Origin of the sequence: Paenibacillus sp. FSL R10-2748 (genome assembly GCF_038005565.1) — a bacterium.
Classification (GTDB): domain Bacteria; phylum Bacillota; class Bacilli; order Paenibacillales; family Paenibacillaceae; genus Paenibacillus; species Paenibacillus polymyxa_B.
The window spans coordinates 57,672-115,342 of sequence record NZ_JBBOTK010000011.1 but is presented as its reverse complement, the minus strand read 5'-3'; the positions used below and the strand labels follow the sequence as shown (position 1 = coordinate 115,342).

Sequence of the window (57,671 nt, the reverse complement as noted above, 5' to 3'; positions counted from 1 at the left end):
AATCCGCCTGAGCCTTTTTTCAGGTTGATGGTGTCGCCCTTCTTCTTCAGCTCAATTTTCCGTAGATTCAGATTCACCGGTGTTGCAGATGGCTCTGGCTTCGGAGCAGGTGGTACTGGTGGCGGCGTTGGTGCTGGTCGAGGCGCTGGAGACGGAGGTGTAGGCACTGGCGTGGGAGGAGCCGGATTGTTTTCCACTTCAATCCCAAAATTAACGCACAACGCATCCAATCCACCGGAAAAACCTGCGCCAATCGCGTTGAATTTCCATTCCCCGTTATGACGATACAGTTCCCCAATGACAATCGCCGTTTCCACTGTAAATCCACTGTCCAAATTAAACCGCAAAACCTCTCCGCTAACCGGATGAGCAAAACGAATGAACCCACCTTGAACCTGTCCAAAATTTTGCCGTTTCTGATCCGCATCATAAATCGTTAGCGTAAACGCAATCTTCTCGATGTTTGCAGGAATTCGCGTCAGATCAAGGGCAAATTGCTTTTTGTCACCGGACTGTTGTCCGTCTGAATAGGTGATAAAGGGCGTGGTCGGATTGTTATAAAAAATTAAGTCCTCATCGCCCGATACTTTTCCTCCAGGACCCAGCAAAAATGCCGAAGTATCCAGCTCCAGAGACGCTGGGGACTCCCAGCCAATCCCTACGTTGACATGGGTCAGGCCCGGATTTGTTTTCGTCAAATCCGCCTTCTGTCCCTTTACTACGATAACAGCCATGATTGTGTCACCTTTCTGTCCGTTTGTCATGTGTCAGCGTACGCTAATTTAATAGCTTAAAAAGAAAGGGTAGCGCCCTATGGACACCACCCCAAGTGGATATTATTGAGCGTCCAAGCCATAGTTTTTAGCAAGCGCACCCAATCCACCAGCAAAGCCACTACCGATAGCCTGGAATTTCCAGTCCGCATTCTGACGGTAAAATTCACAGAATACGACGGCCGTTTCGGTGGAGAAATCTTCTCCCAAATCGTAGCGCAGCACTTCACGATCTGTTGCCGCATCTACCACACGTACAAAAGCATTGGACACTTGACCAAAGTTTTGCGCGCGTGCCTCGTAATCATAAATGGTAACCGTAATCCCGATACGGTGGATGTTCGCAGGAATCTTCGAGAAATCAACGATGATTTGCTCGTCATCCCCATCGCCCTCACCTGTGCGGTTATCGCCCGTATGAGTAACCGATCCTGCTCCGCCTGTCGGGTTGTTGTAAAATACAAAATCATCCGCAGCTTTGGCTTTACCGTCTTCATAAAGTAGGAAAGCCGAAGCATCCAGGTCAAAGTCCGCGCCACCACTGTATTTATTCGTATCCCATCCAAGACCTACAACGACACGAGTCAAGCCGGGATTCGTTTTGGTCAGATCAATACGCTGTCCTTTGGAAAGGCTAATGGTCATTCCGCATACCTGCTTTCTTTGTATAGATTTTTTACGCCAAACCGTAATCGCGCGTCAATCCTGCAAGACCATCTTGGTAGCCGCTACCAATGGCATTGAACTTCCACTCACCGCTATGGCGATACAGTTCGCCTACAACAACGCCTGTTTCGATCGAGAAATCTTCTCCCAGATCAAAGCGGACCAATTCTTCATTGTTTGCTTCATTTACGATACGAGCGTAAGCACGGGACACTTGTCCAAAGTTTTGGCTGCGTTCTTGTGCTTCATAGATTGTAATCGTAAAAGCGATCTTTTCAACGTTAGCTGGCACGCTACCCAGATCAATTTTAATTTGCTCGTCATCTCCGTCGCCATCACCTGTGCGGTTATCCCCTGTATGAATGACAGAGCCGTTCTCATTTTGTGGGTTATTAAAAAAGACAAAGTTCTTATCGGATTCTACTTTACCTTCCGCATTAGCCAAAAACACGGATACGTCCAAGTCAAAATCTTTACCGCCATCGTATTTGTTTGTGTCCCAACCGAGACCAACTGTGATTTTAGACAAACCTGGATTTGTTTTCGTCAAATCGATTTTTTGACCTTTGGATAAGTTAATTGCCATGAGTAAGAACCCCTTTTCACATTAAGTTTTGTATGAGCAACCTAAAATTACATATAACGCTGAGCCAGCACATCAATATGTACGGCATGGGTTCCTTCACCGATTGCAGCAAACTTCCATTCGTTGTTATGACGATAGAGTTCTCCACAGACCAGTGCGGTCAGCCCTTCATAATTATCAGATAAATTAAACGTCACCAGTTCCTTGGAATTAGCACCATCCAGAATACGGATATACGCTTTCTCGATCATGCCGAAGTCCTGTTTCCGGTTTACGCAATCATATATATTCACAACAACAAGCACTTTGTCGACATTGGCAGGAATACGTGCCAGGTCAATCGCAATTTGTTCATCATCACCGTCGCCTTGTCCGGTCAAATTATCACCGGAATGCACGACAGAGCCACATGGACTTTTTTTATTGTGGAAACACACTACGTTATCTGACTGAGTCAGTTTTCCGTTGGCGTCCAGCAAAATGGCAGAAGCGTCACAATCAATATTGGGTTGCTTCTTGAAGCCAAAAAATCCTTTGGACTGTACAGGGTCCCATCCCAATCCTGCTATAACCTTGGTTAGTCCTGTGTTTCCCTTGGTCAAATCAATTTTCTGGCCCTTGACCAGATTAATTACAGCCACTGATTAACACACCTCCCTTCCGTAAAATTTACAGACTAAATTCAGACGGATTCAAACCAAGCGCGCCGCAAATCTCAGCCACAATTCGCTGCTCATTGGTATCAAAGTCACCATCAGCTGCGCCAATAGCGCTACATACGCCAACGACGAGTCGGCCTACTTCAGGCTTGCCATTCAATTTACCAATCGCCTTCAGTGCTTCCTGTTTACCGATTTGAGGTGAAAATTCAAAGTTCGCTACATAGTGATTGAAACGGTTGATGACCTCACCCATATCAAACACTTTCAATTCTTCACTGATATTTATGTATCCGGCCATTTTTGTTTTCTCTTCCGGACTAATCGTACCGTCAGCAAATGCTACTAACGCACAGCCTGCAACAACAGCTTCCATAAAATCTTTATTCTTAAACTTCTTAACTTGGTCTCCAAGTCCTTTTTTAGTTGTATTCAACCAATTTTTAAATGTACTCATGTTTCCCTCCACAATTACGTATTTGGGTAAAGGTATCCTAGTTAATTTCTTCCTTTACTATAACCTGAATTACGATCTTTTTCTACAATAATATACAAAAATACGGTAAATCCGATCTATTTATTATTGGTATCCTCTCTATCTTTAGCCCTATTTCTACATAAAACCCTCTCTTCCATCATCCATCATTTGGTACCCCAATTGCAAGTCTGTGAAATGGTAGAGTTGATAGAAAGGCACAGCCTTCCAATTTCAACAGAAGCACTGTGCCTTTGACCATAATCCACGGTTTATCCATCTATAAATTTAGTTCTACTTAATTTTCACTTCTCTTTGGATATGTATTCTATCTATTTAATATATCGGTTTTCCGAAAAAAATTGGTAACCAAAAAATCTACAGACTTCTCCAGCTAGCGAGTTTGCAGTTTCCACCTGCCGCTCACATGTTCCAGAAAAAAAGACTGTAGATTTTATAGATACTCCTATTCACGCTATTATCGTTCACAGCTCAAGACCTAGTTATAATCCTCCCAATAGCGATACTCCATTTCATTCTCACCTTTGGTGACGATGATCATATTTTCAATATGTCCGGTTTCTTTATTCGTTCGGTAGATCATGGTACGAGTTTCGCCCTCATCGGGTACAGAGAAGAGTACTTTGTCACTGAGCATGCCGCCACCAATGCCGACGACGTGTTCCCCCCACCCGGAGGCTGCGCCAGAACCGATGCCCGAACCTGCCCCACTAACTCCAGCCCCGCGCGACAAAATAAGACCTATTCCATATCCGGTGACGGTCTGGGCCGTTTTACCTAGAGCGTGCTCTCCGGCTGATTGGGTATGCTTTTGGACCCAGTAATCGTATTTATCCGTATTTTGCTCATAACTCACAACATTCCCTTTTTTATCGATAGATATATCCGTTTTGCTTCCGTCTTTACCTGTCAGTTCGGTGACGGCGACAAGGGAATCGGATGTGATCTTGGAGGTCTCTCCTGTATTGTAATCTGTACGGGGAACTGAGTCCTCATATTGCAGCCGCAGGACATTCATCTGGTCATGAATTTTCTGCATAACCTGCTTGTCGCCGATGGCCTCGGCGTTTTTCAGCAGTTCCTCGTATTGATGATATTTATCCGCGTCTGCCTGATCCCATTTGTCTATGTTTTTGGGCTGTTTGGCAATTTCACCATCATGATCTCCAGCCTCTCCACTGCCTGCCAGCGCTGCGCTAGCGTTCATTGCCGCTGCTAGGGCTGTCCAGAAGCCACGTGTGCTTTCACCATCCGCATTTCTAAACTTCGAAGCGATGCTTTTCAGCTCAATTTCAATGGATTGAACCTTATTTAATACAGAAGAAAGTGTATATTTAGCCGTACGATAGTCATTATAAAAACGATTCCTCTCCATACCATCCCACTGGCTGTGAAGGCGGTTCATTGTGCTATCCAGGCCGTTTAACTGGTTATACAGTGTGCCGTGGGCATTGGCAAATTGGGAGGCCACGCTGTCCAGCTGCTCCGGTGTGACTTGGATTTTTGTCATGGTGATCACATCCCATCTATGAAAATAGGAGATAGAAATTATATTTTACAGTAATCCTTATTTCATATTGTAAGCTATAGAGGTCGGACATTCATGAGGATTTATACGTATTTGTGTATTCAGAAGCAGTTCCTTTGATATAATGAATCCATATGAGTTTATTTCGACAATACATTATTGAAAGTCAGGTGTAGGGACATGTCAGACAAAAAAATTATCTTTTTCGATATCGACGGTACATTACTGGACGATGACAAGAAAATGCCGTTAACGGCAGAAAAGGCCGTCTTTGCTTTGAAAGAGCTGGGACATGAGGTGGCCATCGCAACAGGCCGTGCGCCTTTTATGTTCAAAGATATCCGCGAGCAGTTGGAAATTGACTCCTACGTCAGCTTTAATGGGCAATATGTCGTGCTTCGCGGGGAAGTGGTCGCTACCAATCCGTTGAACAGAGAAGCCTTGCAAGCAATGACCGATCTGGCCCTCACACATAATCATGCTCTCGTATATATGGATCATATGGACATGAAGGCCAATATTCCTAACGATGAGCTTGTGGAGAGATCAGTCCAAACGCTTAAGGCCAAGATTTCAGTTGGATACGACCCGCTCTATTTCCAGGGAAGAGATATTTATCAGACGCTGTTGATGTGTACAGCAGAAGAAGAGCCTTTCTATGAAGCGGTATTCAAGGCGTTTGACTTTGTGCGCTGGCATCCGAGTTCTGTGGACGTTGTTCCTCATGCTGGCTCCAAAGCGAAGGGCATTCGCGAAATTACATCCAGACTGGGCATTGCCGATGAAAATCAATACGCCTTTGGCGATGGCTTAAATGATGTGGAGATGCTGACAGCTATACATAACAGCGTCGCGATGGGCAACGGCTGTGATGAAGCCAAAGCCGCAGCTAAAATGGTCACAAAACGCGCAGATGAAGACGGTATTTTGTACGGACTGCAAAAGCTTGGCTTGTTAAGCTAATAGGATTGCTGATAGACTGGGCATGTTTCGGGAAAAATAAAGTCTGTTTAAAGACTTACATATGAGAAAATAGGAGGTTGTCCTTAAATATGGAGACGGAAGGCTTACGCAATGTCGAACAGCTAGCCATGAAGAAGTACAAAATTTACAAGCAGAGCCTACTCCGGTATTTGGCACGTTCCATGCTGGCGAGTATGTTCATCGGGTTCGGCGTTATTGTAGCCTTCAAGACGGGCAACTTTTTTTACATGGAGCATTCTCCATTCACTTATCCCATGGCGGCACTCACGTTCGGAGCGGCCATCATTCTGATCGCTTACGGCGGCGGGGATTTGTTTACAGGTAACACCTTCTATTACACGTATGCTGCTCTCCGTAAAAAGCTGCGCTGGGGGCAGGTGCTTCGATTATGGGCTGCCAGCTATGGAGGTAATTTGCTGGGTGCGGGGGTATTTGCACTCCTTATTTACTTGACCGGGCTGTTTGACTCCTCCAGCGTGAACAGCTTTCTACTGAACGTGGTTGAGCATAAAATGGAAGCGCCTGCAATGCAGCTATTCTTCCGAGCTATTTTGTGTAATTGGCTGGTCTGTCTTGCCTTTTTTGTTCCAATGTTTATGAAGGAAAATGGTGCAAAGATGTTTGCCATGATGCTGTTTGTATTCTGCTTTTTCATTTCGGGATATGAGCATAGCGTGGCTAATATGTGTACTTTCGCCATTGCGCTCGTGCTGGATCATCCGGGTACGGTTTCTGTCGCTGGCGTGATCCATAATCTCGTTCCGGTTACGCTCGGAAATCTGGTTGGTGGCGTGTTGCTTATGGGGGTTATGTACTATTCGGTGAATCTCCCGTTTTTGGACGAGGAAGAACACTAAAAAAAAGAAGCCGTGGGACTTTGGTTCCACGGCTTCTCTGCGTTATTTTAGTAATAGAGCAGGTGCTTTCTTGCCTTTTATCCTTCTTGAGCAGGAAAATGGATAAACTCCTCCAACTCCTTGAACAGCTTCTTGGGATTAACATTGTCAGGTACAACCAGAGTTAGCGGCTCATCCAGCTTCAGCACATACATGCCTAAAATGGATTTGGCATCTGCCATGCCGCTTTTGCCATGAATCCAGATGTCATAGGTATAATTCGAAACGATTTGATTGATTTTTTCAATATCCTTCACGTCTTTTACCTTGATGGGTGTCATCATTGCACAGCACTCCCCTGTATTGAATTGGGGCTTACGAAACAAGCCTTAACATCACTTTACCCCATATGAAGCCTGTTGCAAAATCTTAATTTAGAAAATGACATGCGGCGCGGAGCTGATTTTCCAGTAGCTGCCGACCTTTTCAAAATTCACGGTGATTTTCGCATTCGGCTGCTTGGTTTCTGCCGGATAAGGCACGGTCAGCAGGTAGCTGCGCTTCACCGGAGTCATGGTTACCATTTTCGCCGTAGCCCGGCTGAACTCTAGCAAATTGCCACCATCTGCGTTCAACTGAGCTAATCTGCCGTTAACTTCAACGAAAAATTTACCGACAAATTGCTCACTGGCCTGCTTTGTGTAAGCCTGCGTCAGATAGCTGATCAATTTAGTCTTCGTGCCGATGTCCTCGGACAGATAGCGGTAGCTTTTACCGTTCAACTGGAACGACTCACCTACCGGGCTGCCACCACTAATCGCATACTGATAACGAGACTGCGCCTCCAGCACTAGCGGAACCGCACTCTCGTGGTTCAGCTTGTCCAGCTGCGTCGGTTTCACGCTGGTAGCCGCGGCTGCTGGCGCCGAAGTGGACGGCTGTTGCGGCTTAGACGGCTTCACAGTCGACGGTACGGACGGAGCAGCCGCTGGTGCTACCGATGTAGATGGACGCTGTGCTGGTGCAGACGGAGCTACTGGTGTAGCAGCTTTAGCAGAACCTGCGGCTGCAGCCGGGGTCGAGGCTGCTGGAACCGACGGCGCTTGCGCCGGGGCTGGCATCGTAGCCGATGCAGACGCTGCTGGTGCTGGCACCTGGGCCGGGACGGATGCAGCCGGATTGGCCACGCTCGGTTGCGTCGCTTCCGCTGGAGCGGTCACGGCCGGCGCGGCAGCGGCGGCCTGTGCCACGCTCATAAGTGTGGCCGCAATGCACAGCGCGGATAGCTTCGTATTTATTTTCATACTCATATACACCTCCATAATCATATGTCTGCATAAACTGCACACGTTTCTATTATAAGAATTTCGCTTCTCGATTGGGTTGCTAAATTGTTTCTATTTGCCTTTTTTTGTTCATTCTGCACGAAGTTTGTCCGTATTTGCCGGGGACGGCTGTTCTGATTGTTTCAACTGCTTTGCCTCCATCTCTTCCAAGGATAGTGACAGTTGCTTAACAGATCGGTCCAGCTCCTCCAATCTGCGACTCAAAGTGACGAGGATGTATTTTAACAGAATCAGACTCAATGCAGCAGGGAATCCGACATTAGTTACGAGCTCGATCATGCCTTCTGTCGTTAAAGAACTCACAGATTCCGCCTCCTTTTTCATACATATGTTCCATCAATAAGAACTAATGTTCCCATTTTTATGGAAATCATACGTTATCTTTTGGGCTCTCATGACAAAAAGAGCTCCAATTAGCTAGGAGCCCTCTCTGTTTTTGTTCATTCTACCTGCTTTCAGACCACTTTCGAACGACATATCAAGGAGTATATATATTCGGCTGCTGGGGCTTGGACATCCCTTCTCCGAGATAAAACCCGGTGTGCGGCGGCTGATTATAAGCTACGTTCTGCCAGGCAACACTCAGGCGATACACTGGATCATGCATAAGCGTATAGAATCGATGTTCTGACTCGTATGGTGTTGTGTAGATCCGCAGCGCCGAATTATCACTTTTGCGCCAAATGACTTCCTCACGCCAGTCACCGAAGAGATCGGCCTGCAAGGACGGTGTTCCTTTGGTTCCGTTATTGGAACTCGTTCCTGTTGCCGTAAGCAAGTTGGAAGTAGTCGAGTTCGTATAGTTCCACTTGTCTATCTTTCCAGCGCTTGATGAGGTATGATCCAGCAGTTCACGGAGGAGATCCCCATCCCACCAGATGCCAAAATTAATGGAAGACGGTAGCGTGTTGGTGATGAGCTGCCCCTTGGCTGAACGCAAACCAATACCCGGTGCCCACTGCTCGTTCCCTTTGGTCCGCGGGTCAATGTCTGCCGACATGCCTCTTCCGGTATCCTTGCCTGTATTTACGCCCCATAAAATATTTCCATTACGCGGGTCGTACATGGCAGCTCCGTAGGTGGCATTTTTGTCCTCGTTCACCTTGAACACTTCATAACCTGAACGGTCGGGGTCCAGATCGCCAACATGAAGTGCATCTCCATGTCCCATCCCCGTGTTAGCCAGCTTCGCTCCGTTATCGTCTACAACCAGCGAGCCATACACGATCTCATCCTTATCATCTCCATCCACATCCGCCACGCTCAAACTGTGGTTCCCCTGTCCAGCCGTCCCGGCATTGGTGGAGCTGTTGCTGTCAAAGGTCCAGCGTCGGCTCAGGTTACCGTTCCGCCAATCATATGCGACCAGAACGGTGCGGGTGTAATAACCACGTGCCATCACAATGTTGGGTCTCACACCATCCAGATAAGCAACCCCGGCGAGAAAACGATCCACACGGTTACCATAATTATCTCCCCAGCTCGATACCGTTCCGCGCGGTGGCACGTAGTCAATCGTACTAAGAGCCTTGCCTATATCACCTGAGAACACAGTTAGAAACTCAGGACCTTTCAAAATATATCCGCTCGTGTTTCGATAATCAGCCGAAGCGTCCCCAATCTTTACACCTGCACCATCCACTGTGCCGTCTGCTGTTTTACATACGATCTCTGCTTTACCATCTCCATCAAAATCGTAGACGAGAAATTGCGTGTAGTGAGCTCCAGCCCGTATGTTCCGTCCCAGGTCGATCCGCCATTTGCGTGTTCCATCCAGCTCGTAGCCATCCAAAAATACATTTCCCGTATAACCGGATTGCGAATTATCCTTGGCATTGGAAGGGTCCCATTTTAACACAATCTCATACTCGCCATCCCCATCCAGATCCCCTACGCTGGCATCATTGGCATGGTATGTGTAGTTCACATTATCCGGAGTTGTGCCTCCCGCGGGCTGCTGGATCGGAACATCCAGGTAGTTGTTGTTCCATACCTTCACCGCAGGAGAAGCAGCCTGCTCTGCTCCATTGACCACGGCACGAACGGTATACGAAGATGAGGTCGTACCTGCCTTGTCCAAAAAGTTGGTTCTCGATGTAATCGGCGCATCGTTCACCTTGCTTGTCCCTCTGTACAAATTAAAGCCGACCGAATCCGCTTCCGTGCCCAGCAAGCGCCAGCTCACCAGTACACCCTCAGGCACCTTAACAGCGACAGCTCCCCGGCTTAGCTTTTCCATTTGCCTCGTAGAAGCAGCAGAGACCTGGCTATCCATCGGGGTGACCACTCCACTCAACATTACACCGAGACAGAGCAACGCAGTATACCGAAACCTTTTGTTCATCTGAATCATTAGCTCCTTTCATGGTTTGTATTTTCAATAGATTTATTTTATGTGACTGATAAGTTATTGTTATTTAAATTTTATGATAGCGCTTACATAAATGTAAAGGGACGAATACGTCCTTTTTGTTCAAAAATCCGGGCTAATGCTTTAAAAATCAGAGGTCCATGAATAATCGTTCTTCATCCGCAATGCTCTGGATATCCTCCGAACTGATGCTGATATACTGATAGCCCTCTGCCTGTTGTTTTTTCAATGCAAGTTCCTTCATAAAACGTGGGCTGCCCTCTCCCGCATCCTCATCGTAAACAAGCAATAAACCGTCTGTTTTGCGGAAAAGGAGTTCATCCCGTGCCTTAAGTTGCCATATTCCCTGATAAGGCTGGCGGCTGACTACTCCCACATAGTCAACTTCGGCACAAATCTGCTCAAAATATTCCTTTTTGTCCTCTTTCCATTTTTCTTCCATATTTTGATAAGCCATCATAATAGAGCATTTGAGGTGGGGATATTGCTGTTTTAGTGCAGTAACGACCTCACAGGCCCACAAGTCCACCCCGTATTGGCCGGGGGTAATCACCCATTCCAACCCTTCTTCGACCAGGGGAATAAGCCTGCCTGCAATCGCCTTTTTAATATATGGAATGCCTTCGTGCTTCTGACTGAAAATATTCAGCTCATGGGCACGATAGCCCGAAACAAGCAAGTTTTTCATCTTCTCAACGTCCTTCTCCGATTATCATAAAGGTTATTGTACCACTTCAGAGCAGACCACTAAACACTTCGTTTTTTGGAGGAACGAATTGAATATAACGCAAAAGACGAACCTCTTCCAATTGGGCTGGATCAGGTTCGTCTTTTGGAGTTTGGTATTCATTCATGCTTTTTGGGTGCCTAATGAATTCTTATTATCTATTCTGAGCATAATCCTCACTTGGTATTTTCATTAAAACGACATACAGGCTGGACGTAGTATCTGCGCCGTTGCGATAAGCAAAATGCTCGTCCCCAGTGATATGAATGATATCCCCTTTGACTACCGCCGCTTCCTTACGAATAATACGTTTGTTGAATTTGTTCTCCTGATATTATTGAAATTGGGTAAGATTATTTTTTTCCATTCCCTATCACTCCTCAGACGATTTTATGCGGACATCTTTAATTCTAATGTTGCTACTAAATAAACCGGCATCACTACTTAGCTTGAATGACGGGTAACTAGGGTCTGCCTCAAGCCGCATTCTGCTATCGAACTGCTGCTCCTGCTGCTGATCTACCCAAAAAGAATAAGGCTCAGACTGAACTACTTTATCAGTTGTATTCGGTGTAGTGACAACCAAGATGACGAGTACGCCATTGCATCCACAATCCTCGGTGTCATAAAACAACTTGAACATTCCCGGTCGTCCTGAAAGAGCCAATTCTAGTCTTTCAACGGACAAGGAATCCAATTCTAAATGTATGCTCATGAGATGAATTCTCTCCTTTGTAAATGAGATGTTTGGAACCGTCAGCTCCATAAAGACTAAATTTTAACTATGTGTTCATTATAGTCATGTTTTCGAATGTGTCTATGTGACTGCACTCACTGCTATCAATGAACTCTTACATAAAAAGGCAACCCGATTACACCGGGTCACCTCCGTCATCTCTCATCTTATCTAAACCAACATTCTAGTCACAACTTCTATCCTTTGTAAAAAGGATTATGACCTGTGCCTTTGCCCGATGGCATCGCCCCAGGCACCCCGTCCGCTTCAAGCAGCGGACGGACAATGAGCTTCACCGGCCATTCCCTGCTCTCGAATACCGCTTGGAACAGCTCGGCCCGGTCAGCTTCAGGAAGCGGCACCACCCGTAGCGCTTCCTTCCACGCCTGCTCGGTGATATCCCATAATTTCGCTTCCGGGATAGGATACACCTCGCTTAGCGCTTCCATAATCGCAGCTAGGTTCACCTGCGTGCCCAGCGACTGCACGTAGAAGATCAGCTTGCGGATCGTCTCATTATACAAGCTGTTCGAGTATCCCGGCCGGATATGATAACCTGGGTCTGCAATGCCGTGTTTGTCCAGATACGGCTGATGCAAACGTACGGAGTCGTGGTCACGGAATAACAGACCGTTCACCCGTCCGTCCCGCAGGACCACACAGCAGTTCTGACCGTGAATTTCGGGTACAACGCCTACCTTGAACAGCCGCATCACCACATCATAGAATAACGCCGTCAGATCGGTGTAGAATCCTATAACATCTTCACTGGTTAACTCTCTGCCCAGCAGGTCAGATAACATATGGCGACCTTCCAGCGTCACCCCAAGCGCAGCCATGGGAATGACCTGCATACCTTCTTCCAGCAACTTTGGCGGATAGATGCGAATCTGGGCGGCCAGATGGCGAGGATGATCATCGAACAATCCCATGGATTCCGGCATGTATCCCCACCAGTTCCGTTCCTCGCAGAGCCACACTTTACCTGTAAGCGATTCATCGCAGGCCACCGCCTGTCGTAACATCTTCTCCCCAGCCAGACCATTCAGCAGCTTCACCACCGGGAGATAGCGGGCGGCCCCGAGAGATAACACACTGACCGGAAGCTTGAGCATCTGTGTGGATTCTTCCATCGGGGCCATCGAGCGCAGGGACGATGTCGCCTGAACCTCTCCCAATTCAATATCCAGTACAACGATGGTACCGTCCGCGATCTCTCCGTTGAAACGTGGCAAGATGATATGTTCCATCTGCCATGGATGTACTGGCATGGGCATGTATTCTTGCAGATTCAGGCCCTTCCGGGCCAATTCTGCTTCCAGCCTGCTCCGCTGTTCTTCATCCAGTACATCCAGTGTGGACAACCCTTCCTCACATCCCTGTTGTACGGCATCCCAACGCACCGCCACCCATCGCAGCGGGATCTCCTTCCTGAATTCCGCTGCATACCGGGTCACATCCGCTTCTGTGAACCCCACCTTGGCCTTGGAGGTGGGGTGAAATGGACGATCTCGCAGCGCTGCCACCTGCTCTCCCTTGATAAACCAATCGTAGGCATTGAACGGAACTTGTTCTCTCAGACGTTGTACCTGCTGGAGTCCCAGTGCCAATTGCTCGGTGGCTATTTTCACGCCTGCCAAGAATTCCGCAACCCCGGGATGCGCGTATGCTTCATCCGAAAGCGTCATCCGAAGCACAGCCTGTCCTACGACTGCCGGAGATTCAAGAAGCTTCCAGCCTCCATCCGGTGTCTCTCCATAGACGGGTGAACCTTGTACCCATTGATATCCCTGCCTTTTGCCTGCTTTCACCAGAAACAAAATCCCTTTCTGATGCAGCATAAGCTGTCCACTATGTCTACCTGCCCCATTCTCATCCTGCTTATCCTTACCTGCGACATTGCCGTCGGTTCCGTTCCCCGTTCCCCATCTGCTCTGCGAAGGACCTCCATTACCATCCCCCAGAAACATTCGGCGGAACGGTTCTGGTGAAGTAGAGAGTTCAATGAACGGATGCCCTTCCAGCGGAAGCAATTGCTCGGCCAGAAATGCATTGATCAGATCCTCCATAATCCGGCGCTCAGCGTCTTGCAGACTGGCACGCTTCATCACTGTTGACATGGTTATTGTCCTCCGTCAAATAATGGAATGCCGGGTGCGGATGACCCAGAAAATCATGATGCGAGATGGTCCAGCAATAGGCTCCCGACTTCTCGAATACAACAATATCGCCTACCCGCAGCCGCTCTACTTCCGCATCTGAATGCATACGATCCTTGGGTGTACACAGTTCTCCGACCACGTGAACTTTGTTGTCCCGTACCTCTGGTCTTGCAAACGAATGCCCCCAACGGTCCGTAGACATAATGTGAAACGGATGGTTGTGTCCCCATGATGCGGGCAAACGATTATGATGTGTACCTCCTCTTAACACGGCAAAATGCTGACCATGCGATGTTTTGATATCCGTAACCTCTGCCGCATAATAACCGTGGTCAGCGACAAGCATGCGACCCGGCTCAAAATACAACTGTATGCCGCGTGAAGCAAGGCGCCCTCTGGCCTCACTTCGCTCAATCAGGGATGTGAACAGGGACCAGTCGAACCCGGGGCTACCATCATATGTGACACCAAACCCGCCTCCGGCGTTAATTACTTCAAGATGCAGGTCATATGCCTGCTGCCACATCTCCACCTTTTGCAAATACATCTCGATCATCTCGGCATGCAGTCTTGCGTCTACATTGTTCGATAACGAGTGAAAATGAAATCCGCATAAACGCACCAAACCCGCGCCTTCCTCACGAATGACCCGGACTGCTTCCTCCACGCTCTCCTCATCCATGCCGAATGGACTCGGACCACCGCCCATTACAATCCGGGTCCGTGGCAATGTGCTGCTTCTCAGATTGATCCGCAGCAGAATGCGGACTTCCTCTCCTCTCCTTGTAGCAATGGCGATGACACGCCGCAGTTCCAGCAGGCTCTCCACATGAATGAAACTCACCTGATGCTCGATAGCCTGCTTCAACTCATTCTCCTTTTTCCCTGGACCGCCAAACAGGATTGGAACCTCGCTACTTACGCTCCTCACCTTGAGCAACTCGCCAATGGAAGCTACCTCGAACCCGTGAACCCAGGGCAGCAAAGCCTCAATAATTCGGGAATCCGGATTGGCCTTTATGGCATAGAACAGCCGTGTGCCTCTGGGCAGCGTGTGCAGCATGTGACGGACCTGCTCCTGAATACCAGCCAGATCGTAGACATAAGCACATACCGGGTCTTCACTATCCCTTTGCAGTTCATGAATCATATTCCATACGCTTGATTTCATGTCAGTCCACCCGCATTTCCATAGTCATTCCGTTTCTGTTCGTACGCCCGAAAAGCCGTATTCCGGTCATCGCCCAACACGTATATGTATACCCCTCGTTCGGCCCACAGCGCCATGCCTTCCTTGCTTCTGGCCACTGTTGCATACGGTACCTGGCACTGCTTCGCGGCTTCGTATAATGCGCCTAGCGCACGCTGCACGTCTGGATGTTCCGTCTGCCACGGTACACCAAGTGATTGCGACAGGTCTGCCGCCCCCTCTAGTACCCAGCTCACCTGGGGATGAGACAGAATGCTCGCACTTTGCCGGACGCCCTCCACACTTTCGATCATCGGTACAACCATCACCTGTTCATTCGCTTCCTGAATATACCCGGTGAGTGGATACTTGCCGAATACCCCCGGTCGCCCACTGTTCAGACTCCGCATGCCAAGCGGATGATAATACGCATGACGAACCGCTTCCTCCACCTGCTCCCGCTGTTCCACATGAGGTATGACGATGCCTTGTGCGCCGCAATCCAATACCTTTAGAATCTCTACTCGCTCTACCTTCGAGATGCGTACCAGCGGGGTCATCCCTGCCAGCTCCGCAGCACGAACCAGCTCTTCCACCGATTCCATATTCGTTGCGGCATGTTCCAGGTCGATAATTACAAAATCATACTCCGCATGTCCAATCATCTCAATGATGACCGGATGTGGGATAGAGACAAAAAGACCGAACACCGGCTGTTTACGTTCAATTTTCTCCTTCAGCGTGTTGGTTCTCATCCGAGAACGTCCTTCGCCAACTTCAGCGGATTGCTGGCCTTACGGAAATACAGTTCCCCATCCCCATACAGGCGGCGCTTGGTCATCTCTTCAATCAGCGCATCCTCGGCAAAAAGATCAAACCACTCGAACCGTTCCTCGTACTCCGGGTGCTCTCGCTGATAGTCCACAATCGTGGCCGCGCACAGCTGCCAGAACGCTTCTTCCGTCAGACCGAAATTCTCCAGCGTCAGCGCAATATCCGTCATGCAAATAAAAAAGAACGCATCATACGTATAGTCCCGGACTTCCGACACGTCACCCGCGTAGATAAAGGAATACCGATTGAACTTGCGGTGGGTCTCCGGTTCGGGGTGCAGCTTCGGGGCTCGTTCTGGATTCAGCAGCTTCTCGGGTACATAGCGGACACCATCATGAAGGTCCTTGATGATGATCCGTTTCGGCAGATCATTTTCCAGCACCAAAATGATATTCTGGGCATGCGATTCCAGCGCGATGCCGTGTGCATAGAGCAGATGAATAATAGGCAGCGATACCGTTCTAACGAGCGCTTCACTCCACTTCTGAATGCCATGATGCTCAACTGCACCCTGGATAAACGGTACCCCGTTCGACTGTACCAGCATAAGTGCATTTAAGGGCCAGGCAGTCTCGCCTTCTTGCAGATGAACAGATACATTTTCACGCCAGATCGCCCCTATTGTGCCATACGCCCGTCCATACTGGATTGCAGGCAAATTCTCGTACCGGAGCGAGAGTCCCATGATCTCTTTCAGAATGGAAAACTCTTCCCGTTGCAACAACTCATCCTCTCGAATGAGTGCTTCCAGCCAGTCGCTGATTAGCGGTGCATTCTGGGTCGTGTGCTGTGCCAAAATGCGTATGCTCGATGTATTGGTAATACTCAGCGACAGCTTGAGATACGGTGCCTTCGAATTCATCCGGTTCGACAGGGAACGAATGGACTGCTGGGCGCGATAGGTTGAGTCCGAAGGGCCGAGAAAAACGATATCTCTGTCCATTCGTTGCCGGGCAAACACCGATTCCAGCTGGTGTTCCCACTGCCACGGATGAACAGGAATGAATATATAGCGGTTACCCTCCGTGTCTTCCGACTGAAGTATCCGATTAAATCGGCTGATATCCTCCTCTGTGAGATGTTGTCTCACCAACTGTTCTGACGTGTAGCCTGTGGAAAGAGACGTTTGCACAAGTCCTTCTTTCACGGCAATCCAGTATACGGTCACATCCGAGTTAAACTCTGGACCGTAAGCAAGATTGTCTTTTAGGGTGAAGCCAAGCCTCGACTTGTAGCTTGGATGGTAGAGATGACCATCGCTCATATGGCTTTCGAGGGCATCATAGTGCAGGTCTTCATCCGGAATCTTCTCAGGCAGCAAAGCCCGGCACTGACTGTCCTTCGCCATCGTCTCCAGCAATTCCTGAATGAAGGCCGTCACATTCGCACCCTCCAGAAGGTTCAGTACCATTTCCTCCAGAAACAGATCCAGATCGGTGCAGGGAACGCCCTCTCTTCGAATCGAGCCCTTCGCCACCTTCACTCGGCCAAATGAAAATTTTCGCTCCGCCTCACAGCTGTATGTCACAGCCTGCCCTGACGTACTCCGCCCCACAGTACACCATTCGTTTTCCCCCACCTTACAGTCAAGGATACCCTCGAACCACATGGCTTCCAGCGCCTGCCGCATGATCCGTTCCTGTACATCCGTGTATACTGCCGTCTTGTGACCTTTCTCAGCCCTGTACCCTATGAACCCCACGCCACTTCACTCCCTATTCGGTTCATTATATTGCTCACCGGCACATACGCCGGGGTCTGACTGATCCCCCTGAGACAGCTCACCAGATTTTGTTTCGCCAGAAAACTGTCCGCGGTCAGCAAATGCTGCACATACACGTTTCCAGTTCGATCCAGTTCCTTCACAAGCACTTCGCGGACCTTTGCCCAGAAATGCTCCTCCGATACGTTCACATCCCTTGCCATCGCATGAATGAGGGAACCCAGATGATTGATAATAAAGTAATAGGATGTCCTCGCCCAAGCCTTGTCCCGTGGATAAAACAACAATCTAGAGGGAGCGGTATCCACCTCATGGATCAGCTCCTCATCGACACTGACTCCTTCCAAGTCACGCACGATAAATGCCTCAGGCATTCCGTCTCTTAGCGTCACGAGAGTATTTTGCAAATGAGCTTCAAAGTGAATGCCTCGCTCTCCGGCCGCTCGTACAATGGGCAGCAAAGACAAGGTCAGATAACGTGCAAACCAGCGCTCGGCTTCAGCACGTACGCCACCCAGCATCGTCATAAGTCGTGATTGCATTCCCGGCAAGGGGGCTTCTACCAGACTCGACAGGACATATGTACATTCCGGGTCAAACTCAATCGGTCTGTATGCGACGGTAAACAGACTCGTTAATTCTCCCTCCTGAAAGTCACAAGTAGCTACACCTGTCTCATAGGCAATCTGCGTATGCTGATCTGCACCGAAGCAATTCTGCTGCTTGATGTACCTGGAGGCGTCCAGCGTCCTTCGCATCTGCTCCGCACTATTGGTGCGAATCATGTTGGTAATCTGCATGTTCAGCGACAGCTTGATATTGCAATTCAGCTCTGGAATATAAACGGTGCGTACCGAGGAGGTCGGGTAGGCCTTCGGCCCGCCGCTGCCCATCGGAATGAGTTTCTTATCCAGAATATACTGCTGGACCTCGGACAAGCCCAACACGTACGCATACTGCCAGGGATGGATAGGCAGTAGTTCATACTCATCCCCATGTTCACCCCACTCTGCTTCCCAAGCTTGTTCCACATGCCCGTGCAGGCTGGCATGCAGATTGATCCTAGTGTAATCATCCACCCATTCCTGCATGTACACATCCTTCCTCACAGCAACGTAACAGAGTTGGAACGAGGTACGCAGTTCTGGGCTGTACATCCGTACGTCGTGTTCGGTGAAGCCTTTGGAGTTTTTCGGAAACGGGTGAAAGGGATGACCATATACCAGAGACTGTTCGGAAGTACAGTAATCATATATGCCAAGTCCAGCAGCCTGCTCGATATACAGTGCAAGATTATTCACGCTGTTATCTACCTTTTCCGCAAAATCACGCACATCAGCCGCATGGGTCAACCTGCCTTGCTCATGCTGGCTGTTTCCATACGCTGTGTCTTCACTCAGCTCCCGTGTGATCCAGCGAACCAGGTCCTGATAATGCACTGCTTGCCCGCGCTGTTGTACGCTTCGGTACTCATGCTCTCCCATAGCCGAGTAATACGCTAATTGTCCGGTTATCGTCACCCCGCTGGCCTGAAAAGCAACTGCGTACGTCATCGCATTCGGATCAATCTGAATGTCGCCCTCCTTCTCCACCGAAAGCTCTCGGATATAACAATTGAGCAGCAGCTTGCAAGAGTGTATATTCGCCTGCTGCTCTGCTTCAGACCTGAGCCTGTTTTCCATCTCGAACAATGTTGCCAACCTTCTTTCGGGTTATAAATAAAACAAGGGACAAGGTCACAGGATGGCACAGCCGAGACCCATACTAATCTCTTTCAGTGCCGCCCATCTGGCCGTATCTGCTGGTGTTCTGACCCGTTGAACCATTAGCAGACCAATCCATCTAGAGTACCTACACTGCTGACCAGCAGCGGAATGCTGGATGGATGCCACCGCTTGCGGCGGGCAGGCACGTACATTCGAATATACCGATCACACCATAGGAGCAAGAACAACGCAAAACGCAAGCGAGCCTTTCAGCCAGAACAAGCAATGATTTGCCCTTATTCTGCAATCGACTTTTCGAAATGATGTTCCATCTGAAAAAGATACTCCAGGTACAACCGGACGACATCACGTGTGGTCCCCCCAAAGGGGAAGACATGGTGGGTCAGGTCCGGCAATGCGTTGACTTCCAAAATGCCTCCCTGATCTCCTGTCAGCGGCTGGCGGATATTCTCACAACGGATATCAATGCCAGCCACATCAATCCGGAGGGCTCCTGCGGCCTCAATTGCCATTTGTGCATTGTCAGGAAGAATCGCTTCCGTACAGTCCATATAAAATTCACTGATGTTCCCGGCGGCCGAATTGCGAAGATCATATAGCTCGATCTCCCTTCCTGCCGCAGGTACCTCCTCCAGTGTGATTCCCTGTCCAAGCAGAACCTTTCGCAAAGGCTCTGCGTCTTCATTAATCTTGGGAAAGGCCTCGAACTTCCCTATACTGGTATGCTGGATTCGCTGCTGATTCAACATTCGAATCAACGCCCGGATGGTTGAGGTGCCGTCTCCTTCTACATAGACAGGTCGATACTCATTTACTGCCGCCACTTCCCCGTTAATGACCAGTACCCTGTAATCCACACCCGTTACGAATTGCTGCAGCATGATGCTGTTACTATGGGTACCCGCCCGGGCAATAGCCGCTTCCAGTTCCTCGTTTGTTCGAACGTCCAGTGTCACACCTGCACTGCCGCTTGCGTCCAGCGGCTTCACTACAACGGAACGATGCAGTTTCAGAAACTGCGTTGCCTTGTCACCCATTGCCTCGATAACGATAAACGGCGGCACAGGCATTCCCCGCTCATGCAGTAGCATATTACAAACCTGCTTGTTCTTGGCGAGCAGTCCAGCGATCAAGGGTAGACGATGCGATCTGGTTTTATTAATGACTCTGCGCTTATCCCCATAGGATAATTCCAAAAAATCTTCACATTCTGCGAGAAGTGGCTCGCAGGTCATTCCCATTTCTCTTGCTTTGCTTATGATGAGTCGGTTTTGCAGATTATGAATTCCTTTCGGAAACAATGAAAATCCTCCCCGACCGAATGAAGGCGTTCGCTCCTGGTTGTGCTTTCATCGGATTGATTTGATGGAAATAATATTGATAATGATTATCAGTTTCAAACAAAATCTATTTTATGGCAATTTCAGTCACCTTGTCAATAATAAGCTTTTTAGGAAAAATAAGATGGTTTTTGCAGGGAGAGAATCCCCAAATGAAGGAGTGTTCATGGAACAATGGGCACAACAAATAAGGCAAGCTCTGAATTTCGTTATGTCATAAGCTTGCCTGTGCTATTCGCTGTATTGAGATGCAATGAAGTATAGGCTGGGGATGTGGATGATGATCATCGGCATTAATGCTTTAATTTGGGGCAGGTTGGGCAGTAATCTTCTGGATCATCTGCAGCGAGATAATAGAAACAACAGGTTTTGCGCACACGAATGGGTGTATCTGAGACAGCTGTTGCCCGCTTGGGCGTGTTAAACTGCTTGAGCGGATTACGGGATTCACCAAAGAGATGTGCAGGTGCATCACGAATTAGATAATGGAAGTCCTCTTCGACACGCTGCTTTTCTTCAGGCGTGGCTCCTTCAGCAAACTTGTTCTCATAGAGCCAGTATACGTAAATGGCCGTGTTCTCCCACAGGACTGAACGTGAAACCCGCGTTGCCTTGGACAGCGATTGCCACACCTTGGCCAGATTACCGGCGAACATCTGTTCAATCACCTGATCTCTCCATACGCCACGCTGATCCGCCTCCGGTGAGGTCGTCTGCCAATTAGTCAGACGAGCCCTGGGGAGCCATGCCTCCCCCTGATAACTGGATTCGATCGTGCCGTTGGCAATCTCATAATTTAGGCCTTTGTTGAAGCGTGACATGGCATAGAGACCCGAAGCCAAAATCAAGTAAGCATACCGTTTAGCAAAGAGAGATACAGTAGCCGTTTCAGAATCCGTCTCAAAGATGCTACTCACCCCTTGCAAATAGTTCAGGCTTTTGGACGGGTCCAGCAAGTCCGTAAATGGCATCGAAAATGTACGATCTGTCGAAGGCTCCCAGGTCAAACGGTATTCGGCAGCCAAGGCCTGCATCTCTTGATCATCAAGCCAAGTGGCTGTAACGTGTGGTTTCATTTAACTTCCTTCCCTTCCCGTGCGGAATGCACATTGGTGTGCCAAACAGCGGATCAACCGCAATGTCGCACTCCATCTGGAAGACCGCGCGGACCATGTCCTGCGTAACAATGTCTTCCGGTTTTCCTTCCGCGTAGATGGACTTGTTGTGGACAGCCACGATATGGTGAGCATAGCGACACGCAAGATTCAGATCATGAAGAACCATCACTATGGTGCGCCCCTCCCGTTCATTCAAATCGAACAGCAGATCCAGAATATCAATCTGATGGGTCATATCCAGATAAGTCGTTGGTTCATCCAGCAGCAAGGTCTCTGTTCCCTGTGCGAGTGTCATCGCAATCCAGGCACGCTGGCGTTGTCCGCCGGATAATGCGTCCATGGGCCGATCAGCCAGAGCAGTCAGATGTGTGGATTCCAGCGCGAGCCTGACCATGCGTTCGTCCTCACCGGACCACTGTTTCAGCCAGGTCTGGTGTGGGTACCGTCCTTGCCGAACTAGTTGGTTCACTGTCAGTCCCTCTGGAGCAGAAGGGCCTTGCGGCAGAATGGATATACGTCTTGAAATTTCCTTGGTAGGCAACTTCGCAATCTCCTCGCCATCCAGCAGCACCGAGCCTGAACTGGACTTCAGCAGCCGCGCCATCGTTCGCAGCAAGGTGGACTTCCCGCAACCGTTGCTGCCAATCAGGACAGTAGTTTTCCCCTTGGGAATAGTCAGGTTCAGATTCTCAATAATAGGCTCTGCGCCATAGGCGATCGTAAGGTCCTTGGCTTCCAGAATACTCACAGCATTCTCCTCCTCAAAACTGATTTCGATTCTTGAACAACAGATACAGGAAAAACGGTGCTCCTACCCCGGCGGTAAATACCCCTGCCGGAACATCGAGCGGCAGAAATACCGTACGGGCAATCAGATCAGCAGCAAATACAAGCAGGGCACCGACCAGTCCCGAAACGATGAGCATGCTGCCAAACATACGCCCTACCAGCTTCCGGGCAATATGCGGCGCAATCAGACCGACAAAACCAATCGTCCCCGCGACAGCTACAGCACCCCCGGCCAGCAGTACACTGCACAGTAGCAGTGCTGAACGATGACGCTGTACAGTGACCCCCAGCCCGGTGGCTAGATCATCCCCGAATTCCTGTGCGTTCAGACTACGGGCAAACCAGATCGCCAACGGAAGCACGATTACAATCACCGGGATGATCGTTCTGACATCGGTCCACGATGCTCCATACACACTCCCCGTCAGCCAGATATACGCCTGACCAGCCGTATAGAATGGACTAAGGATCAGCATGAAGGTCGTCCCGGCCCCCGTAATGGCTGACACTCCGATTCCGATCAACACCAGTCGAATCGGGCTTACTCCTTTTTTCCAGGCAAGAAGATATATGATGATTGTGGTAATCATCGCGCCCATAATGGCAAACAGCGGCAACAGCTTGATACTGATGGTTCCACCCAGCAGGGTGACAAAACCTACAGCGGCAACGGCAGCTCCTCCCGTTATCCCGATCACATCCGGTGAAGCGAGCGGATTACGAATAATCCCCTGCAATAGGGCACCGGACATGCCTAGTGCTGCACCAACAAGCAACGATAACAGCACACGCGGCAGCCTTAGCGTCAACACGACAAAGTCATGATCGCCTGCGCCCAGACCGAAAATCGTCTGCAGCACATTCAGGGGAGATATGAAATCATTACCCACACTAGTTCCTAGAATGGATGCAATCAATACCAAAACCATACAGATTCCGATGATGAACAGCGATTTGCGCTCCATTTGCAAGGATAACGTATCTTTCTTATTGCGAAAAGTAATCATCTTCCTCATATCTTCGTCCCCCCCTTGCGGGCAATATAGACGAAGAAGGGACCACCAATGAGCGCTGTCATAACGCCAAGCGGAACCTCCTGCGGCATGATGATCAGCCGTGCAACAACATCCGCCGCCAATAACAAAATGGCGCCGCCCAGAATGCAGTAGGGAACAAGCCAGCGGTAGTCGTTGCCAACAAACGCCCGCATGATATGCGGTACAACTAATCCTACCAGACCAATCGAACCGGCCACCGCAACAGAACCACCGGCTAGCAATACCGTAACGACTCCCATAAGCAGCTTAACCAGTAGCACGTTCTGTCCCATGCCTTTGGCGATATCATCACCGGTCAGGAGCAGATTGATCGCCCGGCCCATAAACAGGGATACCACAATGGCAACCGTCATATATGGCAGTACAGGATACAGCATGTCGAGTGTCCGACCGCTCACTGAACCTGCAAGCCAGAACAACACGTCCTGTAATCCCGTTCCATCCAGCACCAGGATTGCCTGCGTGAACGAAGCAAAAAGTGCAGAGATGGCGGTACCCGCCAGCACAATCTTGATGGGAGTCAGACCATCACGACCGATGGACCCAAGCGCGTACACAATCACTGTTGCAATGGTTGCCCCGGCAAAACCAAACCACATCATCGTACTGAGCGAGGACACCGACAGCACCACGATGGCAATAACGATAAAAAAGATGGCGCCCGCATTGATCCCAAACACACTTGGTGAAGCGAGCGGATTACGAGTTAGCGCTTGCATGAGTCCTCCCGCCACCGCCAAACTTGCACCAACAACAGCGGCAATAATTGTGCGTGGTAAACGTTCTGTCAGAAGTACGACATGCTCCACTGAGCTTTCGTCATAGTGTTGTAGTGCATCCACTGCTATTTGAAATGTTATGTGTGTGCGTCCCAGTATCATGCTGGCTACACAGGCGAGTAATAGTAAAATGAATAAGCCGGATAGTCCATACATCTTCGTACTTGCCTTCGTAAAAAGGGGAAACATATTCTCACTCTTTCATTCGTGAAATGCAAAAAGACCTGCCTGCCCATACACTTCGTATACGATGTCCTGGTGCATGGCAGGTCTTGCTCCCATTAATTCAGATTGAACTGCTTGTATAGGTCGTCCAGCATCATGTTGGCCGATGTGTATCCGCCTCCCATGTTCCAGGCCACTTCATCAACCTGTACCAGCTGGTTATTCTTTACCGCATCGAGATTTTTCCAGAGCGGACTGCTGGTCCAATCCTTATAATTCTTCTCAATAGCTTCTGTTTCCGTACCTGAATTGAAGTTGAAGATCATATCTGCGTTCATATCCGGGATGTTCTCTTTCGAAGTCAACTCCACACCCCAGGTGTCTTCATCATGTCCAGGCGGTCTGGTAAATCCAAGCTCTTTCAAAATTTTCCCGGCGTATCCCATATAGAAAATGCGAACCTGATCGGCTCTGAAATTCGTAATAGTCGCTTCAATGGGTAGACGGTCACCCATTTTGTCTTTGAAATCCGCTACCCTTGCATCCCAATCGGCAAGCAACTTGTCCGACTGTTCCTTCATATTCATCGCTTCACCAGCCGTCTTTACCGTCTCTTTCCAGTCAAACAACGTCTCGGTAACTACCGTTGGAGCAATCTGGGACAGTTGATCATAGATATCCTCATGTCTTGTTTTGGTGGCAATGATTAGATCCGGCTTCAACTTGTTGATCTCTTCCAGATTCGGCTGTGATTCCTGACCTACCTGCGTCACGCCATCCAGATCCGCTTTCAAATATTTATATACGGGTTGCTGAACCCAGGATTCCACAACACCTGTTGGCTTCACACCAAGTGCAACAACAACATCATTGGCACCCTGAAACAAGGTTACAATCCTCTTCGGAGTTCCCTTAATTGTCGTTTCACCCATGGCATGTTTGATAACTCTGGTCTGCTCGTCCGCACCACTTTCTACTGAATTGCTCTTATTACCACTTGCAGACTTGCTTGAAGGGTCAGTTGTCCCTGTAGTTCCACCCGAGGCACAACCAGCCAGCACCGATATCATCAGAATAAGTGCTATATAAATATGTAGCTTTTTGGTCAATCCAAACATGTAGTCCAACTCCCCCTTCTCATCCTAATTGATATTAAAAATCATTATCAATTGTATTGTAATTCAGTTGAGTACATTGTTCAAGCATATTGATACTGCTGTGGAAGAACTCCCCATGCCTCTAGTTTCATGTTGAAAATCTCCTTGTACAGTAAAGGCTTGGATGAATACAAAATGCTCAGTATACAAAAAGGTGTAACCCTCCATAGTTGTTGGGTTACACCTTTATAAGAATTTATGACCTGTCTTCAACAGACAGCGATCGCAGACAAACATACCGATTAAGGTGTATGTCTGCCTACATATTGATAAGTACCTTTCGGGTATACAATCCACTCATCCTGCTGATTAAAAACGGGTGAGCCACCTGATATACCTTGTCTACGAACAAATGTCCCACCTTGAGGAAACAATTGATTCTGCGAATGAGGCTCTCCAATCACATCTACCACAGTTTCATGATATTTCAGTACATATGCGACCGTATTAAATTCACTTGGGTTGTAGAAATGACCCTCTTGATTAAAATAGGCAACATTCGTGACATCCATGAAATCGTAAAAGATGCTGTTTATGATCAGATACGGAATTACTGGATTAACCGGATATAGCGCTATGCTGGATACGTTCATACGGTTCTTGTTTTTCATGAATTGGTGAACCTCCAGCTCATATCCTTCTATTTTATGAGAGAAGTCACATTCTCGGTTGTAAAACAATTGCAGCACGATGCGACCGTCTCCACCATCGACATATTGTGAAAAAAACAAAAGAAATGCCTCCTGTGGTTCCTGATGAACCTAAAATATAGTCGCTCTGCCAGCAACTCCTACGACCTACTTAAGCTGGACTCTTAAAAAAGTCAAATAATCATTCTCGAGGGGACAGGAGTCTCCTTGGTGCTACAAAGCATACCGTTTATGGTGTATGAGCGCCGACATATTGATAGGTCCCTTTCGGAAACGCATTCCACTCATCTGGCTGATTATAGGCAGACGATCCGTAGGATATTCCTGGCTTGCGGACGAACGTTCCTCCTTGCGGTGCAAACTGCTCATGCGAATTTGGATTTCCTAATACATCTACCACTTGTCCTTGGTATTTTAAAACATATGCAACGGTATTAAATTCGCTCGGGTTGTAGAAATCGCCCTCATCATTGAAATACCAAGCATTCGTAATATCCATGAAATCATAAAAGATACTGTCGATGATTATATATGGCATGGCAGGATAAAGCGGATTAATCGGTAAAGTGGTAACTTTCATTTGGTTTGTTTTCTTCATCCATTGATGAAACTCAAGTGAGTAACCGTCTGCCCGATGGGAAGGGTCTCCATTCCCGTTATAATGCAATTGCAAAACAATTCTTCCATCCCCGCCATCCACATATTGCGAGAAATATACAGCAGGCGCTTGCTGTGGTTCCTGTTGGACCTGAAATACAGCAGCCCTTCCATCTGCTCCTACTACCCATACCAGTAAAGGTTCGGGGGAAAGGGGGATAGAGGTGCCCATGAGTTCTACAGGACCGAGGAATGTCGATGATGGCGTTCCTCTATATACCAGGAATTTAGATTGTCCTGGGAAATAACTGGACAGATCCACGGTTCTGTGCGGCAAGCCATATTTAACCCCAATCGGAGTGATACCGCCGGAAACCAGCTCCGCGTTGCGTGTATTCAACGTGTATTGAACTGAGCCACCCCGATCATCCGCAGCCGTAATAGTAATTTCAGCAAGGCCGCTGCCTGTACCCGAAGCCAGTGTTAAAATGCTGCCATTAAGCGATGCACTCACCAACGTCGGATCACTGGAGCTGACTGTAAATCGCAGCTCATCCCCATCCTCGTCGTAGAACAGTTGTTGCAGATCATAATCCCTTTGCTGTGTAACTCCGGGAGTCAATACCTGCTCGTTTATAGCCGCTATGACTTGAGGAGCTTGATTAAGCTGAGGCATGCTGACGGTAACCGGGAACGTCGCTCCCTCTGCACGTCCGTACTGGTCATACACACTGAGTGTTACACTTGTGGTTCCTACACTCACTGGGTTTAGCTGTAGTTTCTGACCATTCATATGGGCCGTAGCAATTCCTGGATCATACGTGTCTGCTGTCACTGACAGGGATGCTAGATCCCAGTTCAATAGGAACGGTGAGAGATCCAGTTCTGAGGCGGCATCTCCCAATTGAAGCAACTGCTCAGGGATCGCTGTAATAACCGCATTTTCTAATAGATGAACCTGTAGGTCTGTGCTAATCTCTCCGCCTCTATCGTCTTTAGCCGTGATGGTAATCACGGTATTGCCGCTAGTCAGTCCATGAATGACAAGCTGTTCATTTTGAACTGTAGCATCTGCCACGGCTGGATCAGACGAACTGATCTCATAACGAATCGGGTCATGATCCGGGTCAGCAAAGATGGTGGACAGATCCACGGTTCCGTCAGCCTTGCCTAAAATCAGATGTACCGCGTCTGGTGCACGGGTTACTACCGGGCTACTGTTCGGTATAGGCAAAATTGTTACAATCAAGGTAACTGTATCTGTTCCACCCTTGCTGTCGTCTGCCGTCAGGGTAATACTTGCGCTCCCCGCTTGCAGCGACTGCAAAGAAAGCTGATCTCTCGTTATGGCAGTCTGCACGATAGAAGCATCCGAACTGGTCGCTGTGAACACCAGCGGGTCACCATCTACATCCGTAAATATCGTGGAAAGATCCAGCGTCGTATTCGGCTGACCCAATGTGACGGTTAGCGGTTGAGGGTCTTGTCCATGCGGAGCATGGTTAGGAGTGCCCTGAACCGTTAGCTTGAATTCAATCTGCTTTTGGCCTGTGCTGCCATCTTCTCCTTGCTGTCCGTCATTGGCAGTGACATGAACGATCGTACTGCCCGCGCGAAGCGGACTCAAACGCAATTCATCTCCTGTAAGCACCACCGACGCTACAGCAGGATTATCAACAGTAACCTGATACGTTAAGCTAGCATTTTCCGGGTCCTGAACATAGTCGTTCAAATGCAGTACCAAGTCGGACTGTCCCACAGTAAGCGCCTGATCTGGTATACCCGCAGATACTGGCTGGCCGTTCACGATAATTTTGAAGGTAGACGACACCCTTTTTCCCCGTCCATCATTAGCCGATACACTGATGGATGCTTTTCCGACACTGACTGGCGTAAGCTTTAATGTATTGCCCGATACAGACGCCCGTACGATGCCGGATTGAAGAGAAGCTGCCGAGAAGGTCAAGATATCCCCATCAGGATCGGTAAAGAATTGGCGTAAATCGTACAATTGTTCACCAGCGCCTTCTGTAATTACACGCTCTACAGAAGCATTCACGACTTCCGGTGAACGGTTAGCACTGCTGGATGAACCAGATGAGCTTCCAGAAGATGAGGACGTGCCTGTTACACTTGCCACAGCTAGGCCCGTAACAGCGTTGGAAGCTACTCCGGTACCCAGTGTGACCGCAGATACCTGTACATTTCCACTCACATTTACTCTAGCTGCCGGGTTGCTGACTTGAATATTTTCAATACTACCTGTAGTTTTCAATTCCAAAGCACCCGTCCCGGTGACGGTCAGCTGCTGGATTGTGCTATTACCTGTCATCTCGACGGATTGGCTGCCAGTTACCTGAACGGTCTGAACCGTTCCCTGAAGATTGACATTTTCCGCCCCTTCATTAACATTCAGCTGCGGCAAGGAAGCATCCGCGCTAACCTCAATGCTTGCGCTGGATTGCACGTTCATGACTGTCGCGCTTGCGGTACCACTGAGTACAACGTGAACGTCCGGTTTTGTGACATCCATTTGCGTCAACGTTGAGCTATCAAATACGACTGTATTGTTATCTCCGCCGTTGATATGCGTCTGTCCCTGCACCTGTACATCCTGTGCATAAAAATCCTGCTGTACTCGGGCATCCACCGTTAACTGCTGTTCCACTTTCAAATGCAGTACGGATGTAAAATCCCCGGCGATCACCAAATCTCCGTTCAACGTGGAGCCGTGTCCATCCAGCACAACGTTGCCGCTGAACTCCGCTTCGCCGTCACGAGCCGAACTCCCACTGCTGCGAAGCTCCAGCCAAGTAACCTTGTCCACCGTCCGGCCTATGGCATGGAAACGGATGCCTGCGTTGCGCAGCGCGGCCTGATTATCCGCGTGAAAAATGCCGCGCAGCGGCTCTGCCACGTCATAAGCGATGCCATTGATCCGTATCTGCTTGCCGTCCATTTCCTGGAGCTGCAAAGCACGCTCCTGTGGAAACAAAGCAGATACGAGCAGGCTGGCCGCATCTACGCGGCTTACCGAGTGTTTGGCGTGTAGATTTCCGCCAAATTCACTCATCAGCCCGTCATTCAGCGCCGCCCAAATCATCGGGGTCGCCCACGGGCTGGCGTCCTTCCACGCCGTCGGCAGCGCCTGTGCCGACGGCGAGTCGGTTGTGCTGGCGGGCGTGCCCGCAGACGTACCCGTCCCAGCGGACCTGACCAACAGCGCGACCAGTTCTTGGGCGCTGATCAGGTCATTCGGACGGAAGTGTCCGTTGGCGTCGCCTTGCATCAGCCCGGCCTTACGGGCTGCCTCTATAGCCGGGCGCCCCCAGCTATCGGCGGGCACGTCCGTGAAGGAGGCAGCGCCGTCCAAGTTGCCCGTCGGAAGCTGCAACACTTTGACCAGCAGCACGGCTAGCTCCTGACGTGTGAGCTTCTGCTCAGGTCTGAGCGTTCCGGCGGGATCGCCTTGGATAATCCCGAGTTCACGGGCTTTTTGCAGTTGTTCCAATTGCTGTGCTGTAAGCTTCTGTACATCCGTCCAGGCGGCAGTATTGTTCCCTGTGGACCCCTTGGATACGGAAGCCGTATCTATCACGGTAGCCTGCTCTGCTCCGGCAGGAAACGAGGGGGTCAGCAGCAGCAAAGCAGCTGCCAGCTGAGCGGTTAACTTCTTATTTTTCATGGTGCAATTCTCTCCCCACCGATAAATGTAATCATGTATTCAAAATCTTAGGATACGTATGTTTTACGGCCGAGGACGACCGATAAAGTCTCCTAAATTAACAGGGTAGTTCGTCCCTTCCACATTCCATTCACCAGATTGATAATGGTCTGGATTACCAATGACCGTACCGCTATTCCGTCCCAAAGCCTGCCCTTGACCAATAACTGCGATATCTATAAGCGTGTTGTTGTAATACAGCTTAAGCGTAACAGGTTCCGAATTGTTATTTTGTAACTGCAGGAAGGTAAAATACCACTCCTCCGATACGAATGAACTCAGATCATCCGCAATAACAAATGTTTGCCCAGGCATAATTACATCTCCGTCATTGGCATTTATAATAATCGGGTCTGGTTGGTCGGATCGCTCAATCCATATTCTATTTTTCTCCAACGGTCTGTTTGTAGGGTTATACAATTCAATCGCCTGGTCCAGATAATCCGGTTCGCCTTGCCACACGACTTCGGAAATGAACAAGTCTCTTTTCTCAACAATCACTGGAATCGTAAAAGATGTCGTTTCACCCCGATTATCATTTGCTGTAATCGTAAGGAACGTCAGACCATTACGCAAAGGTTGTATGAAAAGTGCATTCCCTTCTACCTGCCCCCCTGCCACCAATGGATCAGAAGACACCACAGTATAGGTCAGCGTGTCTCCATCCTCATCAGAGAACATATCATTCAGCTGCAATATTTGCTGACCATCTCCCGGGTCCAAATATTGAGGTTCAGGCACACGGGTCACTACCGGACGATGATTTACGGGTTGAGGAGCTTCAACTTGGAGCATAAATGAAGTGAAAGAAACGCCCCCACGTCCATCATTCGCCGTAATTCCAATCATCGTAATACCAGCATTATGCAGTGTTACAAATGAATCTTCTCCATTCTCCGCCACACTGCCTACTAGGGGGTTGGAGGAAGTTATGGTATACGTCAAGGTGTCGCCATCCTGATCCATAAATAACGAGCCCGGATACAGCATCAGCTTGTCCTGCAACACATTAGCAACTACGATAGGTAAATGAGGTAAAGCCACAGGTATGTGATTCTCAGGCTGCGGATCAGGTAAAGGCGCATTCACCATAGCAGCAAACTGAAGTGAGGCTGTACCTCCCTTGCCGTCATGGGCTGTTATCGTCATTAGACTAATGCCGGCTTGAAGCGGCGTAAGCATAAGCTGATCGCCTGTTACTTCTCCTGTGGCCACTTCTGGCGAAGCCGATTCCACCGTGTAGGTCAGTGCATCGCCATCCTCATCGTTAAACAAGTCAGACAGGCTAATCTGCTTCCCACCTTCATTTAAGAGCAAAGGAATGTCATTTAGGCTGTTGCTCGCGACAGGACTGTGATTAATGTCCTCCTCATAAGTAGAGCTGGTCACTGTATAGCTGAAAAACACGCTCGCTTTACCGCCTTTTCCATCCTCTGCCGTAACAAATACCTGTGTGCTTCCTACTGATTTAGGTTTTAGTGTAAGCTGTTGATTTGCCACTTCTGCTTCTGCTACGTATACATCCGAAGTGACCGCATGATACGACAGCTCATCCTGATCGGCATCGTAAAACACATTTTTCAAATCCACTAGCGTATCTCCAGAACCCAAAATGGCATATTGATCGGCAGGAACGATAGCTGAGACAGGTACATGATTAGGTGTTGGCGTTGGATTCGTTGTAGAACTGCCACCGCCACCACCAGATGAACTTTTTTTAGTGCTTGTTGAGGATGTATCCGAAGATGCACCCAACGTGGTATCACGTATAATTTGAGTCTCTGTTCCCCGCTCCGCAAGACGGGTCTGTACAGTCTGTATCCCATTGGCGAGACGTACCTGTGTATCGGCAAAATTCAGTTTAAGCTGCTGCCATACACCACTTCCCTGAATCTGAATAGGCTCATGCGTATCCACGATCATTTCGTTTACGTCTGCATGAATCTCTACATTTTTGGCACCCCGCATCAGGGTTACCTGAGGTAACGTATCACCTTGAATACGCACATAATCCGCTGCAATAGCTAACTTGCCTTTAAACTCTGTCCCTTTGCTATACAAAGTCACCGGTTGTTGGGCTGTACCACTTTGCACAATTTGAAGTGCTGACAGATCAGCTACGTTTCGGTTCGATGCCTGATAGGTCAGGGTAGCCCCTTGAAGCGCCGGCACATTGTCTGCTCCGAACAGTTGCTTCAATTGCTGGCCGATCAAATAGGGCTTTCCATCCATATAGGCGATATCCCCGTCGATACGAGATAGGATTCCCGTCTGTTCACCCGATTGGAATACATTCACCAAAAAGGCTGCGATATCCTGACGTTTTACCTGTACTTTAGAGTCAAACCGATTATCCGGCGTATCCATTAATCCCAGCTTGAGAGCTGCCTCTACGTTGCTTTTGGCCCATGCGCTCACCTGATCCCCATCAGAAATGTCCTGAACATCTCCGCCTTGAGCATGGGTTCCTCCAATCGCTCTCACCAGAATGGCTGCCAATTCCTCACGACTCACTGCAGCATCCGGACGGAAAGCACCTGATTCATCTCCGGTCATTAGACCTGCCGCACGTACAGCTTCTATATAAGAAGCTGCCCAACTCCCCTGCGTATCCTTAAAAGTTACTGCTTTCTCCGTTGCGTCAAGCTTAAGTGCATTAGCCAGCAAAGCTGCCATTTCCTTACGCGTTAACGGTTGATCTGGACGGAAAGAACCATCTGGATAACCCGTGATCAGTCCTTGCTTCACAGCCTCCTGTACCGCCTGTAATGCCTGGGATGACATAGTGGACTGATCTGTAAAAGATACTGTACTGGCTTTAGTCACAATCGCTGACGTCTCCCCTTTCGTTTCCCCATGAACAAGCTGGGGCCCCCATGCCATACCTGCCAGCAACGTCACCATCAGCACTTTTTGCCATTCTTTATTTGTTTCTTGATTCATCAGACTCTCCCCCGTGAACGGTTCATTCTTGTTATTAGTGAAAAGATCTTATCATCCGCCTCTGAACCAATTCTGAACAATATTAAAATTTTATCTTTTTCACAGTCTGGACTTTGTAGCAAATGAAAAAAGAGCGCTCAGCCAGATGGGCTAAGCGCTCTAAAAATTCTATAAAACGTTGATGTACATGCCTTGTCAGGAAACCGTAGGATTCCATTGAAAGGTAGCTGCGGACTTGGATGGAAGGGTAGATTTGAAAACCTTATTTCCCTGCCGAACCTTAAATGTCTTTGTGTTCTCTCCCGTATTGGCGGCAATCAGGACAAGCGTACCGTCGGGGTTGCGGTAGGCGACCGTTTCGATACTTCCACTATAATGTGTAGAATCAATACGTACCGCACCTGGACGGACAAATTTGCTGGCGTGCCCAATCGCATAGTACTCCACATTTTTCGTAACTGCACCGCTTAACGGGTCGATGGTCACTACACCTCTACAGTTGGCGCAACCCCCATGGGTCGGACCCCCGGACGGGTCAAGTGCGATGTTCCAAAAGAGGACATTTTGCGACCAGTTTCGGGGTGCACCAATGATCAGCTTGGACATATCCCAGCTCAAATCATCTCCAAAGCCCGGACTCCACGCCCCCCCACTACATTCTGTCATATATACAGGCTTATCAGGAAAAGCATTATGCACATCTGTCATCGCCGTGGGCTCTCCTTTGTAGCAATGAAAGGCCGTTCCGTGCGTATAGCTTCGAGCCTGTTCATCTCCTAACACGGTCTTGGCATAATCGCTTCCTGTATCCCAGTTATGGTCAAAGGCAATAATGTGAGTAGATAAATGGTTTCGATTTAGGGTCGGGCCCAGATATTGTTTAATAAAATTCGCCTGTTCTGCTGCTCCCATACTCATGCTGGGATACTTGGGCGTAGTGAATTCTGGCTCATTTTGAATGGAAATCGCCTGAATCGGAATTCCCTCGTTCGCATACGCCTGTAGATAACGAACAAAATAGTCAGCATACGCCTGGTAGACGCGCGAATCGGTATAGTCCAAATACCAGCCGTTATAAATCTGCTCCCCATATTTCATCCAGGGCGGAGCTGTCCATGGGGTTCCCATAATCTTTAAATCCTGGTTTCTTCTCAGGATTTGCTTCAACACATCGATCACATCCCGATCCTTGGCGATGGAGAAATGATTCAGCTCATAGTCCTTGCCTGTTGCCACATCGTCATAGGTATAGCTGCCAGGCTGTCCCTGCTCATCTACGGAATAATCTGAGGCTCCAATGGTATGGCGAATATAACTCAGTTGAATGCCACTGGCTGTAAACAAATCATTTAGCAGCTGATCACGCTGATTGGCAGACATGCCATAATTCATCAGGTATGCGGACGAACCGGACACCGCAGCGCCAAATCCCTCCATCGTCTGATAATGAATATCTGGCTTAATCTCAATCGTCAGTGTATCCGCATTCGCTGCATTTTCTTTACTGTTATCCTTATTCCAACGGATCGGGGTTTGTTGGGTTAGGCGATTCGCCGGATCGGGTGTTGTTAGCCACATGTTGACGTTATTTTCTGCTTTCGGCCCCGGAACATTCCGTATAGCCATACTGACCAGGACCGCACAGATCAAAATGGCTACTGCAGCTATAAGCAGCCAGATGTCAGTACGTCGTTGCTTTTGGATTTTTTTCATCTATATCCTCCTCTCCCCATCATTATCCTGTCCCCATCCTCCCTACTATTTCAGCTTTCACTTGGGTTTCCCTTTGCATACCTGTTGGACGTTTACATACCGATAGCAAAAAGAGAGCCGGTGCTTGTGCCCGCGCTCTCTTGAATATAACCATTTTAAAACAAATGTAACGGGATTACTTTTTTGCCTTTTCTGTAGAGGTTGCCGGAATCGTAACACTTCCTGTCAGTCGTAAATCCTGAGAGGAACTGCCCACATAAATGGGCACTTCACCCGCTGGCATAACCCATGCTTTGGACTTTTCATCCCAATATGAGAAAGCTTTCGGGTCGAGCTCAATGCGAACCTTCTTCTCTTGACCCGGCTTTAACTCTACCTTGGACCAGCCTGCCAGTTGACGGGATGGAGTCTCTACGTTTGTCGGAAGCTTACCGTTGTACACCTGTACAACCTCAGCTCCGGCTGTTTTACCCGTGTTCTTCAATTTTAGCGAAACTTCGACGGAACTCGTACGATCGGATTTTTTTCCACTCGCATGCTGTTTTGTTTTCAGATCGCTATATCCGAATGTCGTATAGGATAAACCGTGTCCAAAGGAGAACGCCGGTTGAATACCCGATTTCTCATACCCACGATAGCCTACAAAAATACCATCTGAATAGTCACCTATACCGTTCACACCCGGAAACTTCTCTGGTGAGGACACGGGTGTAGACTGCTCGTTAACCGGGAAGGTTACCGGCAACTTACCCGAAGGATTCACATCCCCGAATAAGACGCGTGCTATCGCATTCCCTTGCTCTTGTCCAGCAAACCATGCTTGTACGATGGAAGGGACTTTGTCCTGCCAGGTATCCATTTGTACGGCTCTGCCGCTCATTTGTACGACAATAGTTTTCGGATTTGCAGCCGCAACCGCACGGATTAGCCGATCCTGATTGTTCGGCAGTTCCATATCGAAACGCTCAACATATCCTTCGCTCTCATACGTACGCGTAACAACAATCGCAACATCCGATTTTTTCGCCAATTTCACAGCGTTGTCAATCAACTTATCTGACGTATCCGCCGGAGGTTCCCAGCCCAGACGAACCATACCACCGGAATCACGACCATTGGTCGGATAATCAGCGCGGTATTCAATACGTATCTTGTGCTTTTCACCCGCTTTAAGGGAGATGTTCTTCTTCGTAGTGCCCAGCTTTTCACCTTGATTGTCCACGAAAAGCTTATCGTCGAGATACAGCTTGCTTGATCCCAAACTGGTTAATGACAATGCATAGTCACCATCCTTGGGAGCTGCAATTGCCCCTGTCCAGCGTGCAGATATCAAGCCGTTCAGTGTCGTTGGTGTATTTGGAACTTTAGGGGACTTCGCATTGAAGCCCTGATAATTATAAAATCCAAGGTTCATATTGACTTGGTCATCATTGCGTACAAGAATCGGATTGCCTTCCATCTTGTTATTCTTCCAGTATTCGCCTCGAAGCCCCTGTTCGCCATCTCCATAAGTCGCATATCCAACACTGATATCCTCTTTCTGTTCAGATGTAGTCAACAGTGAAGACGGAACAGCCGATGGGCCAGGCATAATGTCTCCTGCAGAGATCGGGTCTGTACCCGGTGCATATTGGACGGTAACACCTTTGCCGACACGATTGCGGATGCCCTCTAACGGACTCACGGTATACGTCGGGTTCACCAACGAACTGCCTCCGCCTGCCACAGTGCCGTTATCTGCATCGGGGCCAATCACAGCAATGGACTTGAGTTTATCTTTAGACAACGGTAATGCATTATTTTTATTTTGAAGCAGTACCATACTTTCCTCAGCCAATTGACGGGCTGTCTTGCCATGGTCACGGGCATCAATTTGATTATTTTGAGCCGGGTGATCGAATAAACCTTTGCTGAACATTTGCACCAAAATGCGCCCAGCCTTATCATCAATCGTTTTTTCACTTACCTTGCCATTCTTAACAGCCGCCAGCAGCTGATCTCCCCATTTACCATAAGGGGTCCCCGGTGTTTCCAGGTCCAATCCGCTATTTGCCGATTCGACTGTACTCAGGTTCGCACCGTAATCACTCATCACGAAGCCCTTGAATTGCAGTTCCTTCTTCAAGAGGTCGGTCAAAAGAGTTTTGTTCTCACAAGCAGACTCGCCGTTGACCTTGTTAAAGGAGCACATTGCCCCTCCCAAATCTGCCTTGGCGATGACTTCTTGGAACGGGCGTATGTAAATCTCATGCAACGCACGGTCACTGACTTTGACATTCGTCGTGAAGCGCTCTGTTTCCTGATTATTCATAAGATAATGTTTCGCAGTCGCCAAAACAGGGTGGCTTTGTATACCTTTGACATAAGCGGTCGCCATTTGCGATTGCAGTAGCGGGTCCTCACCCATAGATTCAAAGTTTCGCGATCCCCATGGAATACGGGCAATATCCATCCCCGGTCCAAGCGCAACATTATGAGTTGTATTAAAAGCCTCGTCTCCAATCAAATCACCATACTGTTTGGCAGCTTGGGTATCCCACGTTGCAGCCAACGCAATTGGAGCAGGCAACGCAGTAGATTGCTTGTCCTGCACATCTGGATTAGCGATACGCACACCCGCTGGTCCATCTGCCATCGTCAGCGCCGGAATGCCCAACCGCTCCATCGAATTATTATAGAATCCATAGTAATTGTTGACCTTGCCAGTCACCAAATCTATTTTTTCTTCCAGCGTCATTTCCTGCAGCAGCAACGCTGTCCGTTTCTCAGCCGACAGGGCCGTGTTCATCCAAGGCCGATCTGTCTGGCTTCCTGCCGCTCCTGCAATATTCATAGGTCCGATCACAACAGCCGCGATAACTGTCATCATCACCATACGGAACAACCATGTTGATTTCACTTTCACGTTTGTAATTCCTCCTTGATGTTAGGTCATGAGGTGAATGCCTATTCAACTCTCACAGGCTTGCAAAGGCTCTCGATCCTGCGAGCTCCGACAAGAATCCAGAGCCACGGGATAAGCAAGCAAGTCAGCAAAAGCCGCAATGGCTCAAGTGACACGTTTACCACCCTACCGTACATTTTCGAAAATTTCATTGAAAGTTTTTGGAAGTACAACATTAGGACCTTCATTCTTTTTCATGAAAAGAGAGCGTTAACAATTCAGTTAACCGATAATAAAATTACACTTTTGTAACTATTTAATGACGGTTTTTTAACTAATTTCAATCCATAAAAATGATTCATATGTCCCACTCTTGACTTACTCATATGGCGTTACCTAGCGTGCGACCAAAGTCGCTATTTGGGAATTGGAAATACTTATGTATAAGAATTTTTTTTCAAAAATCCCATAATCGACTTCCAATGAACAAGATATAGATCGCAATGTTAATTCGTCTATATCTTGCACTTCGGAGTGACTGGAATCGAATTTTGCAAAATCCTGGTATAAAAAACAACGCTCATAAACAAAAAAATTCCAGAGAACCTGAAAGGTCCCTGGAATTAATGTGATTATTCAAACGGATACCGAAGCCCCCATTGTGAACGAATCTGATCCATCAGTTTCATAATTCCTAACGATTCATCTAAAGAAATAGTAGAACTTTCGAGCAAACCTTCGTTCAAGCAACGCCCGACTTCTTCTGCTTCAAAGGCATAGCCTGTAGAGGATCGGTCATCCTGAAAGTTTTGTGCCTCTTCACCGTCCACAACTAAAGTAGCAGATGTGCTGTTCAGGAATGACGGAATGTGGATATAGCCCTTTGTTCCATGGATGTATGCCTCATTCGTCAATCCGAGACGGACTGCCCCGTTAAGCATAGCCGTGCGTCCTTTTCCATAATCCAGCAAGATCGAAAATGTCTCGTCAACGCCTGTCTCCCCGATATGAGCAGTGCTCCATACATGCTCAGGTTCAGGGCCGAAGACCATTGAAGCAAAAGAAACCGGATAAATTCCTGCATCTAATAGAGCACCTCCGCCCAGCTCAGGGTTCAAAAGCCGCCCCTCCGGGTTCCAATCTATTCGAAAACCAAATTCCGCCTTAACCAGCTTTACCTCGCCAATGTGTCCCGCATGTATCCACTCCCGCACTTGGCGAATCGGAGGCAAAAAACGTGTCCACATTGCTTCCATCAGGAATAGCTTACGCTCACGTGCAAAGCCGATCATTTCCTCCAATTCTTTGCTGTTGACGGTGAAGGGTTTCTCACACAAGACTGCTTTGCCCGCCCGAAGAGCCGTCAGAACATTTTCTTTATGAAAAGGATGGGGAGTCCCTACGTAAATAGCATCTACCTCGGGATCTTGTGCTAATTCCTCATAGCTCCCGTAAGCCCTTGATATTTGATGCTTAGCTGCAAATTCGGTAGCGCTTTCAATAGTGCGTGATCCAACAGCATACCCTTCTCCATTCGAAACATGCGCCAAATCCGCCACAAATTGATCTGAGATCCAGCCTGTGCCGACAATTCCCCATTTGATCTTTTTGCTCATACTTGTGTCCCTCCCAGCAATTTGGTTAACGTTACTTGCAACATACCCTTTTATTCTAGCAAACGCCTGTCCTAAACAAAAGAAACATTTGCTAGACGACGGTTTCTTTTGTGACCCAGCAGCATCTTCATTTATACCCATTATTGAATGACGTATCTGTAAAACTTTTTATCCACTTTCATGACTGGAAAACCAATCGGCAATTCTCCTGGAGCTATACTAACAAAGCCGTTCTTCTCATAGAAACGATGAGCTGCTACGAATTGTGGTGTTGTTCCAAGATAGATTTCTTCAATAGACCTTACCCTGGCCCATCCTATGGCATGATGCAATAATTGATTCGAAACATTGAATGTTTTACCTCTATAGTTTTGTTTTACAAACATTTTTCTGAGTGCTGTCTTACGGTTCCCAATATCTAACAAAGCTATAGTCCCTACTACGGTTTCTTCACTAAGAGCTACCCAGAAGTTGCCGTTACCACGCTGATAAAAGTTTTCAATATCAAGCAAATCTGGCTGATCTTCTTTGGTTATGGCGATATTATATTCATCTTTTTGAATATGTAAAATTAAATCGACAACTTGTGATTGATACTCGGTTGAGTACTCTTTTAGAAAGATACTATTAATCATCGTTGTGTTCTCCTATTATCGTCAATTGTTATACTGTTAGATTCTCATCAAACCACAGAGCCTAAAATATTACCCATATCTCCTTATTCGCGCTCGATACACGCTCAATATTAAATAATTCAACCTCCGCAACTAGACTAAGTTTCCACCTACACAGTAGAGGATTTGAAACCATTGTCTAGGTGCGAACGTTGAGTTAATTATGAATCTCTATATATCAGAATTCTATTCTACGCTTGAAGCTGTGTAAGAATTTGCGGGTCCTTGATCTTCTGATCCTCGGCCAACAACACAATTTTGGATAGAATCTCCGCTGTTCTTGGGTCTTCGTCCAGAAACGGCAGGAAGATACGTCCACGATGCTGCGAATGCACCGGAATAATATGCAGTGCTCCCTTCGCTTGCTTATAGACACCCCCGCTTCCCAGATGCACAGCATATTCGCCAAGAGTCCCATCTACACGTGCATAATTCCCATCCAAGCGTACATTGCTAATTTTCAGCAGGCGAAGTGATTCCTGCACAATCACCCTACGCATTTCAATGGTCGTCAGACTGGCCTCTGGATCAACGCCGCCTACATGGGCAACACTGACGACCAGATCCACGTCCCGCATAACTTCGGAGAACAGAACAGGAGGAACTTCGTCCAACGGTACGCTCTTATACGTTGTCCTATCAAAGAACTGTACTGTCTCCAGCGTAGGAGCCTCGGTATCCGCTGGTGAGAACCAGTCTGCCATGGCATACAGGTTCGCAATCAGATTCTCGGCATAGTACACCTTCTGGAGTCCGTCCTCATAGCTGACTGTCCATTGGCGACCTTTCAATAGGGATACCGTTTTATTCGGCTGTACCTGGTGTCCTGAATATCGACGGGAAACTGTCGCATTTGCACGTTCATCAGCATTCAGCAAGTACAGCTCACGGAACACCTGCTTAAATGGCTGGCGTATCTGGCGGTCGAATAAGTCCTTCTGGAAGTCGCTCCAACGACCACTTTCGAACAAATGAAGGGGATGAGCAATAATCAGCTTGTCCTCTTCTCCTATAGTATGCTGTTCAGCAAAAGGAGCCGTCAATACCAACGTTTCCTCATTAAAATATCCGAGGTGATCATCAGCCTTGAAAACCAGTGTTCGCACCAACGGAGCAAGCACAGGATTACCCAGCAGTCCTCTCAATTCCTTCACCATAAAGGTCGTACCAGACTCCATAGAGCGTTCCAATTCTTTGCGAGCTCTGCGGTACTGATCCACTAGATCTCCTTTAAGCTCCTTCAGCGACGTAACATACTCATCCTTCTTGAAACGAGCCGGAATGGATTTCAGCGTCTTGCCTTTGCTGACAATTTCAATATCTGCCGCTCCTTCAGCATCAATGACGAGCTGCACCGTTGTAGCCTCGTCCAAAGCATGTGGCTCAAAATAAGACCGGAGATCATCCAGCTTACGAGCTTCCATGTCCCATACGAGACGGGTTACATCATCATAACCTGCGTTACGTGCCAAATTCCCGAGTGCAATCCGTGAAACCAGTGCCTCACTGGCCTTACGCTGTGCCCCAAATTTTTTGCTTTGTTCCAGAAACCTCTGGATAAAATCATAACGTTCGCGTACATCTGGTTCAGGCGGCTGAGCAAGTGGAATCAGACTGTAGGTCAGCAAATGGTCTTTGTTTCGCTTGTCCTCCACTGATTTTTCCATTTCACTCCGTTTGAGTTTACCCAGCGTCGCATCCGCAAACAACTGGGATCGACGATGATTGGCTCCAGCTGAAATATACTTGGCACAATCGTACAGCAGATCAAATCGTTCCTCGCCCAACGTCTCATAGGCCTCATGAAACCAGTGAATATCGAAGGCACCATCATTAAAATCTTGCGGAGCAATCGGCGAATAATGGGCTACAATCGTTTCCTTCTCGGCCGAAAAACCTTCATTGATATGTGCATGGAAATACCATGCCGCACTGCGAAGCCCTTCCCAACCGAGATAGTCTGCTACAATCTCAATCCACTGTGGAGCATACATAGCAGCCTCCAGCAGACGTTTATCCGTAATTTTAGTGTTTTTCAGCTTTTCCTTGAGCAATGTGGCATCCTCGCCATCACTCGGATAACATGCTTTGAGCAAGTGGCTGAACGATTCTTTTTTGGTAATACGATCACCGTAGCCGTACACATAACCACGCACAAACGTTTCCTTGTCGAGACCCTCCAGAATACGGATGAAATAATCCATACCTTCAAATTGGCTCAATCCCATAACCTTTGGCGTAGCCTCGGTAGGCAAATCTCCTCGAACCAATTCAACCTCTAACAGTCGATCAATAACCGTGCGACGTATTTCCAAAAATTCATGTTTGCTAGAAATCCATGTATTGCGGGCATTGGTTAAGGAACTCATATGTCTTCTGCTTTCACTACCGGCCAGCAGTTCCCGATAGACTTCCCCTACACCGATCAACCCTTTTTCATATGCTTTGAAATAATCCTCCAGATCCAGCGGAGAATAAAAACGATTTTCCGCTCCTGGCAGTTCTGCGTAGTTCACAAAGGTATGGAAAAAGCGCTTAAAGGACTCACCATCATGAACCTGCCCCTTCTCCAGCGCCACCCACGGGCCGGACAATAGATGGAGCATTCCCATATCCTCTACAGGTCTGTCCTTAGGCACGCCCTGCATTAGTGAATTTAAAGCAAGGTCAATTACGTCAAATGTTTGGTCACCGGATGTGTCCATAAAATAAGCATTAACTAATGTGCTTACCTGATCGGAATAGGTCAGCTCTGCCATCCACTTCTGAACCTCGTTAATCCGATCCAAAGGATACATTTGCTCAGCGAAGTCTTTACGCCATCCTTCCAGCAGCTTGTGCTTGCTTTGTTCTGAATAGTTCATGTTAAAAGAAAAGTATCGATAGTAGCGATCCAGCGTTCGGTCCATAGGCTCCAATCGGTCATAAAAAACAAGCTCCAGCAGTTCACGCGCTTCCATGCCGCTTTCCTGCAAATAACGGTCCCACTCCTCATAGAGAGGATATAAAGACAGTCTAGAATCTACTTCTTCATCGACCTGAACCAGCCGTAGAGGACGAAGGTTCGTCCCAATAAGCAATGTATCTTTGTAGCCCGAATAATACTCCGCAGTATATTCCACATCACGATGATGATGAACAAGCTCATCCAGTCCGCTCAAGAACTGCTTGAGCTTCTCCAATGGACTAACAAAAACATCGGACAATCGAAAATCACCCAGATCAACTTTCTCTTCCAACCAAGCTTCCTTGACATTCGGATCGTACAGGCCAAAACCGTTAGCCCCTGTATAAGCATCCTCCTGTCCCAGCTTGGACAGCAGTTGCTCCTCTTTGGCTGTGGGTTGCTGAATGATATCCGCCAAAGCCCGCAGGCTTTCATACTGTTCGGCACGATCCGGGTCTGCATATATCTTCGTCAATACTTCCAGTCCACCCAATCGTTGCAGCTCCGCCTTAGCACGAAGCAAGCGTTCCAATGAGCCAGCCAGCGGCCCTTCCGATTGTGAGAGCAACACACCAATGACACTTTGTCGCAACGATCCCGTCTTGAGCTTTAATAAGGCTTCCATTTGTTGCATTTCTGGTTCCGACAGCGTCAGCTTACGCGCCTTGGCCACAGCGAACTCACGGATACTCATACTTTTGTCAGACAAACTGGAAAAAATAAAATCACGCTGTACCGTATCCTCAGGGTTTTGCACAAAATGGTTCAACAGTTCGCCACGCAGATTAGGGCTAATCTGTTCCTTTAAGGCTATGATTTCCCCAATCCAGGAAGCGTCCATATCATAACCAGCGAGATACAGCATTTTTTGAATAGGTGCATCTGAGCGGTGATACAGATTTACAAAATCCAGCACCTTGGAGGGCTCGGTGGACTCACCCTTTTTCATATGTACAAACAGGTTATGAAGTCGTTCAAAATCCTTACGCCGCTCCTCTTTGCTCTCCAGCAAAGGAGTGCGCACCACTTTAACAATCCGATCCGCGACCGTCCCGCCTTCTATCCATTCATAAAAATAATTGCTTGTATAGTTCGTCAATATCCAATATTGAAGCTCCGGGTCCGTTTCATCCAGATATTCTCTCGCGATTCCGAGGCGCACATCCTTGTTGTCACTGTTAGACAGTACATAAAGCGCTACGATCTTCTGGTAGGGTGCTCCCTGCTCCATGAGTTTCTGAACCTGTCCATACAGATCACGTTCCTCATGTACTGCAGTAGCCCACAAACTCATATATACTTCATTAGCATTTGAGCTGGTCAGCCATTCTTGGCGCAGTTCACTACGAGTCAATGCTTCATATGCCTGCTCGATCAGTTGACGAACGACCCGCTGGTTGGCGGACTCCAGCCCCATGCCCGTCCATACTGCAAGCGCCCGCACTACCGAGCTGTAACGAATGAAGCCTTGGTCGATGATCACCTTTAACAGATATATTAGAGCCTCCGGGGTTCCTTCATCCATTTGTTCCACGATACTTTGGCGCAATCCCTCCTGGAGCTTGGCGGCTGCCAAGAGCTCGCCGATCATGCGATAATTCTCCTCCTGATGACTCAGGAGCATGCCTTTAATCATATTGCGCGTAAGTAACGCAGCCTGATTATCTCCATAAATAATAGCTTTTAACGCCTCAAGCACCTGTAAATTATCGTTATCCAGCTCATAAGCAATCCAGTCACCAATCGTTTCCTGAATCCGGTAATCCCTGCCTGGTTCATAATCCTTTTTTGTTAAATAATCCATTACAGAGAACCCGATACAGTCCATTCGAATCAACTGCACCATTCTTTTATAAATCCGGGAAGTATGGGCCGTAATATCCGAAGTGCGAAACGGTTTTCGCGCATACCCTGTGCTGTATGGATATTCAGTCACATGCTCTGTTAGATGGGCGAATACATCGCCCGCTGTTTGTCCAATTAGAGCACGTAATACCTCTGTCAGTGGCTTAAACAGCGGTTCTCCGCTTTCTGTCGCCCGTTCTTTTAATATTCGCTGACATTCGTTAAATGGCTCCTCGTTCTCCTGTATGTAATGAAGCTTCCCCAGTTCCACAACATACTGGGCTAACTCCTGTTGTTGTCCATCCAGTTGCGCCGCGCGCTCCTTCAGTGTGGTGAAATATTCTTGCTCATTGTTCTCTTGATGCATATTTCGTTTCCCCCTCTACCATAGGCCTCCAGCCAGCATTGTGAAGCGTATAAATACAATCTCATTCCCATCCTTAAGTGACAAAGGAGCATCCAGTTCAATAATTTCCTCGTCACATACAAAAACTCTGTATAAACCATCTTCAAAAGCCTGCATCGCCGTGTTCACAGCATCCTTAATATCCGGGACACCCTCATTATATATGGAACCGAATCCTACTTTGCCTATCTCGCCTTGTGCCTGAACTTCCTCTCCCGTGAGGAACGGAATCAGCGCGACACTCTCCTGCTTTTCCCGTAGCTTTTGAACATTCAGAGCAACGGTTGCAGTAATCAAATCTCGCAATGTTTCTGGAGCAGGACTCAGTTCTAATTCCTGTCGTGCGAGTGCGGGCTTGCGCTTTCCCAGACTTTTTACAGTTACAAACAGCTTCATGTCGTTCCCCTTCCTTTTTATTCACGCTTTTGGCCCGTTGTCAGCTGAATTTTTTGACCCATATAAAAACACCGTTAACGAAATCGAAAACGAATGTTTGTTCGTATATTTATTTTAATATGTTCCTTATCATTACTCCATCGCCCTTTATGACCAAAATTCGCAGCGGTGTAACACCCTAAAATCTTAAAAAATAAGACTTTATACCCTGTTTTCGATCATTCCTTTCCATATTAAGGATGAAAAAAAGACCTGCACAAGGGAGACCATCTGCTCTTCACAGACTTCCTTCCATTATACAGGTCGTATTTCATCATAAAACGATGTTTCAACATACTTATTTCAGGATTTTGCAAAATTCGATTCCAGTCGCTCCAACGTGCAAGATATAGACGAACTAAACCATTTCGATCTATATCTTATTCATTGGAAGTCGCTTATTGGATTTTTGCAAAATCCTTATTTATTTAAAATGCTGGAACAACGCTGTCCTTGTAATTATCCTCAAAAAATTTACGTACTTCCGGTCCAGTCATTCGCTTTGCAAGCTTTTGAATAGCATCGGAATCTGCATTATCCTTACGCGCTACCAGATTAATGGCAAAGTGCGTATCGTCTTTTTCGGTAATCAGCGCGTCCTTCTTCGGTGTCAGACCGAGCGGCTTGGCATATGCGGGATACATGGCAGCCATGTCCACATCATCCAGTGACCGCGCCAGCATCAACAAATCCACTTCTTTAAACACGAATTTTTTCTTATTCTCAATAATATCAGCCTGTGTAGCATTATAGCCTACGCCTTCTTTAAGCTTGATTAAACCATTTTGCTCCATCATTACTAAAGAGCGTCCGGTATTGGCCGGGTCATTGGCAATAGCAATGGTCGCACCTTCGGGCAGGTCTTTAATGTTCTTGTATTTTTTGGAGTACGCGCCATAAATGGCATTGTAAATTGGTTTTACCGCTACCAAATCGGACTTGTTGCTTTCATTATATTGTTGCATAAAAGGAGCATGCTGAAAGAAGTTAGCATCCACTTCATGGCTTGCCAATGCGTTATTCGGTTGGATATTGTCTGAAAGCACGACGATTTCCAGATTGACTCCGTCCTGTTTAAGCAGCGGCTTCACGATATCCAGCACATCTGTCATCGGTGGGATTAGCGTTGCTACTTTCAAGGTCACTTCTTTTTGGGAAGTTGCTTCTTTAGACTGTGTTTCTGGAGCAGCCTGCTTTTGACCACCGCATCCGGCAACCAGTAGCATAACGACAGCAAATATTGTAAGTAGTTTCAAGTTCGTTTTCATGTTGTTTTTCCGACTCATTTGATGAGGAACCTCCAAGTAAATTGTGATTGGGAAGATAAAAATGAGTTACAGTACAGCCGCAGCCGCTTCGCGTGCAGATTGTTCTTCCGATCGCTGTTGAAATGGGATTCTCTCTGATTTATAACACAATTTATAGGTTAGAATCCCATTTCAAAGGCGAACGCTGACGCTTCTCCAGAACAATTCTGTCCGCTCCGCTTTTGAGGTACTGTAAAGTCATTTTTATTTCCCATAGTGGGTGGTGCAAGTGTAGCGAAAAGTTACATTTTTGCCCTATCGCTTGTCGATCCGGCGGGATATGGTGCTTCCGGTGAACTGGATCGTTTGTACAAAAATAATCATGATGACGATGGTGAACGCCATCAAGCCTGTTTCAAAACGCTGGTAACCGTAGCGGATGGCAAAATCGCCTACCCCGCCGCCGCCCACAATGCCCATCACCGTGGAGTAGGAGATGAAGCTAATGGTTGACGTGGTCAAACCCAGTACAAGCCCGGAACGAGCTTCCACGTACAGAAATTTAAAAATAAGCTGGAGGGTGGATGCCCCCATAGAAGTAGCGGCTTCAATTACACCCTTGGGCACCTCAAGCAATGATTGCTCCACCAGCCTCGAATAATAGGCGATGGCCACCACTGACAAGGGAACCGTTGCAGCCATCGTGCCCAGCGCCGTCCCTACGACCAGACGTGTAAATGGAATCATAAACACGACGAGCAACAAAAACGGGAACGAGCGGATGACATTGACCACACTGTTCAATAAGGTGAACAGCAGTCGATTTTCATATTTTTGCCCTTTGCCGCACAAATACAAAATCGTTCCTGCCGGAAGCCCTAACAGTACAGCTGCTGCGATAGAAATCCCCACCATGATAAACGTCTCCCCGATGGCTTTCCATATCTCTGACTGGTATTGCACAATGATGCTCAGCATTTCATTCATCAGCTTCACCTGCTTCCGCTGTTGAACCTACCGCAGCGTCAACTACACGTTGCGTTGAAAGCAGCTGCCCATCCCGCATTTCTGATACACGGGTACAAATATTGCGTACCACGTCCATATCGTGCGTTACGATTACAATGGTAACTCCCAGTTCCCGGTTGATCTCCCGTAACACGCCCAGAATATCCGCGGTCGTCTGCGGATCAAGCGCCGAGGTCGGCTCATCACACAGCAGCACCGCAGGTCGATTCGCCAGCGCTCTGGCTATCGCCACACGTTGCTTTTGGCCTCCGCTCAGTTGTGCCGGATACTGTTCTGCTTTATCAGCTAAACCGACGAATTGCAGGCATTCGCGCACACGTTCCGCTCTCTCTTTTTTCGCGACACCTGCCAGCTCCAACGACATTGCCACATTTCCACTGACCGTCCGATTGTGAACAAGATGATAATGCTGAAAAATCATCCCTATCGATCGCCGCGCTTCACGGAGACGTTTTTCCGGCATGCGAGTCAAATCTTCCCCGTTCACAACCACGTTTCCCTCATCCGGCCTTTCCAATACATTCATCAACCGGAGCAACGTAGACTTACCGGCACCGCTGGCACCTATGATACCGTGAATTTCCCCCTCCTCCACTTGAAGGGACACGGATTGAACCGCATGAAATTGGCCGCTTGAGGTGGTATAATGCTTGCTTACCTGATGCAGCGTAATCATGAAACCTGGCCTCCTGATGATCCATTTCTCAGGGAAAATGTAATAAGCCCGCCAGCCCAGGCGGGTCTGTACGAGCCGTCAATTCCCATTGCATTAATATACCACAGAGCAGAAAACGGGCAAAGCCTTTTGACAACAATTAACGTACATCCCACACCCCCACGTAAGGAAAGCAGATACCGAGTCCCCAAGCCAGCGTAAGCATGATGACAAAATAGAATATGAACACAATATCTACAGCCGAATAGCCAATCGCATAATAATACGTGCGTTTGGTTTCATTAGTAAAACCCTTGGCTTCCATGGCAATAGCAATTCGCTGTGCACGCCGGATACTTTGAGCGAGCAGCGGAATTGCATACCTGCGAAGCGTGGCATACATATTCCATTTGGACACATGCTGATGTAAACCTCGAATACGATGGGCTTGTCTCAATGCCTGGAATTCCTCCACCATCATGGGCATCAACCGCATGGCTGCCAAAAAGCTATACGCATACTTCGGAGAGAGCCTCCATTGCTGCATCAGTGAATAAAAAAGGTCCACTGGACGAGTCGTTAAACCAAACAGCAACCCTACCGCCGCCATACTCAGCGCACGAAAGCCCAGATGTATACCCCGATAAAAGCTTTCCTGCGTAATATGGATCAGGCCCCATGTCCACCAGGTCGTCACCCCTTTGCCGAACATCATCATGCCCGTTGAGGTTGAAATAAACACCAATATAAAGGGAGATCCATACAGCAGCAGCCGCTTCCATGGATGGCCTGACCAGACAAGCAGCAGCAGCATAGCACACGCAACATTAAACATGACATTCGGATCATGAATGACTATAACGACCACAAACAGTATGGAAAACATAACGAGCTTTAGGCCCGGATTCACACGATGCAGCCATGTTTTATGATGGGGAAAGGACAGGTTCATACTGTAGTTCCCCTTTCTGAATCCGCCATATATCGGTACAATATCGATGGACAATTTCTGGGTCATGCGTGACCATCACAATGGCCGTGCCTGCCGCTCTCAGCTGCTCCAACATATCCAGCATGACAAAGGTATTACGCGCATCCTGCCCAAAAGTCGGTTCATCCAGCAGCAGCACTTCCGGCTCACGGATCATAGCCGTAGCAATACTCAACCGCCTTTTTTGGCCCAATGAAAGCTGATACGGATGACGCTCGTCCAGCCGCTCCAGTCCGAACTGTACGAGCATCCGATCGACCCGTTCCCGGCACTGTTCAATGGTGAACAAGCTCTTGGGTAACGAATACTCTAGTTCCTTTCGTACGGTGTGTGCTACGAATTGCAGCTCGGGATTTTGAAACGCGAACCCGATACGCTCTGCCAGTTGTTCCGTACTGCCTGCCTCAATTCCGCGCACGCTATAACGTCCCTGTGTGCGAAGTAAGCGCATCATGGAGAGCAGCAGTGAGCTTTTGCCAGCCCCGTTTTCACCGACCACGCCAATCCAGTCGCCAGGCTTCACCTGCGCATGCTCCACATAAATCACTGAACTTAAACCGCGGAGGCCACTAAAATGTTCCAGCTCCAGCAAATCAATCCCTGTACCATTCCCCGTACCATTCTGCTGTGTCACTGATTCACTCCAACGCGGCGAAGACGATTCACTCCATACTCCCGGGTACCACACGCCATACTCGGACAATGCCTGCCGCTGCCCATGAAATACTTCTTCCGCCCTTCCATCCGCAATGATCTCCCCTTGAGCAGAAAGCACCACAATCCGGTCCACATCATGGACAATTTCATTAATTTTATGCTCCACGATCACCAGTGTCTGGTCTACCGAAATGTTTCGAATGGTATCCCACACCTGTGTAGTACCTTCCTCGTCCAACAAAGCCGTGGGCTCATCCAGAAAAAGCACTTCTGGCTCCATAGCCAGCACAGACGCAATCGCCAGCCGCTGTTTCATTCCCTGTGACATGCTGCCAATGGGCATGTGTATATCATCCGTTGATAGACCAACCTGTATCAGCAGCTCGCGAATACGGGATCGCATCTGCTCACGAGGAACCTGATTATTTTCCAACACAAAAGCCAGTTCCTCGTCTGCATATGACATACAAAACTGCGTATCAGGATCTTGAAATACAATACCTGAGACACTTGGGATTACAGCAGCATCGCATTTCATAGGCACTTCTATCGTGCGTGGAATCAGACCGCTTAACACTTGGAGCAGCGTTGATTTACCGCATCCACTCGGTCCCAGCAACAGCAGCTTTTCCCCCTTGCGGACAGACAAAGACATATTGTGAAAAAGCAGCTCCTGCTCACCGGGGAATTTCAACCGAAGACGGGTGATCGAAGCCACCACATCTTCGGTTGCCTGGCTCATCAATCCAGCCCCTTATAATCTTGTTCCGTTGCGGGTCTCAAACTTCGCGTGACTCCGGTTACCTCCAATGCCCTAGCCAGATAGAACGCGAATACCCCGGCAATCACAATGCTGCCAATCATGCGAAAACCGATATACAAAACATAGTTCCAGGTCGAAAGCTGATCAATATACCCGTAGCTGAAGTCTAAAATCAGAGAAGCGACAGCCGCCCCGGCCGCAGCTAGCGAAGCAACCCACAGGTTTGCGTTCCGATACAGAAAAGCCGCAAAAAATAGCTCCGCTCCCAAGCCTTGCAGCAGGCCATAGTACAAAGTGGACATCCCCCATTCGCTTCCCAAAAAAGCACTGACCGTTGCCGCTGCCACCTCTGCCAAAATTGCAACACCCGGCTTGCGAATGATGAGATAAGCAAACGTGCCTGCCATAAACCACATGCCATACATCAGTTGCTCGGCGTGTAGACCGAATGGTTTCATCAAATCATAGGCAGGTCCCCATATTTTGTAGACTAACCCGAACACAACAGCGATCACAATCGTGACCAAAATATCAGTCAGCTTCAACCCTTTGGACGCTCTTACAGCAGTATTCATTATTGCGTGCTCCCCTTATCCTTATAATTGGCCTCTTGGCCATAAAAAAAAGCTTGTCTGGAGCTGAATCTCCAGGCAAGCTTTATGCGCAGTAAAAGGTGAAGCACCATACAAAACATCATTCGTCGATATGCCTTATATAACCAGTAGTCTAAGCTACTACACTGATACCAAGCCAAAGTCAGGGTCAAGGTAAAATGCTAGGACATACATTGTATCTATCGACAACCGCGAAACAAGCGGCATTCCTGTATAGTGTTCTTGGTTTCTCTACGCTGGCATTACCCAGATCAGATTTCACGGTCAGTGGCAAGGGCCACCCTCTCAGCCTGACTTTCTCAAGCTCCCGACAATGCTTTTTTAATTCACTATAATATATACCACATCTATGGCTTTGACAATCCTATAATCCGAAGAAACGTTTGGCTGTCTCCGTCGTGGCGATTTCGATCTCCATCATGCTTCGGCCTGTACATTCGGCTATCGTAGCAGCAATGTGAGCGAGATACATCGACTCATTACGCCCTTCTTTGGGCTTCACGGGCAAATTACGCGGGGTCAAAAATGGAGCATCCGTTTCAATCATCAGACGGTCCAAGGGAATATCTCTGACCAGTTCACGCAGATGTTTGCCACGCCGTTCGTCGCAAATCCAGCCGGTGATCCCGATATACAGTCCCATCTCTACATACGTATGCAATTCTTGTTCCGTGCCTGTAAAACAATGCACCACTGCTTTATCGACAAGCCCTTGATACTCCCGCAGCATAGCGGCAAAATCCTCATGTGCATCTCGTTCATGCAAAAATAACGGCATATTCAGCTCACCCGCCAGTTGGATTTGCTCGCCAAACCATCGGCGCTGCACATCACGCGGCGAAAAATCACGGTTATAGTCCAATCCGCATTCCCCTATGGATACGACCTGCGGCTGACTCGCCAGCTGGCGGAGCTGCTGAATCGTATCTGCGCTGCAGTCTTTGGCATCATGGGGATGCACGCCAGCTGTCGCATACAGCTTGCCCGGATAACGTGCTGCATACTGAGAAGCCTCCCGACTGCTGCGGACACTGGTCCCGGTAATAATCAGGGGTGAAATCCCTACAGCTGCTGCTCTCTCTACCACCTGTTCCCGATCCGCATGAAACGAACGGTGCATCAAGTTCACGCCAATATCAATTAACGGTGTACCCCTTTCCATCTCAATCCCTCCTTCGCAAACTACAATCTCGGATCAATCGGCTCCGATTCCAGAGATAGCGCGGCAAGGACGCATTCATGAATACGATCTACCGTATCCTTGCGGACAAAACGTTCCACGCCTTCCATACCAAGCGCTCCTTCCATCAGGGCATGACGCTCCTTTTTGTTCGTTCGACGCTGCTTCAGACGCTTTAAATTCTCAGGGGCAAGATAATCCATACCGTAAATGATGTGCAAATACTTCCGGCCTCTCACCTTGATTGCAGGCTGAATCATCTTGTCCCGATTTTTCATCAAAAAGCGTTCCGGCTTGATCACAATCCCTTCATGACCATCCTCTGTCATCTCGTTCCACCAGCGAATGACCTCTTCCTCGCTTGCTTCGTCCGTGATAACGCGGTACTCTGTCTCCATAAACAGGGAAGACAGCCCAGCCAGCTCCCGGTTTTGCTCCATATGCCAAATATGAGAATGGTCGAAAAAAGTCTTTCCGCTGTGTGCCAGTGTATGGAACGGTGCAATACGAATTTCATCCAGACCGTCCACATCCCAGCAATATTTTTGAAAAGCCTCTTGAAACGTTACGGCATTCGCGTACTTCTGTTCCATTTCCTCCAGCCAGTCTCCAACCTCTCGACCTGCAACCTTCGCCTGCTTCAGCTTGTCTACCAGCTTACTGCGATCCAACAGAGCTGCCTCCCCCACATGCGCATACTGTGCAGCAATCAGTTCCCGAGCCTTGAGATTCCACGGTACAATTTCCGCATCCAGCAATACAAAATCCGTCTGGTTCCGTTCAAAATATCCAGCAGTCCGTAGATCCACATTAAGCTTCTCCATCACTTGCTTCCCAAGGCTTTGTTCAAAGAAAGCTCTCCCACTCCGACTATAGATCGTGCCCAATGTCGGGTAGCCTACATATTGAACAGCGGCCTGTTCGTTTTTGAATAATAGCAAAATAGCCCGGCTACCCATATGTTTTTTCTCGGCCACCATCGTTTGTACTCCTTGCCCGCGATAATAAGCCAGCGCCTCACGTGGATGCTCCAGATATCCTTCCTCTGCAGACACCGCTGGAGCAGGGCTCATCGTCGGTGGAATATACACCAGCTCCTCCATGGGTACAGTCACATGTGACACAGTATCTATAGCGGATTTGATCCATTCTCCTTGTACGCGCACTTCGCCATACGATTCCGTCAGCACACTGTAACCAGCGATTAGCTTGCGTAAATTCGGCGGGGAAAACCGTTTTCTCTGCCACCGGACAAGTGGGCTATCGGGATCATTCGCATAATTCTCATGTGCCGGAACGCTGACAAATTCCTTTTCCGGATAACGATAAGCGGTCAGCATACCGCCAAATACCACACCCTGATCAATATTCACCGTCTGGTTCACAAGGGTAGGCTGCGGTCTCGGATCATGTCCCCATACTACTATTTCTCCCGATTCATGGTCTACGAACCAATCCTTGCGGATCGGTGTTCCGTTCGCATCCTGCCCCTCCGTATCTCCATAGCGGCAATAATCAGAAATACGTGCCGATTGTTTGCCAATAAAATGATCCTTAATCCCGGCATGAGTCACAACCACATGTCGCAATCCATTTCTGCCAAAAATAAGATGAGAGGGTACATGTAGCAGAAAATCCCTCAACTCGCTTCTAAGCTGTTCTGCCGCTGCCTTGCCCGCTTTTTGTTCATATTGGACCAGTTCCTCTGCAAATCGTTCATCGCCATGACTGAGAGTCACCTTTCTTCCATCGAGGTAACGGCCGATTTTCCAGCCATGATTGCTGTCAATCATATACGCTAGTCCGGCATCCACGTGCTTTTTCCAGAACTGCACCGCTTGTAACGATTCCGGGCCACGGCTCATCACATCCCCGACAGATACTAGTCTTCTACCATCTGGATGATGGTATAGTCCTTTCGTATCTTCCGTATATCCTAGCCGCTCTATCACTTCCAGCATCTCACGGTAGCACCCATGGATATCACCAATGATGTCAATACCTGAGCCAATCTCATGAAACAGTGGCTGCACACGGCGAACAAAGTTCATTTCTTCTACATCCTTAAGAACATAGCAAGCGTTAAAGCCTTCCTCACGGATACCACGCAGATTCCGCTTTAACAGCTGTGCCTGCTGCTTGACCCGTTGGCGGCCACGCGGATGCTCCCTGCCTAAATCACGTTCCAGCAGCACAGATTCGGGTACATCCAGTACCCAGGCCATAACAGGAACGTGCGCCTTGGCTGCCAGCTGTACATATTTCTGGCGATCCTCAGCGTACAAATGGGTGGCATCCACAACCGTTAGCTTATTCAAGCGACAACGCATAGCCAGAATCGTATCCATCGCCTCAAACGCCTTGGCTGACATTTGCTGATACTCATAGAACAGTACGTCCGATTCCAGCCTTGGAAGTCCACTCCAGTCTATAAATTCCGTATCTCCGACCAGCTTGCGAAAATGATCCGAGGATACCACTTCTGTCTCCAGTAGAATCCCTTCGCTCACCAGCCTGTCCAATAATGTGGTTTTGCCACTGTTGGAGGCCCCCACCAACACAACCAGTCCAGCATGCGGTAAATGAATCGTACGTTTGGATGAATTGCTCATGCTTCCTTCTGCTCCTTTCTGCGCGTAAATATAGCCATTTGGGTCGGTTGTCCAAAGCCTTCGACCTCTTCTCCGATCCCCTTCAGCGCTATCAAATAAGGAGCTTCCTCAATCCACTGCTCACATCGTTCCTGAAACTCGCGTCTATTCCATTCAAAACGGTGATCGCCATGCCGCAGCTCTTGCTGGTTCATGCGATATACTTCATTATATTCACGATTGGGAGTCGTCACGATCAGCACACCCGGCTGATACTCCGTCACAATCGTCTTCATCACCCGGTTCAGACGATGCTCGTCCACGTGCTCAATGACCTCACATAGGATCATCACATCTTTGCCCCGCAATTGTTCATCATAATAAAAGAGAGAGCCCATCATGGGTGTAGGAATGATCGCGTCGGTATGCCTTTCCAGCTTGGCAAAACGCTCCATGGCTCTCACCTGTGCATACGCAGACGGCTCCACCGCCCAAATTTCTTCAATGCCCGTCATTCGGGCCATCCGAGCCGAAAGCTTCCCTTCTCCTGAACCAAAATCTACGATTTTCTGTCTTCGAGGCAGCTTGCGAATCACGTCCATAATAGCTTGATACCGCAGCTCATTCAGCCGTACAGTAGGCTGTTGCTTCCCTTCCTCCTGTGGCTGTTCTGGCTGTTGAATCTGTTTGTGCTTATCCTTTTGAGCTTGGACAGTATGTTTTTGAGTATGTTTTTCAATATGTTTTTGAGTACCTATTTCAGCAGAATCTGATTGCTCAAATTGCTCAATCAGATTGGTAAAACGAAGCGTGCGTCGAATGATGAGCTCGCGTAGCGGATGCTCTGGCAGCCAGCCTTCACCGTAACGTCTCAGCTTGTCAAACTCTTCTTCACTAATATAGTAATGCTTATAATTATCCAGCACCGGAATCAACAGCAATAACTGACGCAGCGCATACTGCACCGTCTGGTGGCCACTTAACGTGACATATCTGACGGTGCTTCGATTTTTCAGCTGAAAAGAATAATCTGCTTCCCCTCGTTCTATGGCCACTTGATAGCCCAGCGGAGCGAATAGCCCCTCCACCACAGAATCCGGTAAATCCGAAGCAACGGGCCCAAACGATAACTCCAGCGCAAAAGGGTGCGTCACCCATCCTGCATAGTCTTCCTTGGGTTTGCCGTTCAGGGCTGTGCCAAGCGAGCCACGAATATAGGTGCAAAATAAGCTGCTGGTTACAAACTCCCGGTCATTAATATATTGTGTAATGTCATAGCTGTCCGGACTGTTTTTGACCAAATCAATCGAATCTGGCGAAGCCTGAATGACGATCTCAGCCTCTTCCTCGGTAAAAACAGTGTACACCATGCGTACACGTGCGCCTTTTTCTGTGCGATCATACGTATTGTAAGGATTCTTAGCAAGCAAATGCGAAATCATCCCTGCATTCGTTCCGGTTGCTTTTAGCGTAATGTGCATACTCCACTTCTCCTTCCCAGCTTATGCTTCCCATACTTCATTCACCGCAGCGCGGAACAAATCATCCAACTGCTGATCCCGGCCACTCTCCATATGCTGAAGCAAGGGCGCCTTTTGTTCAAAATAAGCAATTTGCTGCTGGATAAAATCATTCACCACCGAAAGCCGTGGCTCCATATCCAGTTCCTCGCCCGCTTTTTTACGTTGTAGCAAATGCCCGATCACCTGATAAAGTTCTGTATCGGCCGGAATTAATTCCTCTAGCAAGTCTACGAATTCC

The 57,671-nt window shown here is 48.3% G+C and carries 44 protein-coding genes and 1 riboswitch (2 of these 45 cut by a window edge); of the genes, 2 read left to right on the top strand and 42 right to left on the bottom strand.

Features of this window, described 5'->3' with window-relative positions:
• From NSS66_RS24465 to NSS66_RS24440, 6 genes are all read right to left on the bottom strand, one after another.
• Positions 1–734 carry the 5' portion of a TerD family protein gene (locus NSS66_RS24465; RefSeq protein WP_029517566.1) on the bottom strand. The gene continues 535 nt to the left of window position 1, outside the view, so 734 of the gene's 1,269 nt are visible here — the first part of the coding sequence; it begins with the start codon at positions 732–734; its stop codon lies beyond the left edge, outside the window.
• Between the two features lie 102 nt (positions 735–836).
• On the bottom strand, positions 837–1,418 hold the full coding sequence (locus tag NSS66_RS24460; RefSeq protein ID WP_023987194.1) for a TerD family protein: 582 nt from the start codon (positions 1,416–1,418) through the stop codon (positions 837–839).
• A gap of 31 nt (positions 1,419–1,449) precedes the next feature.
• Positions 1,450–2,025 carry a TerD family protein gene (locus tag NSS66_RS24455; protein ID WP_023987193.1) on the bottom strand — a complete coding sequence of 192 codons (576 nt, stop codon included), beginning with the start codon at positions 2,023–2,025 and terminating at the stop codon, positions 1,450–1,452.
• Positions 2,026–2,072: 47 nt separating this feature from the next.
• Positions 2,073–2,666: a TerD family protein gene (locus NSS66_RS24450; protein WP_013308969.1), complete on the bottom strand. Its 594-nt coding sequence runs from the start codon at positions 2,664–2,666 to the stop codon at positions 2,073–2,075.
• Positions 2,667–2,694: 28 nt separating this feature from the next.
• Positions 2,695–3,141 carry a tellurite resistance TerB family protein gene (locus NSS66_RS24445; RefSeq protein WP_023987192.1) on the bottom strand — a complete coding sequence of 149 codons (447 nt, stop codon included), beginning with the start codon at positions 3,139–3,141 and terminating at the stop codon, positions 2,695–2,697.
• 517 nt (positions 3,142–3,658) lie between these two features.
• The gene (locus NSS66_RS24440; RefSeq protein ID WP_053324723.1) at positions 3,659–4,690 is read right to left on the bottom strand and encodes a WXG100 family type VII secretion target; all 1,032 of its coding nucleotides are present in this window, start codon (positions 4,688–4,690) and stop codon (positions 3,659–3,661) included.
• 198 nt (positions 4,691–4,888) lie between these two features.
• Between NSS66_RS24440 and NSS66_RS24435 the strand changes: the two genes are divergently transcribed.
• The gene (locus NSS66_RS24435) at positions 4,889–5,671 is read left to right on the top strand and encodes a Cof-type HAD-IIB family hydrolase (RefSeq protein ID WP_023987190.1); all 783 of its coding nucleotides are present in this window, start codon (positions 4,889–4,891) and stop codon (positions 5,669–5,671) included.
• Between the two features lie 89 nt (positions 5,672–5,760).
• Entirely contained in the window at positions 5,761–6,549 is a 789-nt protein-coding gene (locus NSS66_RS24430; RefSeq protein WP_013308962.1) for a formate/nitrite transporter family protein, read from the top strand.
• A gap of 77 nt (positions 6,550–6,626) precedes the next feature.
• Here NSS66_RS24430 and NSS66_RS24425 read toward each other — a convergent pair whose 3' ends face one another.
• The 36 genes from NSS66_RS24425 to NSS66_RS24245 all read right to left on the bottom strand — a co-directional run.
• Complete coding sequence (locus NSS66_RS24425; protein ID WP_023987189.1) at positions 6,627–6,872, bottom strand: HPr family phosphocarrier protein; 246 nt, start codon at positions 6,870–6,872, stop codon at positions 6,627–6,629.
• A gap of 90 nt (positions 6,873–6,962) precedes the next feature.
• Positions 6,963–7,832 carry a DL-endopeptidase inhibitor IseA family protein gene (locus tag NSS66_RS24420; RefSeq protein ID WP_023987188.1) on the bottom strand — a complete coding sequence of 290 codons (870 nt, stop codon included), beginning with the start codon at positions 7,830–7,832 and terminating at the stop codon, positions 6,963–6,965.
• Between the two features lie 111 nt (positions 7,833–7,943).
• On the bottom strand, positions 7,944–8,177 hold the full coding sequence (locus NSS66_RS24415; RefSeq protein ID WP_023987187.1) for a hypothetical protein: 234 nt from the start codon (positions 8,175–8,177) through the stop codon (positions 7,944–7,946).
• A gap of 175 nt (positions 8,178–8,352) precedes the next feature.
• Complete coding sequence (locus tag NSS66_RS24410; RefSeq protein WP_445671364.1) at positions 8,353–10,218, bottom strand: rhamnogalacturonan lyase; 1,866 nt, start codon at positions 10,216–10,218, stop codon at positions 8,353–8,355.
• Between the two features lie 157 nt (positions 10,219–10,375).
• Positions 10,376–10,933, bottom strand: coding sequence for an SLOG family protein (locus NSS66_RS24405; protein ID WP_071559229.1), 558 nt, complete (start codon positions 10,931–10,933; stop codon positions 10,376–10,378).
• Positions 10,934–11,345: 412 nt separating this feature from the next.
• Positions 11,346–11,687 carry an iron-sulfur cluster biosynthesis family protein gene (locus NSS66_RS24395; RefSeq protein ID WP_023987184.1) on the bottom strand — a complete coding sequence of 114 codons (342 nt, stop codon included), beginning with the start codon at positions 11,685–11,687 and terminating at the stop codon, positions 11,346–11,348.
• Positions 11,688–11,905: 218 nt separating this feature from the next.
• Positions 11,906–13,828, bottom strand: coding sequence for an IucA/IucC family protein (locus NSS66_RS24390; RefSeq protein WP_340959984.1), 1,923 nt, complete (start codon positions 13,826–13,828; stop codon positions 11,906–11,908).
• Positions 13,788–15,041, bottom strand: a complete 1,254-nt coding sequence (locus NSS66_RS24385; protein ID WP_279835157.1) for a type III PLP-dependent enzyme — start codon at positions 15,039–15,041, stop codon at positions 13,788–13,790. The genes NSS66_RS24390 and NSS66_RS24385 overlap by 41 nt, the downstream gene beginning before the upstream one ends.
• On the bottom strand, positions 15,038–15,814 hold the full coding sequence (locus tag NSS66_RS24380) for an HpcH/HpaI aldolase family protein (protein WP_340959983.1): 777 nt from the start codon (positions 15,812–15,814) through the stop codon (positions 15,038–15,040). The genes NSS66_RS24385 and NSS66_RS24380 overlap by 4 nt, the downstream gene beginning before the upstream one ends.
• Positions 15,811–17,595: an IucA/IucC family protein gene (locus tag NSS66_RS24375; RefSeq protein WP_068938601.1), complete on the bottom strand. Its 1,785-nt coding sequence runs from the start codon at positions 17,593–17,595 to the stop codon at positions 15,811–15,813. Before NSS66_RS24375 ends, NSS66_RS24380 begins: the two co-directional genes overlap by 4 nt.
• Positions 17,583–19,298 carry an IucA/IucC family protein gene (locus tag NSS66_RS24370; RefSeq protein WP_279835160.1) on the bottom strand — a complete coding sequence of 572 codons (1,716 nt, stop codon included), beginning with the start codon at positions 19,296–19,298 and terminating at the stop codon, positions 17,583–17,585. The genes NSS66_RS24375 and NSS66_RS24370 overlap by 13 nt, the downstream gene beginning before the upstream one ends.
• Before the next feature lie 320 nt (positions 19,299–19,618).
• Entirely contained in the window at positions 19,619–20,644 is a 1,026-nt protein-coding gene (locus tag NSS66_RS24365; RefSeq protein WP_023987178.1) for an ATP-grasp domain-containing protein, read from the bottom strand.
• A gap of 332 nt (positions 20,645–20,976) precedes the next feature.
• Positions 20,977–21,759, bottom strand: a complete 783-nt coding sequence (locus NSS66_RS24360; RefSeq protein WP_340959982.1) for an IucA/IucC family C-terminal-domain containing protein — start codon at positions 21,757–21,759, stop codon at positions 20,977–20,979.
• The gene (locus NSS66_RS24355) at positions 21,728–22,549 is read right to left on the bottom strand and encodes an ABC transporter ATP-binding protein (RefSeq protein ID WP_340959980.1); all 822 of its coding nucleotides are present in this window, start codon (positions 22,547–22,549) and stop codon (positions 21,728–21,730) included. Before NSS66_RS24355 ends, NSS66_RS24360 begins: the two co-directional genes overlap by 32 nt.
• Positions 22,550–22,562: 13 nt before the next feature.
• The gene (locus NSS66_RS24350) at positions 22,563–23,606 is read right to left on the bottom strand and encodes a FecCD family ABC transporter permease (RefSeq protein WP_023987174.1); all 1,044 of its coding nucleotides are present in this window, start codon (positions 23,604–23,606) and stop codon (positions 22,563–22,565) included.
• The gene (locus NSS66_RS24345) at positions 23,603–24,616 is read right to left on the bottom strand and encodes a FecCD family ABC transporter permease (RefSeq protein WP_023987173.1); all 1,014 of its coding nucleotides are present in this window, start codon (positions 24,614–24,616) and stop codon (positions 23,603–23,605) included. The genes NSS66_RS24350 and NSS66_RS24345 overlap by 4 nt, the downstream gene beginning before the upstream one ends.
• 92 nt (positions 24,617–24,708) lie before the next feature.
• Positions 24,709–25,710, bottom strand: coding sequence for an ABC transporter substrate-binding protein (locus NSS66_RS24340; protein WP_068938598.1), 1,002 nt, complete (start codon positions 25,708–25,710; stop codon positions 24,709–24,711).
• 281 nt (positions 25,711–25,991) lie between these two features.
• A complete protein-coding gene (locus NSS66_RS24335; protein ID WP_340959978.1) occupies positions 25,992–26,480 on the bottom strand; it encodes an RTX toxin in 489 nt (162 codons plus the stop codon).
• A gap of 148 nt (positions 26,481–26,628) precedes the next feature.
• Positions 26,629–30,681 (bottom strand): S-layer homology domain-containing protein, encoded by a 4,053-nt coding sequence (locus tag NSS66_RS24330; protein ID WP_340959977.1) that lies wholly within the window; start codon positions 30,679–30,681, stop codon positions 26,629–26,631.
• 63 nt (positions 30,682–30,744) lie between these two features.
• The gene (locus NSS66_RS24325) at positions 30,745–33,663 is read right to left on the bottom strand and encodes an S-layer homology domain-containing protein (protein ID WP_340959976.1); all 2,919 of its coding nucleotides are present in this window, start codon (positions 33,661–33,663) and stop codon (positions 30,745–30,747) included.
• A gap of 195 nt (positions 33,664–33,858) precedes the next feature.
• The gene (locus NSS66_RS24320) at positions 33,859–35,376 is read right to left on the bottom strand and encodes a glycoside hydrolase family 30 protein (RefSeq protein WP_340959974.1); all 1,518 of its coding nucleotides are present in this window, start codon (positions 35,374–35,376) and stop codon (positions 33,859–33,861) included.
• Positions 35,377–35,551: 175 nt separating this feature from the next.
• Positions 35,552–38,281, bottom strand: a complete 2,730-nt coding sequence (locus NSS66_RS24315; RefSeq protein WP_340959973.1) for a glycoside hydrolase family 3 C-terminal domain-containing protein — start codon at positions 38,279–38,281, stop codon at positions 35,552–35,554.
• A gap of 611 nt (positions 38,282–38,892) precedes the next feature.
• Positions 38,893–39,876, bottom strand: a complete 984-nt coding sequence (locus NSS66_RS24310) for a Gfo/Idh/MocA family protein (RefSeq protein ID WP_071559239.1) — start codon at positions 39,874–39,876, stop codon at positions 38,893–38,895.
• A gap of 140 nt (positions 39,877–40,016) precedes the next feature.
• Positions 40,017–40,511 (bottom strand): GNAT family N-acetyltransferase, encoded by a 495-nt coding sequence (locus NSS66_RS24305; RefSeq protein WP_103744805.1) that lies wholly within the window; start codon positions 40,509–40,511, stop codon positions 40,017–40,019.
• A 230-nt stretch (positions 40,512–40,741) separates the two neighbouring features.
• A complete protein-coding gene (locus NSS66_RS24300) occupies positions 40,742–45,709 on the bottom strand; it encodes a DUF4132 domain-containing protein (RefSeq protein ID WP_340959972.1) in 4,968 nt (1,655 codons plus the stop codon).
• A 15-nt stretch (positions 45,710–45,724) separates the two neighbouring features.
• Entirely contained in the window at positions 45,725–46,144 is a 420-nt protein-coding gene (locus tag NSS66_RS24295) for a hypothetical protein (RefSeq protein WP_023987163.1), read from the bottom strand.
• A 467-nt stretch (positions 46,145–46,611) separates the two neighbouring features.
• On the bottom strand, positions 46,612–47,469 hold the full coding sequence (locus tag NSS66_RS24290) for a MetQ/NlpA family ABC transporter substrate-binding protein (protein WP_071559242.1): 858 nt from the start codon (positions 47,467–47,469) through the stop codon (positions 46,612–46,614).
• A gap of 276 nt (positions 47,470–47,745) precedes the next feature.
• Positions 47,746–48,417, bottom strand: a complete 672-nt coding sequence (locus tag NSS66_RS24285) for a methionine ABC transporter permease (protein WP_340959970.1) — start codon at positions 48,415–48,417, stop codon at positions 47,746–47,748.
• On the bottom strand, positions 48,410–49,135 hold the full coding sequence (locus NSS66_RS24280) for a methionine ABC transporter ATP-binding protein (RefSeq protein WP_069081291.1): 726 nt from the start codon (positions 49,133–49,135) through the stop codon (positions 48,410–48,412). The genes NSS66_RS24285 and NSS66_RS24280 overlap by 8 nt, the downstream gene beginning before the upstream one ends.
• A gap of 139 nt (positions 49,136–49,274) precedes the next feature.
• A complete protein-coding gene (locus tag NSS66_RS24275) occupies positions 49,275–50,066 on the bottom strand; it encodes an energy-coupling factor transporter transmembrane component T family protein (protein WP_028542050.1) in 792 nt (263 codons plus the stop codon).
• Positions 50,041–51,504, bottom strand: a complete 1,464-nt coding sequence (locus tag NSS66_RS24270) for an ABC transporter ATP-binding protein (RefSeq protein ID WP_023987158.1) — start codon at positions 51,502–51,504, stop codon at positions 50,041–50,043. The genes NSS66_RS24275 and NSS66_RS24270 overlap by 26 nt, the downstream gene beginning before the upstream one ends.
• Complete coding sequence (locus tag NSS66_RS24265) at positions 51,504–52,100, bottom strand: ECF transporter S component (protein ID WP_023987157.1); 597 nt, start codon at positions 52,098–52,100, stop codon at positions 51,504–51,506. The genes NSS66_RS24270 and NSS66_RS24265 overlap by 1 nt, the downstream gene beginning before the upstream one ends.
• A 249-nt stretch (positions 52,101–52,349) precedes the next feature.
• A riboswitch (TPP riboswitch) is annotated at positions 52,350–52,459 on the bottom strand.
• A gap of 44 nt (positions 52,460–52,503) precedes the next feature.
• Positions 52,504–53,301 (bottom strand): TatD family hydrolase, encoded by a 798-nt coding sequence (locus tag NSS66_RS24260; protein WP_340959969.1) that lies wholly within the window; start codon positions 53,299–53,301, stop codon positions 52,504–52,506.
• A 20-nt stretch (positions 53,302–53,321) separates the two neighbouring features.
• On the bottom strand, positions 53,322–55,931 hold the full coding sequence (locus NSS66_RS24255; RefSeq protein ID WP_340959967.1) for a polynucleotide kinase-phosphatase: 2,610 nt from the start codon (positions 55,929–55,931) through the stop codon (positions 53,322–53,324).
• The gene (locus tag NSS66_RS24250) at positions 55,928–57,391 is read right to left on the bottom strand and encodes a 3' terminal RNA ribose 2'-O-methyltransferase Hen1 (protein WP_340959966.1); all 1,464 of its coding nucleotides are present in this window, start codon (positions 57,389–57,391) and stop codon (positions 55,928–55,930) included. Before NSS66_RS24250 ends, NSS66_RS24255 begins: the two co-directional genes overlap by 4 nt.
• A 21-nt stretch (positions 57,392–57,412) precedes the next feature.
• Positions 57,413–57,671, bottom strand: partial view of a nucleotidyltransferase domain-containing protein gene (locus tag NSS66_RS24245; protein ID WP_340959965.1) — the 3' portion only. The gene runs 560 nt beyond the window's last position; the window shows 259 of its 819 coding nt (coding positions 561–819); the start codon falls outside the window, past its right edge — the gene reads right to left on this strand; the stop codon is at positions 57,413–57,415.

What these genes read in the sequence shown, in the direction of transcription:
- NSS66_RS24460 (WP_023987194.1), bottom strand. Translation starts at nt 1,418, where the DNA reads ATGACCATTAGCCTTTCCAAAGGACAGCGTATTGATCTGACCAAAACG.
- NSS66_RS24455 (WP_023987193.1), bottom strand. Translation starts at nt 2,025, where the DNA reads ATGGCAATTAACTTATCCAAAGGTCAAAAAATCGATTTGACGAAAACA.
- NSS66_RS24445 (WP_023987192.1), bottom strand. Translation starts at nt 3,141, where the DNA reads ATGAGTACATTTAAAAATTGGTTGAATACAACTAAAAAAGGACTTGGA.
- NSS66_RS24440 (WP_053324723.1), bottom strand. Translation starts at nt 4,690, where the DNA reads ATGACAAAAATCCAAGTCACACCGGAGCAGCTGGACAGCGTGGCCTCC.
- NSS66_RS24435 (WP_023987190.1), top strand. Translation starts at nt 4,889, where the DNA reads ATGTCAGACAAAAAAATTATCTTTTTCGATATCGACGGTACATTACTG.
- NSS66_RS24430 (WP_013308962.1), top strand. Translation starts at nt 5,761, where the DNA reads ATGGAGACGGAAGGCTTACGCAATGTCGAACAGCTAGCCATGAAGAAG.
- NSS66_RS24425 (WP_023987189.1), bottom strand. Translation starts at nt 6,872, where the DNA reads ATGATGACACCCATCAAGGTAAAAGACGTGAAGGATATTGAAAAAATC.
- NSS66_RS24420 (WP_023987188.1), bottom strand. Translation starts at nt 7,832, where the DNA reads ATGAAAATAAATACGAAGCTATCCGCGCTGTGCATTGCGGCCACACTT.
- NSS66_RS24410 (WP_445671364.1), bottom strand. Translation starts at nt 10,218, where the DNA reads ATGAACAAAAGGTTTCGGTATACTGCGTTGCTCTGTCTCGGTGTAATG.
- NSS66_RS24405 (WP_071559229.1), bottom strand. Translation starts at nt 10,933, where the DNA reads ATGAAAAACTTGCTTGTTTCGGGCTATCGTGCCCATGAGCTGAATATT.
- NSS66_RS24395 (WP_023987184.1), bottom strand. Translation starts at nt 11,687, where the DNA reads ATGAGCATACATTTAGAATTGGATTCCTTGTCCGTTGAAAGACTAGAA.
- NSS66_RS24390 (WP_340959984.1), bottom strand. Translation starts at nt 13,828, where the DNA reads ATGTCAACAGTGATGAAGCGTGCCAGTCTGCAAGACGCTGAGCGCCGG.
- NSS66_RS24385 (WP_279835157.1), bottom strand. Translation starts at nt 15,041, where the DNA reads ATGAAATCAAGCGTATGGAATATGATTCATGAACTGCAAAGGGATAGT.
- NSS66_RS24380 (WP_340959983.1), bottom strand. Translation starts at nt 15,814, where the DNA reads ATGAGAACCAACACGCTGAAGGAGAAAATTGAACGTAAACAGCCGGTG.
- NSS66_RS24370 (WP_279835160.1), bottom strand. Translation starts at nt 19,298, where the DNA reads ATGGAAAACAGGCTCAGGTCTGAAGCAGAGCAGCAGGCGAATATACAC.
- NSS66_RS24360 (WP_340959982.1), bottom strand. Translation starts at nt 21,759, where the DNA reads ATGAAACCACACGTTACAGCCACTTGGCTTGATGATCAAGAGATGCAG.
- NSS66_RS24350 (WP_023987174.1), bottom strand. Translation starts at nt 23,606, where the DNA reads ATGAGGAAGATGATTACTTTTCGCAATAAGAAAGATACGTTATCCTTG.
- NSS66_RS24345 (WP_023987173.1), bottom strand. Translation starts at nt 24,616, where the DNA reads ATGTTTCCCCTTTTTACGAAGGCAAGTACGAAGATGTATGGACTATCC.
- NSS66_RS24340 (WP_068938598.1), bottom strand. Translation starts at nt 25,710, where the DNA reads ATGTTTGGATTGACCAAAAAGCTACATATTTATATAGCACTTATTCTG.
- NSS66_RS24330 (WP_340959977.1), bottom strand. Translation starts at nt 30,681, where the DNA reads ATGAAAAATAAGAAGTTAACCGCTCAGCTGGCAGCTGCTTTGCTGCTG.
- NSS66_RS24325 (WP_340959976.1), bottom strand. Translation starts at nt 33,663, where the DNA reads ATGAATCAAGAAACAAATAAAGAATGGCAAAAAGTGCTGATGGTGACG.
- NSS66_RS24320 (WP_340959974.1), bottom strand. Translation starts at nt 35,376, where the DNA reads ATGAAAAAAATCCAAAAGCAACGACGTACTGACATCTGGCTGCTTATA.
- NSS66_RS24310 (WP_071559239.1), bottom strand. Translation starts at nt 39,876, where the DNA reads ATGAGCAAAAAGATCAAATGGGGAATTGTCGGCACAGGCTGGATCTCA.
- NSS66_RS24305 (WP_103744805.1), bottom strand. Translation starts at nt 40,511, where the DNA reads ATGATTAATAGTATCTTTCTAAAAGAGTACTCAACCGAGTATCAATCA.
- NSS66_RS24300 (WP_340959972.1), bottom strand. Translation starts at nt 45,709, where the DNA reads ATGCATCAAGAGAACAATGAGCAAGAATATTTCACCACACTGAAGGAG.
- NSS66_RS24295 (WP_023987163.1), bottom strand. Translation starts at nt 46,144, where the DNA reads ATGAAGCTGTTTGTAACTGTAAAAAGTCTGGGAAAGCGCAAGCCCGCA.
- NSS66_RS24290 (WP_071559242.1), bottom strand. Translation starts at nt 47,469, where the DNA reads ATGAGTCGGAAAAACAACATGAAAACGAACTTGAAACTACTTACAATA.
- NSS66_RS24285 (WP_340959970.1), bottom strand. Translation starts at nt 48,417, where the DNA reads ATGAATGAAATGCTGAGCATCATTGTGCAATACCAGTCAGAGATATGG.
- NSS66_RS24280 (WP_069081291.1), bottom strand. Translation starts at nt 49,135, where the DNA reads ATGATTACGCTGCATCAGGTAAGCAAGCATTATACCACCTCAAGCGGC.
- NSS66_RS24275 (WP_028542050.1), bottom strand. Translation starts at nt 50,066, where the DNA reads ATGAACCTGTCCTTTCCCCATCATAAAACATGGCTGCATCGTGTGAAT.
- NSS66_RS24270 (WP_023987158.1), bottom strand. Translation starts at nt 51,504, where the DNA reads ATGAGCCAGGCAACCGAAGATGTGGTGGCTTCGATCACCCGTCTTCGG.
- NSS66_RS24265 (WP_023987157.1), bottom strand. Translation starts at nt 52,100, where the DNA reads ATGAATACTGCTGTAAGAGCGTCCAAAGGGTTGAAGCTGACTGATATT.
- NSS66_RS24260 (WP_340959969.1), bottom strand. Translation starts at nt 53,301, where the DNA reads ATGGAAAGGGGTACACCGTTAATTGATATTGGCGTGAACTTGATGCAC.
- NSS66_RS24255 (WP_340959967.1), bottom strand. Translation starts at nt 55,931, where the DNA reads ATGAGCAATTCATCCAAACGTACGATTCATTTACCGCATGCTGGACTG.
- NSS66_RS24250 (WP_340959966.1), bottom strand. Translation starts at nt 57,391, where the DNA reads ATGCACATTACGCTAAAAGCAACCGGAACGAATGCAGGGATGATTTCG.